The sequence below is a fragment of the bacterium genome, from assembly GCA_013360195.1.
In the GTDB taxonomy this organism is placed as follows: Bacteria; Electryoneota; RPQS01; order RPQS01; family RPQS01; genus JABWCQ01.
The window spans coordinates 1-57,671 of sequence record JABWCQ010000007.1 but is presented as its reverse complement, the minus strand read 5'-3'; the positions used below and the strand labels follow the sequence as shown (position 1 = coordinate 57,671).

General features: G+C 52.9%; 55 protein-coding genes and 6 tRNA genes (1 of these 61 running past the window's edge). 57 read left to right on the top strand and 4 right to left on the bottom strand.

Features of this window, described 5'->3' with window-relative positions; all coding sequences use genetic code 11:
• From HUU59_06740 to glgP, 20 genes are all read left to right on the top strand, one after another.
• Positions 1 to 120 carry the final stretch of a T9SS type A sorting domain-containing protein gene (locus tag HUU59_06740; protein ID NUO19127.1) on the top strand. The gene continues 1,116 nt to the left of window position 1, outside the view, so only the last 120 of its 1,236 coding nucleotides appear in the window; its start codon lies off the left edge, out of view; it ends in the stop codon at positions 118 to 120.
• Between the two features lie 6 nt (positions 121 to 126).
• On the top strand, positions 127 to 1,443 hold the full coding sequence (gene der, locus HUU59_06735) for a ribosome biogenesis GTPase Der (GenBank protein NUO19126.1): 1,317 nt from the start codon (positions 127 to 129) through the stop codon (positions 1,441 to 1,443).
• Complete coding sequence (gene priA, locus HUU59_06730; GenBank protein ID NUO19125.1) at positions 1,440 to 3,947, top strand: primosomal protein N'; 2,508 nt, start codon at positions 1,440 to 1,442, stop codon at positions 3,945 to 3,947. The genes der and priA overlap by 4 nt, the downstream gene beginning before the upstream one ends.
• Positions 3,922 to 4,953: a hypothetical protein gene (locus HUU59_06725; protein ID NUO19124.1), complete on the top strand. Its 1,032-nt coding sequence runs from the start codon at positions 3,922 to 3,924 to the stop codon at positions 4,951 to 4,953. The genes priA and HUU59_06725 overlap by 26 nt, the downstream gene beginning before the upstream one ends.
• Positions 4,954 to 4,968: 15 nt before the next feature.
• The gene (locus HUU59_06720; GenBank protein ID NUO19123.1) at positions 4,969 to 5,886 is read left to right on the top strand and encodes a PorV/PorQ family protein; all 918 of its coding nucleotides are present in this window, start codon (positions 4,969 to 4,971) and stop codon (positions 5,884 to 5,886) included.
• Positions 5,887 to 5,929: 43 nt separating this feature from the next.
• Positions 5,930 to 6,499, top strand: a complete 570-nt coding sequence (locus HUU59_06715) for an RNA polymerase sigma factor (GenBank protein NUO19122.1) — start codon at positions 5,930 to 5,932, stop codon at positions 6,497 to 6,499.
• Between the two features lie 40 nt (positions 6,500 to 6,539).
• On the top strand, positions 6,540 to 7,031 hold the full coding sequence (locus tag HUU59_06710; protein NUO19121.1) for a hypothetical protein: 492 nt from the start codon (positions 6,540 to 6,542) through the stop codon (positions 7,029 to 7,031).
• Positions 7,032 to 7,036: 5 nt separating this feature from the next.
• Complete coding sequence (locus HUU59_06705) at positions 7,037 to 7,609, top strand: hypothetical protein (GenBank protein ID NUO19120.1); 573 nt, start codon at positions 7,037 to 7,039, stop codon at positions 7,607 to 7,609.
• A 62-nt stretch (positions 7,610 to 7,671) separates the two neighbouring features.
• Positions 7,672 to 8,661 carry a glycosyltransferase family 2 protein gene (locus HUU59_06700; GenBank protein NUO19119.1) on the top strand — a complete coding sequence of 330 codons (990 nt, stop codon included), beginning with the start codon at positions 7,672 to 7,674 and terminating at the stop codon, positions 8,659 to 8,661.
• A gap of 131 nt (positions 8,662 to 8,792) precedes the next feature.
• On the top strand, positions 8,793 to 10,877 hold the full coding sequence (locus HUU59_06695) for an elongation factor G (protein ID NUO19118.1): 2,085 nt from the start codon (positions 8,793 to 8,795) through the stop codon (positions 10,875 to 10,877).
• A gap of 6 nt (positions 10,878 to 10,883) precedes the next feature.
• Complete coding sequence (locus HUU59_06690; protein ID NUO19117.1) at positions 10,884 to 11,384, top strand: HIT domain-containing protein; 501 nt, start codon at positions 10,884 to 10,886, stop codon at positions 11,382 to 11,384.
• A gap of 21 nt (positions 11,385 to 11,405) precedes the next feature.
• The gene (locus HUU59_06685) at positions 11,406 to 11,951 is read left to right on the top strand and encodes a macro domain-containing protein (GenBank protein ID NUO19116.1); all 546 of its coding nucleotides are present in this window, start codon (positions 11,406 to 11,408) and stop codon (positions 11,949 to 11,951) included.
• Positions 11,952 to 11,979: 28 nt separating this feature from the next.
• Positions 11,980 to 12,735, top strand: a complete 756-nt coding sequence (locus HUU59_06680) for a succinate dehydrogenase (protein ID NUO19115.1) — start codon at positions 11,980 to 11,982, stop codon at positions 12,733 to 12,735.
• Positions 12,735 to 14,543: a fumarate reductase/succinate dehydrogenase flavoprotein subunit gene (locus HUU59_06675; protein NUO19114.1), complete on the top strand. Its 1,809-nt coding sequence runs from the start codon at positions 12,735 to 12,737 to the stop codon at positions 14,541 to 14,543. Before HUU59_06680 ends, HUU59_06675 begins: the two co-directional genes overlap by 1 nt.
• Before the next feature lies 1 nt (position 14,544).
• The gene (locus tag HUU59_06670) at positions 14,545 to 15,288 is read left to right on the top strand and encodes a succinate dehydrogenase/fumarate reductase iron-sulfur subunit (protein NUO19113.1); all 744 of its coding nucleotides are present in this window, start codon (positions 14,545 to 14,547) and stop codon (positions 15,286 to 15,288) included.
• The gene (locus HUU59_06665) at positions 15,285 to 15,695 is read left to right on the top strand and encodes a YjbQ family protein (GenBank protein ID NUO19112.1); all 411 of its coding nucleotides are present in this window, start codon (positions 15,285 to 15,287) and stop codon (positions 15,693 to 15,695) included. The genes HUU59_06670 and HUU59_06665 overlap by 4 nt, the downstream gene beginning before the upstream one ends.
• 5 nt (positions 15,696 to 15,700) lie before the next feature.
• Positions 15,701 to 16,684 carry a YpdA family putative bacillithiol disulfide reductase gene (gene ypdA / locus HUU59_06660; GenBank protein NUO19111.1) on the top strand — a complete coding sequence of 328 codons (984 nt, stop codon included), beginning with the start codon at positions 15,701 to 15,703 and terminating at the stop codon, positions 16,682 to 16,684.
• Positions 16,677 to 17,003 (top strand): Rieske 2Fe-2S domain-containing protein, encoded by a 327-nt coding sequence (locus HUU59_06655; GenBank protein ID NUO19110.1) that lies wholly within the window; start codon positions 16,677 to 16,679, stop codon positions 17,001 to 17,003. Before ypdA ends, HUU59_06655 begins: the two co-directional genes overlap by 8 nt.
• Positions 17,004 to 17,052: 49 nt before the next feature.
• Positions 17,053 to 20,985: a S8 family serine peptidase gene (locus tag HUU59_06650; GenBank protein ID NUO19109.1), complete on the top strand. Its 3,933-nt coding sequence runs from the start codon at positions 17,053 to 17,055 to the stop codon at positions 20,983 to 20,985.
• Between the two features lie 94 nt (positions 20,986 to 21,079).
• Positions 21,080 to 23,650 carry an alpha-glucan family phosphorylase gene (glgP, locus tag HUU59_06645; protein NUO19108.1) on the top strand — a complete coding sequence of 857 codons (2,571 nt, stop codon included), beginning with the start codon at positions 21,080 to 21,082 and terminating at the stop codon, positions 23,648 to 23,650.
• 45 nt (positions 23,651 to 23,695) lie between these two features.
• Here the strand turns inward: glgP and HUU59_06640 are convergent, their stop codons facing one another.
• The 3 genes from HUU59_06640 to HUU59_06630 all read right to left on the bottom strand — a co-directional run bounded on the left by HUU59_06640 (position 23,696) and on the right by HUU59_06630 (position 25,036).
• Positions 23,696 to 24,193, bottom strand: a complete 498-nt coding sequence (locus HUU59_06640; protein NUO19107.1) for a GNAT family N-acetyltransferase — start codon at positions 24,191 to 24,193, stop codon at positions 23,696 to 23,698.
• Positions 24,194 to 24,427: 234 nt separating this feature from the next.
• Positions 24,428 to 24,568: a hypothetical protein gene (locus HUU59_06635; GenBank protein NUO19106.1), complete on the bottom strand. Its 141-nt coding sequence runs from the start codon at positions 24,566 to 24,568 to the stop codon at positions 24,428 to 24,430.
• Positions 24,569 to 24,577: 9 nt separating this feature from the next.
• A complete protein-coding gene (locus HUU59_06630) occupies positions 24,578 to 25,036 on the bottom strand; it encodes a hypothetical protein (GenBank protein ID NUO19105.1) in 459 nt (152 codons plus the stop codon).
• On the opposite strand from HUU59_06630, the gene HUU59_06625 reads away from it, so the two are divergent.
• The 17 genes from HUU59_06625 to HUU59_06545 all read left to right on the top strand — a co-directional run bounded on the left by HUU59_06625 (position 25,011) and on the right by HUU59_06545 (position 37,868).
• Positions 25,011 to 25,430: a hypothetical protein gene (locus tag HUU59_06625; protein NUO19104.1), complete on the top strand. Its 420-nt coding sequence runs from the start codon at positions 25,011 to 25,013 to the stop codon at positions 25,428 to 25,430. The genes HUU59_06630 and HUU59_06625 overlap by 26 nt on opposite strands.
• Positions 25,431 to 25,626: 196 nt before the next feature.
• Positions 25,627 to 25,699 (top strand) — tRNA-Ala (locus tag HUU59_06620).
• 39 nt (positions 25,700 to 25,738) lie between these two features.
• A tRNA-Gly gene (locus HUU59_06615) sits at positions 25,739 to 25,810 on the top strand.
• A gap of 86 nt (positions 25,811 to 25,896) precedes the next feature.
• Positions 25,897 to 25,968 (top strand) — tRNA-Cys (locus HUU59_06610).
• A gap of 39 nt (positions 25,969 to 26,007) precedes the next feature.
• Positions 26,008 to 26,093 (top strand) — tRNA-Leu (locus HUU59_06605).
• 80 nt (positions 26,094 to 26,173) lie between these two features.
• Positions 26,174 to 26,247, top strand: a tRNA-Val gene (locus HUU59_06600).
• A 96-nt stretch (positions 26,248 to 26,343) separates the two neighbouring features.
• Positions 26,344 to 28,257: a threonine--tRNA ligase gene (gene thrS, locus HUU59_06595; GenBank protein ID NUO19103.1), complete on the top strand. Its 1,914-nt coding sequence runs from the start codon at positions 26,344 to 26,346 to the stop codon at positions 28,255 to 28,257.
• A 13-nt stretch (positions 28,258 to 28,270) separates the two neighbouring features.
• Positions 28,271 to 28,804, top strand: coding sequence for a translation initiation factor IF-3 (locus HUU59_06590; GenBank protein ID NUO19102.1), 534 nt, complete (start codon positions 28,271 to 28,273; stop codon positions 28,802 to 28,804).
• 31 nt (positions 28,805 to 28,835) lie between these two features.
• Positions 28,836 to 29,024 carry a 50S ribosomal protein L35 gene (gene rpmI / locus HUU59_06585; GenBank protein NUO19101.1) on the top strand — a complete coding sequence of 63 codons (189 nt, stop codon included), beginning with the start codon at positions 28,836 to 28,838 and terminating at the stop codon, positions 29,022 to 29,024.
• An 87-nt stretch (positions 29,025 to 29,111) separates the two neighbouring features.
• Positions 29,112 to 29,462 carry a 50S ribosomal protein L20 gene (gene rplT / locus HUU59_06580; protein NUO19100.1) on the top strand — a complete coding sequence of 117 codons (351 nt, stop codon included), beginning with the start codon at positions 29,112 to 29,114 and terminating at the stop codon, positions 29,460 to 29,462.
• A gap of 90 nt (positions 29,463 to 29,552) precedes the next feature.
• Positions 29,553 to 30,575 carry a phenylalanine--tRNA ligase subunit alpha gene (pheS, locus tag HUU59_06575; protein ID NUO19099.1) on the top strand — a complete coding sequence of 341 codons (1,023 nt, stop codon included), beginning with the start codon at positions 29,553 to 29,555 and terminating at the stop codon, positions 30,573 to 30,575.
• A 4-nt stretch (positions 30,576 to 30,579) separates the two neighbouring features.
• Complete coding sequence (locus tag HUU59_06570; protein ID NUO19098.1) at positions 30,580 to 32,964, top strand: phenylalanine--tRNA ligase subunit beta; 2,385 nt, start codon at positions 30,580 to 30,582, stop codon at positions 32,962 to 32,964.
• A 36-nt stretch (positions 32,965 to 33,000) separates the two neighbouring features.
• Positions 33,001 to 33,258, top strand: a complete 258-nt coding sequence (locus HUU59_06565) for a hypothetical protein (GenBank protein NUO19097.1) — start codon at positions 33,001 to 33,003, stop codon at positions 33,256 to 33,258.
• 16 nt (positions 33,259 to 33,274) lie between these two features.
• Entirely contained in the window at positions 33,275 to 33,595 is a 321-nt protein-coding gene (zapA, locus tag HUU59_06560; GenBank protein ID NUO19096.1) for a cell division protein ZapA, read from the top strand.
• Between the two features lie 316 nt (positions 33,596 to 33,911).
• The gene (rny, locus tag HUU59_06555; protein NUO19095.1) at positions 33,912 to 35,477 is read left to right on the top strand and encodes a ribonuclease Y; all 1,566 of its coding nucleotides are present in this window, start codon (positions 33,912 to 33,914) and stop codon (positions 35,475 to 35,477) included.
• Positions 35,467 to 36,279 carry a YmdB family metallophosphoesterase gene (locus HUU59_06550; GenBank protein ID NUO19094.1) on the top strand — a complete coding sequence of 271 codons (813 nt, stop codon included), beginning with the start codon at positions 35,467 to 35,469 and terminating at the stop codon, positions 36,277 to 36,279. Before rny ends, HUU59_06550 begins: the two co-directional genes overlap by 11 nt.
• On the top strand, positions 36,276 to 37,868 hold the full coding sequence (locus HUU59_06545) for an amidohydrolase (GenBank protein ID NUO19093.1): 1,593 nt from the start codon (positions 36,276 to 36,278) through the stop codon (positions 37,866 to 37,868). The genes HUU59_06550 and HUU59_06545 overlap by 4 nt, the downstream gene beginning before the upstream one ends.
• Here the strand turns inward: HUU59_06545 and HUU59_06540 are convergent.
• Complete coding sequence (locus tag HUU59_06540; GenBank protein ID NUO19092.1) at positions 37,834 to 38,802, bottom strand: GDP-mannose 4,6-dehydratase; 969 nt, start codon at positions 38,800 to 38,802, stop codon at positions 37,834 to 37,836. The genes HUU59_06545 and HUU59_06540 overlap by 35 nt on opposite strands.
• Before the next feature lie 238 nt (positions 38,803 to 39,040).
• Here HUU59_06540 and HUU59_06535 point away from each other — a divergent pair.
• The 20 genes from HUU59_06535 to HUU59_06440 all read left to right on the top strand — a co-directional run.
• A tRNA-Met gene (locus HUU59_06535) sits at positions 39,041 to 39,114 on the top strand.
• A 247-nt stretch (positions 39,115 to 39,361) separates the two neighbouring features.
• Positions 39,362 to 40,045, top strand: a complete 684-nt coding sequence (locus tag HUU59_06530) for a class I SAM-dependent methyltransferase (protein ID NUO19091.1) — start codon at positions 39,362 to 39,364, stop codon at positions 40,043 to 40,045.
• On the top strand, positions 40,038 to 41,363 hold the full coding sequence (tilS, locus tag HUU59_06525) for a tRNA lysidine(34) synthetase TilS (protein ID NUO19090.1): 1,326 nt from the start codon (positions 40,038 to 40,040) through the stop codon (positions 41,361 to 41,363). The genes HUU59_06530 and tilS overlap by 8 nt, the downstream gene beginning before the upstream one ends.
• Positions 41,344 to 41,913: a hypoxanthine phosphoribosyltransferase gene (hpt, locus tag HUU59_06520; protein NUO19089.1), complete on the top strand. Its 570-nt coding sequence runs from the start codon at positions 41,344 to 41,346 to the stop codon at positions 41,911 to 41,913. The genes tilS and hpt overlap by 20 nt, the downstream gene beginning before the upstream one ends.
• A gap of 248 nt (positions 41,914 to 42,161) precedes the next feature.
• Positions 42,162 to 43,793: an ATP-dependent zinc metalloprotease FtsH gene (locus HUU59_06515; GenBank protein ID NUO19088.1), complete on the top strand. Its 1,632-nt coding sequence runs from the start codon at positions 42,162 to 42,164 to the stop codon at positions 43,791 to 43,793.
• Positions 43,790 to 44,419, top strand: a complete 630-nt coding sequence (locus HUU59_06510; GenBank protein NUO19087.1) for a PEGA domain-containing protein — start codon at positions 43,790 to 43,792, stop codon at positions 44,417 to 44,419. Before HUU59_06515 ends, HUU59_06510 begins: the two co-directional genes overlap by 4 nt.
• A complete protein-coding gene (folE, locus tag HUU59_06505; GenBank protein NUO19086.1) occupies positions 44,400 to 44,960 on the top strand; it encodes a GTP cyclohydrolase I FolE in 561 nt (186 codons plus the stop codon). Before HUU59_06510 ends, folE begins: the two co-directional genes overlap by 20 nt.
• Positions 44,947 to 45,813: a dihydropteroate synthase gene (gene folP, locus HUU59_06500; GenBank protein ID NUO19085.1), complete on the top strand. Its 867-nt coding sequence runs from the start codon at positions 44,947 to 44,949 to the stop codon at positions 45,811 to 45,813. Before folE ends, folP begins: the two co-directional genes overlap by 14 nt.
• Positions 45,800 to 46,279, top strand: a complete 480-nt coding sequence (gene rimI / locus HUU59_06495) for a ribosomal protein S18-alanine N-acetyltransferase (GenBank protein NUO19084.1) — start codon at positions 45,800 to 45,802, stop codon at positions 46,277 to 46,279. The genes folP and rimI overlap by 14 nt, the downstream gene beginning before the upstream one ends.
• 1 nt (position 46,280) lies before the next feature.
• A complete protein-coding gene (locus tag HUU59_06490; GenBank protein NUO19083.1) occupies positions 46,281 to 47,144 on the top strand; it encodes an acetyl-CoA carboxylase carboxyltransferase subunit beta in 864 nt (287 codons plus the stop codon).
• A complete protein-coding gene (gene surE, locus HUU59_06485; GenBank protein ID NUO19082.1) occupies positions 47,144 to 47,914 on the top strand; it encodes a 5'/3'-nucleotidase SurE in 771 nt (256 codons plus the stop codon). The genes HUU59_06490 and surE overlap by 1 nt, the downstream gene beginning before the upstream one ends.
• Positions 47,911 to 49,452 carry a glutamine-hydrolyzing GMP synthase gene (gene guaA / locus HUU59_06480; protein ID NUO19081.1) on the top strand — a complete coding sequence of 514 codons (1,542 nt, stop codon included), beginning with the start codon at positions 47,911 to 47,913 and terminating at the stop codon, positions 49,450 to 49,452. Before surE ends, guaA begins: the two co-directional genes overlap by 4 nt.
• Before the next feature lie 54 nt (positions 49,453 to 49,506).
• Entirely contained in the window at positions 49,507 to 51,330 is a 1,824-nt protein-coding gene (gene glmS / locus HUU59_06475; protein ID NUO19080.1) for a glutamine--fructose-6-phosphate transaminase (isomerizing), read from the top strand.
• Positions 51,331 to 52,938, top strand: coding sequence for a hypothetical protein (locus HUU59_06470; protein ID NUO19079.1), 1,608 nt, complete (start codon positions 51,331 to 51,333; stop codon positions 52,936 to 52,938).
• Positions 52,938 to 53,735 (top strand): undecaprenyl-diphosphate phosphatase, encoded by a 798-nt coding sequence (locus tag HUU59_06465; protein ID NUO19078.1) that lies wholly within the window; start codon positions 52,938 to 52,940, stop codon positions 53,733 to 53,735. The genes HUU59_06470 and HUU59_06465 overlap by 1 nt, the downstream gene beginning before the upstream one ends.
• Positions 53,725 to 54,510, top strand: a complete 786-nt coding sequence (locus HUU59_06460; protein NUO19077.1) for a gamma-glutamyl-gamma-aminobutyrate hydrolase family protein — start codon at positions 53,725 to 53,727, stop codon at positions 54,508 to 54,510. Before HUU59_06465 ends, HUU59_06460 begins: the two co-directional genes overlap by 11 nt.
• A complete protein-coding gene (gene holA, locus HUU59_06455) occupies positions 54,485 to 55,570 on the top strand; it encodes a DNA polymerase III subunit delta (protein NUO19076.1) in 1,086 nt (361 codons plus the stop codon). The genes HUU59_06460 and holA overlap by 26 nt, the downstream gene beginning before the upstream one ends.
• A 3-nt stretch (positions 55,571 to 55,573) precedes the next feature.
• Positions 55,574 to 56,173 carry a sigma-70 family RNA polymerase sigma factor gene (locus HUU59_06450; GenBank protein ID NUO19075.1) on the top strand — a complete coding sequence of 200 codons (600 nt, stop codon included), beginning with the start codon at positions 55,574 to 55,576 and terminating at the stop codon, positions 56,171 to 56,173.
• Positions 56,166 to 56,660 (top strand): hypothetical protein, encoded by a 495-nt coding sequence (locus HUU59_06445; GenBank protein NUO19074.1) that lies wholly within the window; start codon positions 56,166 to 56,168, stop codon positions 56,658 to 56,660. The genes HUU59_06450 and HUU59_06445 overlap by 8 nt, the downstream gene beginning before the upstream one ends.
• A 560-nt stretch (positions 56,661 to 57,220) precedes the next feature.
• Positions 57,221 to 57,671, top strand: a 451-nt coding sequence (locus HUU59_06440; GenBank protein ID NUO19073.1) for a hypothetical protein, incomplete at its 3' end; no start/stop codon positions are given.

Sequence of the window (57,671 nt, the reverse complement as noted above, 5' to 3'; positions counted from 1 at the left end):
CCGACCGCGGGCATGCAGATTCGCAATTATGATTTTGCGAGTCTGTCGTCAGGAGTTTACTTCGCAGTTTTGCTTCGGGGATCTGAATCGGCAACTGCAAAAATCGTATTACAGAAATAGGAATTCGTGAGCTTTCCAGTTGTAGCAATTGTCGGCAGGCCGAATGTCGGAAAGTCGACCATCTTTAACAGAATGACTAAATCCGGCCGCGCCATTACCGCGCCGGAGCCCGGCGTGACGCGCGATCGTCACGTTGGATCGGTGGAGTTTGAAGGGCGGGAGTTTCTTGTCATGGACACCGGAGGTTGGGTGCCGCGTTCAGAGGAGCTTTTCGACAGCGCGATTCGAGAGCAGGTGTCATATGCGCTTGAGGAATGCGACGTTGTGCTCTATGTTGGCGATGCACAAACAGGGGTGACGGATTCCGACCTCGAAATTGCGCAGATGCTGAAAAAATCATCACGCCCGGTTCTGGTCGCTGTGAACAAGACGGACAACTTCAATATAGAAGCTGAAGTACCGCAATTTTACAAGCTCGGACTTGGCGAGCCGAACCCGATAAGCGCGGTTCAGGGCTATGGATTTGGTGAACTACTCGAAAAGATTTGTGACTCACTTCCCGAGCGTGGTGATAAGAGTATTGAACGGCCACGTCCTTTGATTGCGGTAATAGGCAGACCGAATGTCGGAAAATCTTCGCTTGTGAATGCACTTCTGGGCGAGCAGCGGCACATGGTGACTGACATAGCCGGAACCACTCGTGATTCCATTGACAGCGTTGTGAGATACTACAAGCAACCGATGACGCTGATTGACACGGCAGGTCTCCGCCGCAAGTCAAAAGTGAAAGAGGCACTCGAATTCTACACGACGGTGCGAACACAGAAAGCTCTTAAGGAGTGCGATGTCGCGATTGTCATGATTGAGGCGCAGGAAGGTCTTCTATCACAGGACGTGAAGATTTTGCAGGAAGCCGTAACCTATGGCAAAGCGGTGATTCTCTGTTTGAACAAGTGGGATCTTGTGGAGAAGGATGAACGGACGGCAGGTCTGATCGAGCAGGAAGTGAACGAGCGTCTTTCAAGCATTAGTTTTATCGAGAAGCTGTTCATTTCAGCAAAGGACATGCAAAGAGTGCATAAGGTGCTCGAGGTCGCACTGCGTGTTTACGAGGAGCGGCAGAAGCGCATCTCCACGGGTGAATTGAACAGATTCTTGGAACAACTGATGGAGCGTCAGCCGCCTCCTGCGGTCAAAGGCCGTGATTTAAGGTTAACGTACATGACGCAGGCGGAAGCGGAACCTCCGACGTTCATTCTCTTTTCTCGTTGGGCAAAATTGATTCCGGAGAATTACCAGCTGTTTCTTGAACGGCGAATACGGGAACAGTACGGCTTTCAAGGAGTGCCGATTCGTTTGTTTTTTAGGGGCAAGAAGCAATGAGAGTCCAGTCCGCCGAGGTTGTAATTCCCGGTGTTGAAGGGTCATTCTCCTATATCGTGCCGCGTGAGTTGTCAGCAGCAATTCGACGCGGCACAGTTGTCTTGGTTCCCTTCCGATCCAGAAGAGCGACGGGGTTCGTAATACAGACACACGAACAAGGTGTTCCTGAGGCGACGCGCACTATTGATCAGGTTTTGGGTGACTCGATTCAGCTTGGCAATGACCTATTGGATTTCACGCGCTGGATGTCGGACTACTATCTTTGCACATGGGGAGAAGCATTGCGAGCGGCGCTGCCCAGTGGATTGGATGCGGAAGATCAATTCAAATTCGCCCTCGCAGAGCATGACCAAAGTCAACTATCTTTAGGTTCAGAGGCCTATTCCGAAGAGATCGCAGAGCTATTGGAGGCGCTAGAAGAAGGCCCAATGTCGGCTCGACAGATACAGACACGTTTTGGCCTGAATCCCGACGGCACGGAAATCAAGCGTCTGAAACAAAGCGGAAGGATAGTCTACAAACCCGTTCTCCGAGGTCCCCGTACGGGTGAACTGGTTGAGCAGATAGTGGAATTGACATCGGAGGCACTGTCCGGTATTGAAAACGATACGATTTGGACCTTCATCACAACGCGAAGTGGACAAAGACTGATTCGCGAGCTGCGGGATTGTCCCGGGAACGGAATGCCGAAGAGGCACTTGATGAGGGGAGCAAGCAAGCAGAGACGAGCTGCGCTTGAGGAATTGCTTGCCAAAGAGTATGTTAGAATTCGAAAAGAAGTCATCTCACGATGGAAGCCGGATGAACTGCCCGTGCTGTCGGTTGAGCCGGATTCGCCGTTGACACCGCATCAAACCCTGGCAACTGCGGCAATTTCGGCCGCGCTCGAAGAGAACAAATATAGCGCATTCTTGCTCTATGGTGTAACGGGCTCAGGCAAGACGCGAGTTTATATTGAAGCCATTCAGCACGTACTTCGACTCGGAAGAACTGCCCTTGTTCTGGTTCCGGAAATTTCCTTGACTCCTGTGTTGTGGGGGCGATTCAGGGCTGTGTTTGGAGATGAAGTCGCGATTCAGCATAGCGGGCAGCCGATGTCCGTGCGCTATGACCTTTGGCGAGGAATAGCCAATGGAACATATCGTGTCGTGTTAGGCGCGCGGTCAGCGGTTTTTGCGCCGCTCTCTAATCTGGGTTTAATTGTCGTAGATGAGGAGCACGATTCCTCATACAAGCAATCCGAAGGCAGTCCGAGATACTCGGCACGGGACGCAGGGCTTTATCGTGCCTTGCAGTCAAATGGGGTTGCGTTGCTTGGCAGTGCTACACCATCTTTCGAGTCATTACACGCGGTGAAGCAGCGCCGTATGTCTCTTCTGTCCCTTCCTGAAAGAATCTTTGGATCATCCATGCCGAGTGTTGAAATGGTCACTCCAGAAAACGCTGGGGAAGATCGGGAGAGTGAACACGGCACTCATGAACCGGTCCCTGACGTACCGCACATCCTGTCGCGACAGTCGTTGCAAGCGATCGAGAACACGCTCGCGCGAGGCAAGCAGGTCATTGTCTTGCAGAACAGACGCGGATTCGCGCCGTTCTTGATTTGCCGCGCGTGCGGCAAGCTGTTCGAGTGTCCCAACTGCTCAGTTTCACTAACCTATCATCGTCCGGGCAAGATTCTCAAGTGTCATTACTGTCACCACCGCGACGACGCACCGGATTTGTGTCCGGTGTGCGGGTCTGACGATTTGAACATGTGCGGGAGCGGGACACAGAGGATTGCGGAGGAATTGACTACTTGCTTCCCGACTGCACGCGTGGCCCGGATGGACTCGGATGCAATGGCAAGAATCGGATCGCATGGTGAACTGATGTCAGAGTTTGGCAAGGGGAACTACGACATATTGGTCGGGACCCAGATGGTGGCAAAAGGTCTGGACTTTCCTAATGTCGAGTTATCAGTCGTAGCGGATGCCGATTCTGAACTGTTTTATCCGGACTTTCGAGCCAGTGAGCGTGGGGCAAGTTTGCTTTTGCAGATGAGCGGCCGTTCCGGTCGCGCTTCGAAGGATGGGCGAGTGTTGCTTCAGACTCGCGCACAGAGTCATCCTGCGATTCGTGCGGCAACAGAAGGAGATTGGCTGAAATTCGCTGAAGAGGAACTATTGCATCGTGAAAAAAGCGGATTCCCGCCCTATTACAGAGTTGTCTTGTTGCGTGCAAAAAACTCAGACGAATCTGCTGTGGCGAGAGCTATGTTAAAGGCCAAGCGCGAACTCGAGAACGAACCGGGTATCGGATTACTCGGACCGTCACCTTGCGCGGTTGCAAAGATAAAGGGCAGGATTCGGTACCAGTTGTTGGTTCGGTCTTCGCGCACAACTGACCCGACAGGCGCCCAGCTCCGGCACAAGGTGAAGAATCTATTCCTGAACTGGGGAAACTCGGAGGAGCTTAAGCGCGTGCAATGGGAGATTGATGTTGATCCTGCAAGCACTGTTTAGTCTCATACTTTTGCTGCATCCAGAGGCGTTGCTTGCCTCGCGCGAGTCGGACTATATGACCCGGGACTATGGCCGGTTCGCCATAACCTATTGTCCGGAAGACTCAGCCCTGGCCACACCGCTTGCAAACGTGCTCGAAAAGAGGTTGCCGGTCATAGCCGCGAGACTGAGGCTTCCGATGCCGGATTCTGCGCGCTTCGTCATTACGCCGACAGCCGAAGAGTGGGGTAGAGTGACTGCCGGAAGCCCTCTTTGGGCAAACGGAGTGGCCTATCCAAGACACGGCGTTGCAGTTCTTAAATCACCTCGTTTTAACGCGAATGGTGGACCGATTGCCGAGACGGCGTTGCACGAGCTTGTTCACCTTTTACTCGACTCCGGCGCGCCCAATTCAGAATTGCCGAGATGGCTTGATGAGGGGCTGTCGCAGCTCTTTGCGGGGCAGCAGGAGTATTTGGACGTGCATGTTCTCGGACGAGCCGCAGCTTCGGGTCGCCTCATGACCTTCTGGGACATTCAAGGTCTGATGGGTATGAATGCCATAGATGCTCGTCAAGGCTACGCTCAGTCTTTGGCGGCAACGCAAGAACTTTGGCGTCGTTTTGGCGATTCCGGTTTGGCGAATCTTGTGCATGAACTGCGACGGGGGACAGAGATTGAAGCCGCATTCCCGAAACTTTATGGCTTGTCGTACGGGGAATTTGAGCAAGAGTACCGGGCAGGACTTCGAAGTCAGTACGGCGGTTCACTTTGGACTGACGGAGAGTTGTGGATTTCGGTTTTGTTTGTTATTCTTGTACTTTCAGCAGGCACATTTGCATACTTTCGGCGCAAGAAGACGATTGCAAAGTGGCATGCGGAGACTCATCCAGACATAAGTTTGGGAACCCGTGACGTCCCATATACAATAAACTACACCCTGATTCGTTCGCGGCAGGAAGACAGAGCGGAATCCGAGGATGGGCAAGATAAACCTCCATTTGACCGACCTTTACCAGGAAACTGAAGACCGGAGTAACACGTGCGCTTGATTAGCATCGCGATACCACTTCTCCTTAGCAACTTGCTTGCGTTTGGCGCGGCAGGAACCACCGGCTATGAGCTGTTTCGGACTGACGGATTTGCCAGGTCGGCTGGACTGGCAGGCAGTTCTGTAGCCCAGCACGGTGACTTATCCGCCCTCCAAAGTAACGTGGCCGGTCTGGCAACTATCGCCCGGTCGGACATTTCCGCGAGTTTCACGAAGCATGTCTTGGATATCAACCAGGGGACGCTGGCATATTCAAGAAGACTCAGCAATGGATACGTCCTTGCTGGGGCAGTGGACTACTTAAGTTACGGAACGTTCGACAGAGCTGACGAAAACGGCTTCAAAAACGGTGAATTCACTGCTTCAGATTTTCAGTTCCGGGGTGCCATGGCACAGTCACTTAAGCCGGACTTGCGCATTGGAGCTGTGTTAAAGTATCAGTACCGTGATATTGACGGAATTGGAGCTTCAGCGATTGCTGTTGATGCGGGTCTGCAATATGACACAGGATTCAATGATTGGACAGTTGCGGCGGCAATCAAATCCATTGGAACCGCCACGAGCGCATTCTTGTCAGAAAAAGATGACCTCCCAACTTCATACGAGCTTGGGTTTGCCGTGCCACTCGAGCATTTGCCCATAAAGTTCAGTGTGGTGGGGGCTTACGTAAAGGAGGAAGGTGTGGAAGGTCGGGGAGGGCTGGAAATCAGTTTTGCACAGCAGTTGGTGGGTCGATTAGGCTATTCCACGATTGGAGTAGATCAGCGATCGGGACTATCTTCAGACGCCTTCGCCGGCTTTTCCGGTGGAATTGGTTTCCGCATCAAGCAGCTTACTTTCGACTACGCTCTGACCTCACACGGCGAAATAGGATACTTGAATAGGTTCACGGTCGGGACCTCAATTTAGGAAGAATAAACCTCTTGGCTGACAAGGTGTCAAACAGATAGGCGTGAGGGAATCGGACGAACGCGATGACCGCGAGCTTGTGCTTGCTGCCCAAGCCGGCAAAGACGAAGCTTTCAATACGCTGGTTCTCAGACATCGTAAGGCTTTGTTCCACATAGCGGTTGGGCTTCTTGGAAATGCTGACGATGCCGATGACATTTGCCAAGATGCCTTCATCAGGGCATACGAGAATCTCGGGGGATTCAGATCCAACTCATCGTTTTACACATGGTTGTATCGAATTTGCGTCAATCTTTGCCTGAACAAGCTTCGCAGCCGGAAGATTAGATCATTCTTGAGAATAGATAGCGAAGACCTGACCCTTCCCGCTGCCGAATCGGCGGACTTGCCAGCAGAGGAAGCAGAGTTCATGCACAAGGCGAGGATGGCTATCGCGAGGCTGCCGGACAAACAGAGAGCGGTATTTATATTACGGTATTTTAAGGAATTACCGCACGCCGAGATCGCCGAGATAATGGACAGGGATGTAGGGACAGTTAAGGCAAATTATCATCAGGCCATTAGGAAACTTAAAGCTGAACTTGGTGATTACATTAGAGGTGAGGATAGTTAAATATCCGATTATCGGCAAAATAGATAGAATTTGAACGAAGATGAAGTCAACTCACAAAACCGGCAGCGAACTTATTTTGAATGAGGAGCGACTCTTTGGTGCCATGCCAACGAGTGACGCGGCTTTTATTGTCAGTTTGCGCAATCGGCTTCATTCGCGCGATAGAATCATTTGGATAGGTACAAGACAGGCGATTCTGGCATTGTGTGGAGCTTCGTTGCTCGTCTTTCTGATTGCCATGTCGGTTCCAACGGCAGTCGTGAATGTTCAACTGGTTGACATTTCGGCGCCAATTGAAGAGAGTGTTAATGAGCTTGTAGTGTTCGAAGCCGATCCCGCCGAGTTTGCCGAGTTTCTTGGAATCCCGGAGGTCTCCGACACAAGTTCCGTGGATTCGGATATTAATACCGGCACCGCGTCAGAACAGAGCGTGGAGCCGGTGTTTGATGTGTCTTCCGACGAACTGCTCAAGCTTGATGACTCTGAACTCGAGTTAGTGCTTTCCGAGTTAGACGAAACTGTGTTTTTCTAAGATAAATGAGACTTGTTTCATACATATTGCTGCTCCTGCTTTCGGTCGGACTTCTTCGAGCGCAAGATAGAAGAATGTCCCCGGAACAGCGGAGAGAGAGAGTTGAAACAGTCATCATTGGCAAATTTGCCGATGAGCTGGAGTTGACCCCTCTCGAGGCGGAGAAGTTCTATCCGCGATTGAGACAATTCAGAACTGAGACAGAGCCTTTGCAGCGTGAGTTTGCTGCGACTCAGCAGCGGATCGATGAACTTTCGAGGTCTGGTGAAAGCGAAGGGCGGAAGTCGCAGGGCGGCATTGCGGTGACAAGGTTGTCTGAAGGCGGTATGAGTAAGGACGAACTGAAGGCGTTAATCGCCAAATCAAACGCCCTGCAGACCGAGATTCTGACGAAACGTGAACTGCTGCTGACCGATCTTGCCGATTTCCTTTCGCCGCAGCAAGTCTCTCGCTGTTCAATTCTGTTGGATGAGCTTCCACGGCGAATCCGTCAGTTCATGGAAGACCGTGGCGGTCCCCCTCATCAGGGTGACCGAGAGCGTGGCATTGAACATCAGAAGCGTCGAAGAACCAGATAGTTGAGAAAGCTCTTCGGAGCTTTTTTTGTTGATTCACAGCTTTCTAATCAGGCGATTTCAGTATGACATATGTGCCTTCTGTCACCGTTGCCATTGTGAACTACAATACTCGTGAGGCATTGCGAAACTGCCTTTCAAGTTTGAGAAGAGTTCTCAATGAAGTCAATATGACAATTATCGTCGTTGATAATGCGTCCTCCGACGGGTCGTTGGCAATGTTAGAAAGTGAGTTTCACGATTTAACAGTTTTGGCCAATCGCGAGAATGTTGGATTTGCGCGCGCGATTAATCAGGCGTTTGTGTCCTGTACTTCGGACTTTTTCCTGATGCTGAATCCAGACACCTGGGTAGCCAAAAACGCTGTCGTTCGCTTAGTTGAAATGGCAGAACGTGACCCGAAGATTGGTGTCGTCGGGGCACAATTGACGAGTTTTCGGGGAGACACGCTGCAATCCGTCCTGGCGAGACCAAACCTCGCAAAGGAGTTTCTAAATCTGTTTCCAGAGCTTAAGGCTGTTCTGTTGCCGCCATTTATCAAGCAAATTCTTCTGCGCAGTAGAGAGCGGAGGCGGGGCGAAATCATCGAGGTGCCGGCCGTTTCAGGTGGGGCAATGCTCGTCAGGTCCGTGGCTTACAAGGACGCGGGCGGGTTGGATGAGCGCTTTTTTGTGTACCACGAAGAGGTTGATTTTTGCTTGCGTGTCCAAAAGCTGGGCTGGAAGGTGGTCATTGCTCCGGATGCACAGGTGCTCCATCTTGAAGCCTTGTCCACAGGATTCAAAGTGAATCGATTGCCGTCTGAACCGGTGTTAGGTTGGCGCCTTACCGGGCTTGCCATACTTTTTGAGAAGCATGGCAGCCGCAGACAGTCTGCCCGGTTTGTCAGGATGGCCCAGATACTTCTGAAGGTACGTGCGCTGCTTTGCAGTTTGAGGGCGTGGTGGGGAGGTGAAATGCGAGAAAATTGGAAACGACGCTCTCAGGAGCTTGAATTAGCCGCAGTTAGACTCTCCAAACTCACAAAACATTCCGAGTCTGGTCTGATTAGTTGACCGCAAGTACAGAAAAAACTTCAGTTCCCTTGACAATTTTGGCGGGATAATGTATTTTCTAACAGGCTCCTTAATGGGAGCCTATATTATTATAGAACTTAACCTTACTTTCGATTGGATTGGAGGCCTCAGTGGCACAGGTAAGCACGGAGAAGATTCGCAACATTGGTTTGTTTGGTCACGGCCATTGTGGCAAGACAATGCTGGCGGAGGCAATGTTATTGAACATGGGCGTGATCCACAGAATGGGCAGCGTAGAGGCCGGAACGACAGTCTCAGACTATACAAAAGACGAGATCGAGCGTCAGATGTCCATGCAGGTAAGCCTTATGCAAGGCGAGTACGATGGACATTTCTTTAATATAGTGGATGCACCGGGGTTTGCCGATTTCCAGGGTGACATGGTTTCCGCACTAAGAGCAGTTGATATTGCTCTTCTGCCGGTGGACGGCACCCAAGGACATGATATAGGACACACGATTGCTTTCGAGGCTGGCGAAAGATTCGGGTTGCCACGGATGTTTTTTATCACAAAGCTTGACAAGGAACACACCAAGTGGGACGAGGTAGTCGAAAACCTGACAGAGGATTTCGGAAAAAAAGTTCAGCCAATTCATTTCCCGGTCAACCCGGGCCCCGATTTTGACACTATCGCCAGCGGCTTGACGCTAAAGGCGTTTCAATATGCAAAGGATTTCACCGGCAAGTGGAAGGAAGTGCCTCTTGAGGGTGAGAACTTGAAGAAGGCGCTGGAGCTGCGCGCAAAACTGATGGAAGTCGCCGCCGAATCTGACGATGATCTGATAGAGATTTACTTTGAAAAAGGAGAGCTGACAGAGGAACAGCTTGTACAGGGGTTGCGCAAGGGTTTTGCGGCAGGCAAGCTGATTCCCGTCCTGGCAGGTTCGGGGACTCAGAACATAGGAGTGAGTAGATTGCTTGACTTCCTTATCGTTGAGGGACCCGATCCCCACGAACGGACATCGATTACGGCAGAAACCGGCGACGGCAAGATCGTGGAGATCCATGAGGATGAGAAAGAACCGACTTGCGCACTTGTTTACAAGACCGTCACTGAGCCTCACGTTGGTGACCTTTGCTATGTCAGAGTGTTTGCCGGCAAAATTGAGCAGGGCGGAGAACTTCTCAACACGCATACTGGACAGATTGAGAAAATCGGCCAGTTGTTTCATGTGGACGGAAAGGCGCGCGAAGCAACGACGAAGCTTGTCGCGGGTGACCTCGGTGCGATGGTTAAGCTTAAGGCAACTCACACGGGCGACACGCTATCCGACAAATCCAAGGCATACAAACTCCCCCGCATTGAGTTCCCGCCTCCTGTTCTCGAAATGGCAGTGGTTCCCAAGACCAAGGGTGAAGAGGACAAGGTCGCCTCGGGGCTGCACCAACTGCATATTGAGGATCCGTCTTTTCAAGTTGAGCAGATTCCTGAGCTTGGCCAGTTGATTCTCCGGGGTCACGGGGACCTTCAGCTTTCGAGTATTCTATCTCGCCTGAAGGACCGTTTCCATGTGGATGCTGAACTTGTCGAACCGCGGGTTGCCTATCGTGAGACAATTCGCGGATCAGCAGAGGCGGAGGGGAAACACAAGAAACAGTCGGGCGGCCGAGGTCAGTATGGCGTCTGCAATTTGCGGTTGGAAGCGAAGCCTCGCGGCGAAGGTTATGAGTTTGTTGACGCGATTGTCGGAGGTGCAATACCGGGCAAATTCATTCCTGCCATTGACAAGGGCATTCAAGAGACGATGATTCGCGGAGTTATTGCCGGTTATCCGGTCGTGGATGTGAAGGTAACCGTCTTTGACGGCAAGTACCATGATGTGGACTCATCGGAACTCGCTTTCAAGATCGCGGGACGCAATGGATTCAAAGAGGCCTTCAGGAAGTGCAAACCGCTGCTGCTTGAGCCGATATATGACTTGATCGTTCGAGTTCCCGAGGAGTTCATGGGTGACGTGATGGGCGACTTGTCCGGCCGTCGAGGCAAGATTCAGGGCATGGAAGGCGAAGGACGTTACCAGGTTATCAAGGCGAAAGTTCCTCAAAAAGAGCTCTACAGATATTCGACGACACTTCGCTCCATGACACAGGGTCGCGGCATGCACAGCCAGGCATTCTCGCACTACGAGATTCTACCGCCCGAAATTCAGGAGAAGATCGTCGCAGAATATGTTGAAGAGCAGGAAGAGGATTAGCGAGCCGTGGAACGCCTGTGGGCTCCATGGCGGATGAGTTATATCTTGGAGACGGTCAAGCAAGAGCAGCCTGATGCCTGTGTGTTTTGCCGCATGATTGGAGAATCGGACGATTCCAGGAATCTGATTCTCAGGCGCGAAAAGCACGGTTTCGTGGTGATGAATCTGTATCCGTACAATAGCGGACACCTCATGGTGATTCCGAACCGGCATACCGGTGATTACGGATCGCTGACTGGTGACGAACATGTCGAGCTTGGGAGATTGTTGGAGATTTGCCGAAAAGCACTCGAGGAGTGTTTTACTCCCCATGGCTACAATATCGGCATGAATATTGGAAGGGCCGCTGGCGCCGGAATACTTGACCATCTGCACTATCATATCGTTCCGCGGTGGAACGGTGACTCGAACTTCATGTCCGCTGTTGGCGAAACAAAAGTGCTCTCGGAGAGTCTTTCCGAGAGCTATTCGCGTCTAAAGAGGTCAATGGATCGCTTCCCGTTATAAGACACTTCGGAGCGCGACAGCATGCGATGTGGTTACGGTGAAATTGACACTTTCGTCGGTGAGGTCTGGGACTTGGCAACTGAAGGAGTGGTATCCGCTATACATTGCGAGTTACATCCTGCAGGCCCGATTGCGACGGATTTGATTCGCCGGGCCGGACCTGAAGTAGAGCGCGAATTGCGATTGCTTGAACCCCCTGCCTTGGGACATTTTTGCGTGACCACCGCGGGAACCCTGCGATTCAAGACCATCATTCACCTTGCGGCGTCCACTCTATCGCGGCTTCCGACAGCAGAGTCGCTTCGGGAGTCACTTGGAAAAGGCCTTACATACGGATTTCATCAGAAGATGCGGTCCGTTTCCATTCCCGCTTTGTTTATCGAGCCTGGCGAAATTCCGACGACAATTGCTGCAAAAGCAATCGTCGAAACTTCGTTTATTCACCTGCAGCGTGCACGGCATCCGAACCGAATCGTACTCGTCGTCCCGACAGACTATGTTCACGGCGTTTTCAAATCGGAACTTGAACGAATGCTGCTTGGTGAAGATCCTACCAGAAATATCTAACCATAATTAATCTCGAACAGAAACTACAATGGCCTATCCTGTCCCAGGAACACGTGAGCCATTTCTTGCTACACGCCGCCAAGACGCTTGGTGGGTTGTGCCGCTGGCAATGGCAACAACATTTATCGTCTTTATAGCGTACGCAAGCTGGGCTGCCTTTCAGCCCGTTGAATACAGCAAGTTCGGCCCCTATATTTCGCCGTTTTTTTCACCTGACTTGACCAAATTCATACCGGGCTTCACATGGTCCCCCGCACTGCTGATTCTGTGGGTGCCTGCAGGCTTCAGATTGACTTGCTACTACGGCCGCAAGGCGTATTATCGTTCACTGACTATGTCCCCGACGGCCTGTGCAGTCGGAAAGGGTGATCGTGACTACAAAGGCGAGCGGGCGCTGCCGTGGATTCTGAACAATCTGCATCGGTACTTCCTCTACCTTGTAACAGTCCTGGTAGTGTTTCATTGGATTCATTTCTTTGATGCGTTCCGGTTTGAAGACGGGTGGGGAATGGGGCTAGGCAATGTCGTCATAGCCGCTGATACAATCTTTCTCAGTCTTTACGTGTTCAGTTGCCACTCACTTAGACACCTTGTGGGCGGCAAGATTGATTGCTATTCCTGCGCAGCGGCCGGAGTGACGAGACACAAGATTTGGAGCGGCGTTTCAAGTTTGAATAATCTGCACAATGTCTATTTCTGGTGCAGTCTGTTTACGGTCGGATTCGCCGACGTGTACGTGCGTATGTGTGCGATGGGAATCTGGTCGGATGTGAGGTTCTTCTAATGGCACAATATACTACCCACGAATTTGACGTTCTGGTCGTAGGCGCCGGTGGCGCCGGACTTCGCGCGGCGATTGAGTCAGCCGCACTCGGTGCCAAAACAGCGATTGTGATGAAGTCGCTCCTCGGGAAAGCCCATACCGTTATGGCAGAAGGAGGTGCGGCGGCCGCGATGAGGAATGCCGATGACCGTGATTCCTGGCAAGTTCACTTTCGTGATACCATGAAGGGCGGTAAGCAGCTGAACTACTACCGCATGGCGGAACTTCATGCCAAGGAGGCTCCGGACAGAATACAGGAGCTTGAAGACTGGGGGGCTGTGTTTGACCGAACGCCCGATGGATTGATCAATCAGCGCAATTTCGGCGGTCACACGTATCCACGCCTGGCGCATGTCGGGGATCGCACCGGACTGGAAATGATTCGCACTCTTCAGGACAAAATTGTCCATATGGAGAATGTAGAGATTCTCATGGAGACGACGGTCACCCACCTTTTCAAGAGCAATGGCCGCATTACCGGAGCTTTGGCGTATTCTCGAGTATCTGGAGAGTTTCACTTATTTCGAGCCAAAGCAATAGTGCTGGCAACGGGCGGCGGCGGCAAGTCTTTCGCGATAACGTCAAATTCCTGGGAATACAGCGGTGACGGGCAGGCTCTTGCATGGCGTGCCGGCGCGGAACTTCTGGATATGGAATTTGTTCAGTTCCACCCGACGGGAATGGTGTGGCCGCTTTCTGTACGCGGGACACTTGTAACAGAAGGTGTCCGGGGAGAAGGCGGAGTGCTTCTGAACAAGGATGGCCGTCGATTCATGTTTGACTACATTCCTGAAGCTTTTAAGAATGATGTGGCGTCAACAGAGCAAGAGGCAAACCAGTGGGTTGCAGAAGTTGCGGCAGGTAAACGCGCAACGGTGCGACGTCCACCGGAGCTTTTGACACGCGATGTGGTGGCAAGATCTATTCGGGCAGAGGTTCAGGCGGGACGCGGCAGTCCTCACGGCGGTGCCTTTCTCGACATTGCAACGCGCAGATCTGCCGATGATATTAAGCGTAAGCTGCCGTCAATGTATCATCAGTTTAAGCAGCTTGCCAACGTTGATATAACAAAGGAACCGATGGAAGTCGGACCGACGTGCCACTATATGATGGGCGGTATCAAAGTCGAGGCTGAGACTGCAATGACCACCTTGCCCGGTCTGTTCGCGGCAGGCGAAGTCGCAGCTGGATTGCACGGCGCCAACAGGTTGGGCGGAAACTCGTTATCTGACCTTGTGGTTTTTGGAAGACGAGCAGGGTGGGGTGCCGCGGAGTATGCCAAAAGGGAATCTACAGGGAAGCCGTCTGAGGAAGAAGTGGCACAAGCGATTGCCGAAAATCTTGCGTGTCTCGAACGGAAGGAGGGAGAGAATCCCTATTTGGTTCACAAGGACCTTCAGGACATGATGCAGGATCATGTTGGAATCGTGCGAACTGAAGAGGAGCTGAAGGCGGCACTTAGCGCACTTGACAAATTCGAAGAACGAGTGAACAAGTTGTCTGTAACAGGTGCACGAGCTTATAATCCCGGCTGGAACCTTGCCATGGACCTGCGCAGCATGGTTGTGGTGTCCAGGGCAATCGCCATGGCCGCGCTTGAGCGTCGTGAAAGCCGCGGCGGACATTCCCGCATTGATTATCCTGATTATGACAAGTCGTTTGCCAAGATAAATCACGTTATTGCAAATGCAAACGGTAAGATGGTGCTTCGGGCCGACCCATTGCCTGAGGTACCTGCCGAACTTAAGAAATTCGTGGAGGAAGCATAGGATGTCCCGCACTGTTAAGATGAGAGTTTATCGCGGCGAAAAGGATGCAGGTCAACTCCACGATTACAATGTCCACATTGACGACGGAATGGTCGTGCTCGATGTCATTCATCGTATTCAGGCGACACAAGCGCCGGATCTTGCCTGCCGCTGGAACTGCAAGGCGGGCAAATGCGGTTCATGCAGTGCAGAAGTGAACGGCAAGCCAAGCTTGATGTGCATGACACGAATGGACACGTTGAACACCGAAAAGCCGATAACAATAGAGCCTCTTAAGACTTTTCCGCACGTGCGCGATCTTGTGACCGATGTTTCTTGGAATTACACGGTGAACAAGAAAATTAAGCCGTTCAAACCCCGACCCAAAGACGCCGACGGCAAGCAGCGGATGTATCAGTATGAAGTTGATCGTGTACAGGAATTCAGGAAGTGCATTGAATGCTATCTCTGTCAGACGGTGTGCCACGTTCTGCGCAACCATGGTAAGCATGAAGAGTTCGCAGGTCCGCGATTCATGGCCCGGCTTGCGTCCCTTGAAATGCACCCGTTAGATGACGAAGACCGTATTCCTTTTACAAAGGAAATCGCCGGAGTCGGTTTTTGCAATATCACGAAATGTTGCACGGAAGTCTGTCCCGAGCATATTCACATTACAGACAATGCAATTATTCCATTGAAGGAGCGTGTTGCTGATCGCTACTATGACCCGATTCAGATGCTCTTTCGTGTTCTTGGCGGAAAATGAAGTCTCATACCGAGTATTTGTCTTTTCAGACCGCTAAGCGCGAAGAGTTTGTTCTAATCACCGGTCAGGTCGAAGCAGCGGTGAAGAAGTCCGGCGTTCGCGAAGGCATGGTGCTTGTCTCTGCAATGCACATAACTGCCGCCGTGTATGTGAACGATGCTGAGGATGGATTAATAGAAGATATCAAAGAGTGGCTGCGAAGTCTTGCGCCTGACAAGGACTATCGGCATCACCGGACAGGTGAAGACAATGGCAGCGCCCACTTGAAGAATTTGATACTGCATCATCAGGTGATTCTTCCGGTTACAAACGGACTGCTCGACCTTGGGCCGTGGCAGCAAGTATATTATGCAGAGTTTGATGGCCAGCGCCGGAAACGAGTTGTCATCAAAGTATTAGGCGAGTAGCGCTGATGTCGGCACTGCGGCGGGATTGGCCGCTTGTCATTGTCGGAAGCGGACCTGCGGGCATTTCAGTCGCGCTGGCGGCGAAGCGTCGTGGCATTGACGCGCTCATCGTCGAAAAGGGGAGTTTGTGCAACACCATTTTTGATTTCCCTGAACGAATGCAGTTCTTTTCAACTTCGGAACTCCTCGAATTCAGCGGAATTCCGCTGGTTTCACTTGGCAGCAAGCCGACCAAGCGCGAGGTACTTGACTATTTCACGCGACTTGTCTTGGTAAACAAATTGCCGTTCGTAACTCATACCCGAGTTGCAGACATGCGAAGTGACGGGGTGCAGAAGATTGTCGTAAGTTCGCGCGGTGAATTCCGAGCCCATGCGGTGGTACTTGCAACTGGATCCTACGATCATCCGAACATGCTTGGAATCGAAGGTGAGGAGCTGCCGCACGTGTCTCACTACTTTCATGCTGCTCACCCTTGCATTGGTCTGCAAACTGTTGTGGTCGGAGGCAAGAACTCGGCTGCCGAGGCCGCATTGGAGCTGTATCGAAGCGGAGCACGAGTTACGATTATACATCGCCGGGACGCAATGTCCTCGTCAATCAAGTACTGGATTAAGCCGGACTTGGAAAACCGTATTCGCGACGGGGGGATCAAGCTGCATCTTTCCACGGTCTTGCGCAGGATCGAACACAATAGCGTAACGGTGGAGAATGAAGGCGGAAGATTCCAAGTTCCGGCGGACGCGGTCTTTTTACTGACAGGTTACAATCCTGACTATGCGTGGCTGCGAGGGCAGGGAATCGAGTTTGAGGGTCAAGCCGAACTCCCTGTGCATAATCCGGCAACGCTCGAGTCCAACGTTGAGGGTATCTATTTGGCCGGCGTGCTGCTGGCAGGTCGGGAAACTTCGCGCGTGTTCATAGAGAACAGCAGATTTCATGGTGACATGATCATCAATGACTTTGCCAATAAATTCTTGAATGGCTGAGCGCTGGTTCAAAGTCTGCAAACAGACAGAGCTTAAAGACGGTTCGGCACGCAGCATAACGATACTTGGCAAGCCATACGCCGTGTTTTCGGTCTCCGGTGAGCTCTTCGGACTGGACGCAGCCTGCAGGCATATGCGCGCAAATCTCGCGTCCGGAAGTCTCCAAGGGACAGTTGTAACCTGCTTCATGCATCAATGGCAATACGACATCACAAACGGCAGGTGTTTGACCCAGGAGGGATATGACACGATTTCGCGCGATGTGAAGATAGAGGATGGATACATTTACATCTCAGTAGACTGGCCCGAGAGTATTTAGCAATGTAATAACAGGGTCCGGGAAAACCCTTTCCGATATGGAGAAAAGTATGAGACTGCGTTCAAACAAATTTGTCATGATTATCGGCCTGCTGCTTTACGCGGTTTCAGCGTACGCCGGCTATGAAATCTACTTCCAAAGCGGAACAATACAGCCCGACGATTCAGACTATCGCCTGCCTGAAAACATGTCGGGCCATGTTGTTGTCCAATTCCGTGAACCGCCGCGCGCATCGGATCGCGCTCTGCTCAGGGAAAGCGGCATTGAACTTCTTGCCTACCTGCCTGAATTGGCCTTTGCCGCAAAGGTTTCGCGCCATCTTACCGACCTGGAGCTTTCTTCTCTTAACATCCGCGCTCTGCTTCCATTTGCTCCTGAATACAAAATTCACCCGAGACTCACGGAGGGAGATTTCGGGCCTTGGAGCGAATTCGAAGGAGGCAAGCGCATGTTCAACGTGGACATTTTTTCAGATGTAGAGCTTTCTGCCGCCGCCAAATCCATTGAAGGTCAGGGCTTCTTGGTCGGTGACCACATCGACGCGACGCACTCACTCGTCGTGGCGGCCGATCCTTCAAAAGTGATTGACCTTGCACGACTTGACGAAGTTCTGTTTGTAAACGAAGTGTCGCCGCCGCTCGAGAACTTGAATGCGACTGTGCGCACACGCTTGCATGTCAATGAAGTTCAAGCAGCACCCTATAATCTGTCTGGCGACGGTGTGACAATTCTCGTCTACGACGGTGGCCTCGTCGATGGCACTCACCCCGATTTTTCCGGACGCGTAACAGCAATGGAGGATGGTGCCGTTGCCGACCATCCAACGCATGTGGCGGGCACCGTCGGCGGCGATGGAACAAACTCTGGCGGAAACCAGCGCGGGATGGCGCCGCAAGTCAATATTATCAGCGGCGAGTACGATGAATGCACGCCGTTCTGCTTTTACAATAGTCCGAATGACCTCAGCGGCGATTATGTTTTTGCCCGGGAGACATATGGTATCGAGCTGACGACCAACTCAATGGGCGCAAATGTCAGCCCCAATGCCTACCCGTGTGCATGGTTTGGCGACTATGAACTGACCTCGCGATTGTTGGACGGTATGGTGGCGCATACAGTTGACAGACCCTTGCCGATGTTTTGGGCGGCCGGCAACGAACGCGGCGATCCGGGATGCAACAATAGTTCATATCGGTGCATGTCCATACCGGCCTCTGCAAAGAACATCATTACGGTCGGAGCGACGACATCCGCCGATGCACTTGCATCCTTTTCATCGTTCGGGCCTACTGATGACGGACGTATCAAGCCTGAGGTCGTCGCGACCGGTGTGAACGTGTCCTCGTGTGCGCCCGGCGGTGGCTATCAATCCATGTCCGGAACGTCCATGTCGACACCAGCAACGGCGGGAGTCGCTTGCTTGATACTTGAACAATGGCACCTGCTCTACCCGGGCTCGCCCGATCCACTCCCCGAAGCGCTTAAGGCTCTCTTGATTAATTCAGCGAATGACTTGGGTAACCTTGGGCCGGATTTTCAGTCAGGGTTTGGACTCGTGAATGCCCTGCGTGCCATTGACCATCTTCGCGCAGGAGGCGTCCTGCAGGGGAATCTCACTTCTGATGAGACGTTCGAAAGAACATTTACGGTCCCTGCGAACAGTCCGACACTTGAAGTCAGTCTCGCATGGACGGATGTCCCGGCGGTCGGCAACGTCACGCCAACGCTGGTCAATGATCTTGACGTTCGCTTGTTCGACCCGAACGGTACCGAGTTTCAACCTTTTGTATTGAACCCTTCTTCACCCGGCACACCTGCTGCAACAGGCGATGACAGCGTAAACGTTTGCGAAAAAGTTCGTGTCGCGTCGCCAATAGCGGGAACCTGGACGGTACGTGTTTCGGGTGAGATCAACATGGGTGAATCGCAGACTTTTGCATTGGCGTCCAACATTCCACTGGTTGCATTGTGGTGTGAAATCTCCGGCCGGATCTTCCCGACGTCTGATCCGACTCAAGGGCTTCCCGGCGAAGTCAGTATTGATGCGGAAGGAATCCGCGCGCTGACAGATGACGAAGGCAATTATGCAATACACGTTCCTCGCAATGACTCTTATCAGCTGCATGCACGTACCTTCGGCTTCATTCCGCAGACTCTGACGGTAAACGCAAACTCCGCGGAAGTCACGCAGAACTTTGCCGTGCTTGCCGCACCGGGAAATGGATTGATAAACGGAGTTGTGGAAACACCAAACGGCGATCCTGTCGAAGCGGCGACGATTTCCTATTACTTCCCGAATGCTGATATCTCAACTGACATATCTAATGAGCAGGGAACTTTCACTCGTACTTTACCCGGCAGCAATGACTACGTCCTTACAGCGACGCTTGGCGGTCTTACTGCCAGCCAGACACTTTCGGTTGACGCGGGCGGCGTGCACGATGTGACGATAGTGCTGAATGATACCCGGCGCTCTCCGGTCGGACCTGATGCAAACGGATACTACTGTTACGAATCCGCAGATACGGGCTACGCTCCCGAGTTTGAATACACTTCAATAGCACCTGAGGCTGGTGGCCCGGGAACCCTTATTGGCCCCGGAACCGGTAACGATTGGACTCAGACAGTTGCCCTTCCCTTCAACGCCAGATTCTATGGCACACTGACCGGTGGTTTAACGGTTTCTGCCGACGGCTGGATCGGCTTCGGTACGGTCACACCCGGCACATCACCCTACCGCAACGGATTCATTCCCAGCACAGCCACGCCCAATAACTGCGTGTATGTGTTCTGGGACGATCTCTATCCCTACAATCCGACACAGGGCGGTCAAATAGCCTATTACCATGACACGGTGAATGACCGCTTCATCGTCGAGTATTACGAAGTACCTCATTTTGCTCCGGACACCTTCAAAGTCACGGCTCAATTCGTGCTCTATTCTTTGAATGCAAGACAGACGACGACGGGTGACAGCGAGTTTGAAATTCACTACAACCGCTTTGACTATGACGGTCCAGATACCGACATGGATGCCACTCTTGGCATCGAGAATTCGACCGGCACGGAAGGTTTAATGGTGTATTTCGAGGGAGGTTCAGACCCGAATCAGTATCCGATCGCCGCGCCATATTCACTGCGATATACGACTGGGCCAATTCTTGGTACCGGAACAGTGACCGGACAGATAACGGCCATACCGGCGACCGACTTGTCGTCAGCCACTCTGCGAATCGGCGCAACTGCGTTTTCACCTGAATCTGACGGATCATTCTCGATTGCAGGCATATCAGCCGGGCAGTTCCGCCTTGAGTTCGAGTTTGCTGGCTACGAGAATCTGGAGTCCGAGCAATTCACAATTCCGGTAGGCGGCACGGTAAATGTGGACCTGACGGCCTACCGCCTCGATCCCCCGGTAAATCTTGCAGGGGAGTTTGATTCGGAAGCAGGAGTGATTCGTCTGAATTGGACACCGCCGTCATGGGAAGCGGGACTGCGCGACCATGGCGCAGGAAGTCTGGATGCACTTTCAAGTTACACGGTACTCATCGGAGGCCGTCAACCTGTCACAGGAATTGCAGACACATTCTTGGTTTATGCTCCTCCCGGTCAGGGAATTTATCGAATGTGGGTGATTGCCAATTATGACGGAGGAGTATCGGACAGTTCGAACATGGTGCAGTTCATCGTTTCTCCGGCGGAGGACCTGCCGATACCGGCGGAGCTGTATTTGGCGCAAAACTATCCGAATCCGTTCAATCCCACGACTAGTATAGAGTTTGGTTTGCCCGGTGAGTCCTTCGTTTCTCTCAACGTGTTCGACGTCACGGGAAGAGAGGTGCGTTCACTCGTGAATGCCAGGATGACTGCGGGACACCATCGGGTTGAGTTTGATGCCACCGGTATGGGAAGCGGAGTCTACTTCTATCGCTTGACTACCGGTCAAACTGAACTCATTCGCAAAATGATGTTGCTACGTTAATCGCGATGCAAGTTTGCGCTGGCAGAGGGGCCTCTGGCCCCTCTGCTTATGTGCAAGGCATCGTGCAATTACAATTTGGAGACCTGTTTGCTAAATGAGAATCACTTCGATATCAAGCTACCGATTTACACCGAATCTGCCTGAATCACTGTCCAGATTGACGGAACTTGCGTACAATTTCTACTGGTCATGGCGGCCTGAAATGGTCGAATTGTTTCACCGGCTCGACCCTGAGATGTGGGAGCAATGTCATCATAATCCCGTAAGATTGCTGATGGACGTGCCCCAGTGGAAATTGACGCGTGCAGCCAGTAGTTCCGAATTCAAAGAGCACTATAATCATTGCCTGCACCTCTTGGATTCCTATTTGAACGGCGAATCGTGGTATCAGCAGGTGCACAACACTCAGCAGAATGGCCGGATAGTCTTCTTTTCCATGGAGTATGGTCTTGCCGAATGCCTGACCCTGTATAGCGGCGGTCTGGGAGTATTGAGTGGCGACTACTTGAAAGCTGCGTCAGACTTAGGTCTGCCGGTTGTCGGCGTTGGTCTCGCTTATCGTCAAGGCTATTTTCAGCAGCGATTGGATGCACATGGCCGCCAAAGCGAACTCTACCCGCAGAATGACTTTGACATCATGCCGATGCAACCGTTACTCGATGAGCACGGTCACCGTCTTACCATTCAGATTCCCTTTCAGAATCGACAGCTCACCGTCGGCGCATGGCTCGTGACGGTTGGTCGAGTGCCCCTTTATGTGCTGGATACCGACCTGCCTGAGAACACACCCGCCGACAGGTCGATTACACATACACTTTATGGCGGCGACCGGGAAACTCGAATCCAGCAGGAGATTGTCCTCGGATTTGGCGGTATCGAATTGCTTCGCAAGCTGGGCATCAAAATGTCCGTTTGCCACATGAATGAAGGGCATTCTGCATTTGTTCAAATTGCACGCATCCTGCATGCGGCCGCCGATCAGGGACTGTCGTGGTACGAAGCCCTGCAGCTTGTGTCGGCCGGAACTCTATTCACGACGCACACTCCAGTGCCTGCGGGAATAGATGAATTCTCAACCGAGCTCATGGATAAGTACTTTGGACAGATCTATGACCGCTATGGAATTAGTCGAGATGAAGTGCTCGGACTGGGAAGCGTCCGGCCCGGCGCACCCGGTCAACCATTCAACATGGCGATATGTGCGTTGAGGACTTCGGACTATACGAATGGCGTGAGCCGGCTGCATGCCGATGTTTCAAGGAGAATGTGGCAGGAGAGCTGGCCGAGTCTTACTCATGAAGAAGTGCCGATTGACTTCGTCACCAATGGCGTTCATCACGCGACATGGGTGTCACCCGAAATGTCTAAGCTGTATCATCGTCATTTCGACTATGATTGGTACAACGGCCCCGACGACAAACGGCTGTGGTCTCAAGTTGACAAGATTCCCGACAACGAAATCTGGGAGACCCACAATCTTGGAAAACTCCGTCTGATAGACTTTGCTCGCGGGAGATTTGCCCAGTATCGTCAGCGAGTGAGCGGCTTCATTCCGCTTGCAGACGAACTTGAAGAGATTCTCGCACCGGACGTCTTGACAATCGGCTTTGCCCGTCGCTTTGCCACCTACAAACGGGCAACACTTTTGCTTTCACATCCCGATCGATTACTGGCTCTGTTGCGCAATGATGAGCATCCGGTGCAGTTCATCTTCGCTGGAAAGGCTCACCCGCAGGACGTCATGGGCAAGGACCTGATTGCAGAGCTTATCCGGTTCGCGCGCGACAACAAGGTTGAGCACCGGATGTTGTTTCTCGAAAACTACGACATGCATGTGGCCGAGCACTTGGTCCAGGGTGTCGACGTGTGGTTAAACAACCCGCGCCGCCCTCTTGAAGCCAGTGGTACCAGTGGGATGAAAGTCTTGATAAACGGTGGACTGAATTTCTCGATTCTGGACGGATGGTGGGATGAGGCATACCTGCCGGACAATGGCTGGGCAATAGGGGGGGCGTTGCAGTTCGGGAACGACTCACAGCAGGACGAAAGCGATGCGCGCATGCTGTTTGATGTGCTTGAGCACCAGATCGTTCCACTCTATTATCGACGCGACGAAAATGGAATTCCATCGGCTTGGATGCAAAAAGTCAAGTCTTCCATAGCAGGACTTGTTCCGCGTTTTGCCGCCCGTCGCATGGTCAAAGAGTACTGGGAGGATTTCTATTCACGGGCGCTTGAACGTTGTGCAATGATGGAATTGGACAATGCCGCCGGTGCCCGCGAACTCGCCAGATGGAAGAGGCACGTCGAAAGTCATTGGCACGAGGTTAGAGTGCTAAACGTCGAAACCGAGCCAGCTTTCAACTTGCATCCCGGAAGTTCAGTGAAAGTCAGAGCGGAGGTCGCACTGGGTGGGCTGCTTCCTGACGATGTCGAAGTTCAGATTTGTTATGGTGAGGACCAGGGCAAAGGCGAACTATCTCTGTCCGGCTACTCCCGACTGGAGCACTCTTCTGATGGAACTACTCACGTGTACACTGGAAGTTGGACGGCACCGGAAAACGGAGTCTATGGGTTTACAGTGAGAATTGTCCCGAGCCATCCGTTTTTGGGTAATCCGCTACGCATGGGAATCGTACGATGGGCTTCAACTGGGCACCACTGACGTTTTCAAATGATTGACCAAGGGGTGCCCTAGCGGCACCCCTATTCACTCTTCGTCACCTGTCTCAATTGCGAGCATTTGGGCCTTAGGCTGAAAACCGCAAGAGGCATAGAGCCTTCGGGCGATTGAATTATCCTCCGCAACCATCAACCAAAGCTCCGAACAGCGAAGCTCTTTTGACCGATTGGAGGCGAATTGCATCAACTTTTTGCCAACTCCGGCTCTTCTGCACTCTTCACGGACGGTCACATCCCAAATCCATAATTCGTTGTTTCCATTGAACCTATTGGTTGTCTGGTAGAGCCACAAGTGGCCGGCATAATCGAATTCTTTCATAGAGGCAACCCAAATCTCACTTTCTGGCCTGAATGCGAACTCTTTAACAAAGCTCTGAAATCGCTTGTTCAGTTCTGAAAATGAAAGACTTGGCCGACCATGTAGGGAACCACATGTCCTGCTTCCAAGTTGAAGAAACGTATCGAGGTCCGCTGATTGCATCGGACGAAGGTGGATTGTACCTAAATCAACAATTCTGTCTTTCATATTGAAAATTTTAGGCTTAGGATTATCAACAAGGTTTAAACCCTTGTTTTGTTTCAACTGAAATAGGAGCAATTTCATCCGATTTTCTTTGATCGGATGCTGAAAGTTATCTGGAATTTTTGTAGATTGCGAGAAATCCGCAGAGGAAAAACCACAGGAGATGAATGTGAAGAAGATTGGACTTATTCTCGGCTCGATGGCCGTGGTGGCCCTGGTAATGGCCGGTGGCTACAGCTACGCTTGTGACAGCGCCTGTTCGTCAAAGAAGGCCAGCAAGGCGTCAAACAAATCCGCAACTGAACAGGCAGCATGCAATGCAAGCCTGACCTCGACCGGCGATAAGGCCGCATGTGCGACCAGCTGTGATGCCTCCAAGGCTTCTGTTCAGAAGGCCTCTGGCACATGCGACGTTTCCAAGTGCTCCTCGACCAGCAATGCCGCGATGACCAGTGGCAGCTGTGATGCGACCAAGAGCGCTGTCCTCACGTCAGGAAGCGGCTGCAGCTCATCCTGCAGTTCATCGAAGAATGCATCCATGGCGAGCGGTTCTTCCTGCAGCACCACGAATGCTGTGAAGGCTTCCGGCACTTGCGATGTTTCCAAGTGCTCCTCAACCAGCAATGCCGCAATGACCAGTGGCAGCTGTGATGCAACCAAGGGCGCCGTCCTTACGTCCGGCAGCGGTTGCAGCTCAAGCTGCAGCTCGTCGAAGAATGCTTCGATGACATCTGCCGGCTCTTGCGATGCGACCAAGGGTGCCTCCATGGCTTCTTCAGGGTCGTCCTGCTGCATGAGCAAAGGTGCGACGAATGCCTCGATGACTTGCGCTTCGTCCGCCGCCAAGAATGCCTGCGGTGACAAGGGCTACTTCAATGCCAACGTTTACAAGGTTGAGAATGGCATGATGTACGCTGTTGCGGATGGCAAGAAGTTTGTCGTGAATGACAAGACCCCGTACAAGCAGGTTGGTAATGCACGCTACTACTTCGCGGACGATGCGTGTGCCGTAAAATGCTCGGACAAGATGGCGTCGATGGCGAAGAACATTACGCATGAAGCCGCCGTGCTCGCGACGAATGAAAAGAACGTCAAAGTTGAGAACGGCAAGAAGATCGCGACCTGCGAAATGTCCGGACACTCGTTTGAAGTGACCAACGCCACGCCTGCGGTCGTCATGGACGGCCAGAAGACTTACTTCTGCGGCGAAGGCTGTGCGAATAATTTCATGGGTATCTAAGAAATACCGGTACTGTTTATGGAGGCCGCACCCAAAAGGGTGCGGCCTCTTGATTTTATTAGCACTTAACTTCAAATATTTGTTAATAAAAGCGTTGGTCGCTTGATAACATGGCAATCTCGGGCACTCTATGCTGCGTTTTGGCTTGACAGGCAGGCAGCCGTTCCGTATATTTCGGGTTCGCACACAATAATGCGGGCCTGTGGCGCAGCTGGGAGCGCGCTTGAATGGCATTCAAGAGGTCAGGGGTTCGATCCCCCTCAGGTCCACAAAACGCTCCCGATCTTGTAGTCGGGCTGTTCTTTCTTGCGGGAGTAACTCAGTGGTAGAGTTCCACGTTGCCAACGTGGCTGTCGCGGGTTCGAATCCCGTCTCCCGCTCAAGATATGTTTGAAGGCTGCGCCTTTGTTGCAGTGTTGCTGCGCCAGCGCAAATACCGCTTAGCAAGCGGCCTTAAGAGACGCACGGCGCCGTAGCCAAGTGGTAAGGCGGAGGTCTGCAAAACCTCTATTCAGCGGTTCGAATCCGCTCGGCGCCTCAAAGCCGCAAACCCACCGGTTTAGGCCATCAGCGGCACGCCGGGATGGTGAAATGGTAGACACAGGGGACTTAAAATCCCCAGGGAACAAAATTCCCGTGCCGGTTCGAGTCCGGCTCCCGGCACAACCCCATCTTACCCTTCCGATGAAGATGGTCTGCCCTGCGGTCGTACTACCGGCTTGTGCCGGTTGCTTTGTTTTTGCGGGCGATTAGCTCAGTTGGTTAGAGCGCTTGCGTGACATGCAAGAGGTCACTAGTTCGAATCTAGTATCGCCCACAGCGACACGCGCTGTCGCATGATTGAAATCATCCGGATATTCTCAAATCGGGATGGTTCTTAACATCGAAGTTACCGTTCGTAGAGGTGCTCACCGTGTCTGATCTAATTCTCGTTCTCGAAGACGGCAAATCCGTCAACGCACAGCCCGGTCAAAAGCCGATTGACTTTCTCCCGTCAGGAGTGGAAGTTGGTGCACAGGGTGTGCTGACCTCGGTGCTGGACGAAGATATCTGGGATTTGCATCGCCCCCTCGCTCGCGGAGGCAAGCTAAGATTCGTCAAGTTCGAGCATCCTGAAGGCCGGTTTGTTTACTGGCATTCGGCTGCCCACTTGATGGCACATGCGATTAAAGAGCTGTGGCCTGAGTCACAACTTGCAATAGGTCCGCCGATTGCCGACGGGTTTTATTACGATATTGATTCACCGCATGTCTTCACGCAGGAGGATTTTCCTGTCATCGAGGAGAAGATGCGGGAAATTGCCAAACGCAACTTGCCTCTCGTTCGAAAGGACTTGAACGAACAGGATGCGCTTGCTCTGTTCAAGCAGATGGGTGAGAATTACAAAATCGAACTCATCAATGACTTGCACGAAGACCTTACTGTTTACGAACAGGGGAATTTCGTTGATCTTTGCCGCGGGCCGCACGTTGATCGCACCAGCCGTATCAAGCATTTCAAGATTCTATCGGTTGCCGGAGCCTATTGGCGTGGTGACGAAAAGAACAAGATGCTGCAGCGGCTGTATGCAACGGCGTATCCCACCAAGGAGCAGCTTGAAGAACACCTTCATCGAATTGAGGAGGCTGCAAAGCGGGATCACCGGAAGCTTGGAAGGCAGCTTGATCTTTTCAGCTTTCATCAGGAATCCCCCGGTGCGGTGTTCTTTCATCCGCGCGGCCAGATTGTCTGGGACGAGATAACTCGTTACTGGAGAGCGAAACACTTTGCTGCAGGATATCGGGAGGTTCGCACACCCTTCGTCATGAACGAAGAGTTGTGGCACAAGTCAGGTCACTATGAGCATTACCGTGAGAATATGTACTTCACGGAGGTGGATGAACAGTCCTATGCTCTAAAACCCATGAACTGTCCGGGTCACTGCCTTGTCTATGGAACTCATCAAGTTTCATACCGTGATCTGCCGCTGAAGCTCTGCGAGTTGGGTACCGTTCATCGCTACGAAAAGAGCGGTGTGCTTCACGGTCTGTTCCGCGTCAGGGTGTTCACACAGGACGACGCACACATCTATGTGACACCCGAACAGATCGAGGACGAAGTTGCAAAGGTAGTGCGATTCATCTTTGAAATGTACCGGGATTTCGGTTTTGATGACTTTCGAGTGGAGCTTTCCACGAGACCGGAGTCTCGCGTTGGTTCCGATGAAGTCTGGGATCAAGCTGAGACTGCTCTCGCAAACGCGCTGAAGCTGTTAGGCATTGAGTACAAGTTGAATCCCGGCGACGGTGCTTTCTACGGCCCGAAGATTGACTTCCATATCAAGGATGCAATTGGAAGGACCTGGCAGTGCGGAACGGTGCAGTGCGACTTCTCCATGCCGGCTCGATTCGAGCTCGAATATGTCGGCGCGGACGGGATGCGGCACACTCCGGTGATGATTCACCGTGCCTTGCTCGGTTCGATGGAACGGTTCATCGGAATTCTGATTGAACACTACGCCGGCGATCTTCCGCTTTGGCTTTCGCCCGAGCAAATCCGAGTGCTTCCGGTATCCGATAAAACCATTGAATACGCGAAGAGAGTGACCGACGACCTGCTTTCGCGCGGAATTCGCGCCACGCTCGATGACCGGAACGAGAAACTCGGTTTTAAGATTCGGGACGGCGAATTGCACAAGATACCCTATATGGCGGTCATTGGTCCGAAAGAGGCGGAGGCAGAGCAAGTTTCGCTGCGACGCCGCAAGGAAGGAGACCTTGGCAGCCTTTCCATCAATGAAACAGCAGATCGACTGCTGAACGAGATCAAGAATCGCACTACGCACTAACTCCGGAGGAATTCTGCGCACACCACCGCCTGCGACAAAGGCAAATTCAACCCGCATTAATGAGAAAATCATTGCACCTGAAGTGCGGGTGATTGGAAGTGATGGAGAGCAGATAGGAGTAATGCATCCCTCCAAGGCGCTGGAATTGGCGCGGGCGGAGGATCTTGATTTGGTCGAAATTGCGGCAACGGCAACGCCGCCCGTAGTCCGGATAATGGACTTTGGTAAATTTAAGTACAGCGTTGCCAAGAAAGACAAGAGCTCGCGCAAGAAATCTGCGAGTTCGACATTGAAAACGATCAGGCTTTCTCCCTCCACGGATGAACACGACTTGCTGACCAAGGCAAGAATGGCGCGCAAGTTCATTGAGGAAGGATCGAAAGTGAAAGTTAGCATCTGGTTTCGCGGCCGAATGATTACGCACCAGGAATTTGGTGTGCGTATGATGGAGCGAATTTCGCAGGAAGTTGCGGACGTTGCCAAGGCTGAAGCCCCGCCCAAAATGGAAGGGCACAATCAGATGATCATGATGTTGATTCGAAAATAACCTTGAATACAGAGGCAAGAAGATGCCGAAGATGAAGACGAAGCGCTCGATGGCGAAGCGCTGCAAAGTGACAGGGACGGGGAAGATCGTCTTTTTCAAGACGCGCCGCCGCCACAAGCTCACGCACAAGACGACCGCCCACAAGAATCGTCTGACCGGCGCGCAGGAAATTGTTGGAGGTGAATTGGCCAAGGTCAAAGCGATGATGGCGCTGTCGTAGGTTCAGTTCGTGAACTGTCAGATTGAGACCAGCTGTTCGCAATCAGAACACCACACAATTAGATTTACAGATTTGTAGGTAAATACAATGCCAAGAGCTACTAACAATCCGGCGACACGCCGCCGGAAGAATAAGGTCTTCAAAGCGGCGAAGGGTTATATTGGCCGCCGCGGCACATTGATTCGCGCCGCGACTGAGACCGTTGAGAAAGCGTGGGCGCGCAGCTTTGGCGACCGCCGCAAGAAGAAGAGCCTCTATCGGAATATCTGGGTCGTTCGCATCAACGCGGCCGCGCGCGAGCATGGCCTGAGCTATTCGCGATTTATCAGCGGGCTGAAGCAGCAGGGAATCGCCCTCGACCGTCGTCAGCTCGCCGAATTGGCCGTGAACGACCCGCAAGGTTTCCAGCAATTGACCCAATTGGTCAAGGCTGCTTAACCGAAGTCTTCGTTCGGCCAATCTTGTGTTCTTAGTTGACGGGCGATCCTTGCACCGCAGGGGTCGCCTTTTCATTTTTGCAATCAAAACATGCGCGAACAACTCGAACAGTTAAGGCAGGAAGCTATCGAAGCACTTAATCGTGCTTCCGATTTGGCTTCACTTGAACAGGCATCTATAAAGTACCTTTCACGCAAGGGTGCGGTAGCCGGCCTGTTCAAACTTCTCGGGCAGGCTTCGGCAGACGAGCGTCCGGCTTTAGGGCAAGCGCTGAATGAACTGAAATCGGAGCTCGAGCTGCTCGAGTCCGCACGTAAAACTGCTTTGACTCCGCGCAGCGAGGGTCCATCTATTGACACAACCCTTCCCGGTAGGCCGCAATGGATTGGCGGCTATCATCCGTTAACTCTGGTGATGCGCGAGATTACGGACATCTTTCGCAGCATGGGTTTCCGGGTCGCCGATGGTCCCGAGATTGAGCTGGTCAAGTATAATTTTGATATGCTCAACACTCCCGCTTGGCATCCGTCACGAGACGAGAGTGATACGATCTACCTTCCGAATGGATTTGTCGTCCGCACTGAAACTTCGCCGGTGCAAGTCCGCACAATGGAGAAGCAGGATCCTCCGGTTCGCATTATTTCGCCCGGAAGGGTCTATCGCCGCGATCGGCCCGATGCAACGCATTCCCCGATGTTCCATCAGTGTGAAGGTTTGTACGTGGACAAAGGCGTGACCATGGCAGAGTTGAAAGGCACTCTTCTCTCATTTTATCGTCAACTCTTCGGCCAACAGACCAAACTTCGCTTCCGGCCTCACTTCTTTCCTTTCACTGAACCATCCGCCGAGGTGGACGTTACCTGTCCGTTCTGCAAAGGTGAGGGTTGTCGCATCTGCAAGAGTACCGGATGGCTTGAGATGGGTGGCTGTGGAATGGTGGATCCCAATGTCCTCGCCGGAGTGGGCTACGACACGGAAGTTTACACCGGCTTTGCCTTCGGATTGGGTATTGACCGCATTGCCATGCTTCGCTTTGGTATTCAGAACATTCGCCTGCTGACAGACAGCGACGTGCGTTTTCTGAAACAATTCGTCGGTATTACTCCACGCTAAAATCATGTTACTAAGCTACAATTGGCTTTCCGAATTCGTCGAACTGCCCGTTCCGCCTCAAGAGCTGGGAGAGGTACTGACGTGGCTCGGTCTTGAGATCGAGTCCACCGAAGTTTACAAGCCTTCGCTCGAAAACGTGGTTATCGGTGAGGTTGCGGCGTGCGCCAGGATAGAGGGTACCGACCATCTGTCCATCACTACAGTGAATGTCGGTGACGCACAATTGTCGATTGTATGCGGCGCTCCTAATGTTCGCGTCGGTCTCAAAGTCGCGGTAATGCTCGCCGGTGCAAAGACTGCGGGAGGCATGGTGATCAAGAAAGCCAAGCTGCGCGGTCACGAATCAAATGGCATGCTGGCCTCTGAGGAGGAGCTTGGTCTTGCTCCGTCCCACGCTGGAATAATCGAATTGCCGCTTTCATGGGAGGTCGGCACACCGGCTGCCCGCTATCTGGATTTCCAGGATACGGTATATGATGTTGAGATTACTCCCAACCGGCCGGATTTCCTCTCGCACATTGGCGTTGCACGTGATATTGCAGCCAAGTTCAAGCTTCCGTGGCAACGCAAACACTACTCCGTTGTTGAATCGGCGCGTCCAGCATCGGATTTCATCAAAGTGAGTCTCGAAGCGCCTGAGGCCTGCCCGCGCTATCTGGCACGAGTGATTTCCGGTGTGAAAATAGCTCCGTCACCGTTTGAAGTCGCCATCCGGCTCCTGCGCTGTGGCATACGGCCGATCTGTAATATTGTGGACGTCACGAACTACGTGATGTTGGAAACCGGTCAGCCGCTGCATGCGTTCGATGCTCGTTTTCTCACGGGACGCAAAATCAGAGTCCGTTACGGTTCCCCGGACGAGCGATTCACAACATTAGATGGCAAGGAACATAAGCTGACAGCAAGCGACTTGCTCATAGCTGACTCCAGGCACGGTGTTGCACTGGCAGGGGTAATGGGCGGTCAAAACAGTGAGATTCGTGACGACACGACGGATGTCGTTCTCGAATGCGCATACTTCGATCCGGTGCATGTCCGCCGCACCGCAAAATCGCTCGGCATGTCCACTGATTCATCGCGCCGCTTTGAAAGAGGGTGCGATCCTAACCAAGTTCCGTATGCGGCAAATGCCGCTATTTCCCTGATGCAGAAATGGGGTGGAGGAGAGGTACTGAACGGTGCAGTTGATGCATATCCGAAACCCATTATCCCGGTGACCATAGACTTCCGGCCGAAACGTGCTTCAGAGCTGATTGGTGTTGAGTACGACGATAGGGAAATCAGCGAAATTTTGACGCGGCTGGGCTGCGAGGTTCTTGCCTCTTCTGTGCCTTGGCAGGTAAAAGCGCCTACTCACCGGCCTGATTTGGAGAGGGAGGTGGACCTCATCGAGGAAGTTGTCCGAGTGGATGGCTACGATATCATCCCCAGTTCAGTCACCGGCAAAGTCGTGCTTGTCGGCCAGGACGATCCGGGACATATTCTACGCAGGCAGGTGGAGGACATACTCGTCGGCCAGGGCTTCCTGCAGGCCATGTCGTTGTCCATGTGGAATCCCGAACCCCGTTTGGACCCTCCCGGAATGCCGCCAGGAGTGTTGGTCGGGAACCCCGTGACGGACGAAATGAAGTTCTTGCAGGGCAGCGTCCTGCCTCCACTCTTTCGGGCGGCTGCAGCGAACTTCGAGCGAGGCGACCGCGACATTCGCCTGTTCGAAACTACCCGAACCTTCCACTCCGGGGAGCCTGACGACCCTCGAACCTGGGAAACCAGGGTAGCAGCGGGGCTCATGACGGGGCGGAGGTATCCGGTGGGCTGGCAGCCCTCAAGAGATTCAATTGACTATTTCGACTTGAAGTCAGTTTTGGAAATTCTGGCCACCCGGCTTTCTCTTGACAATTATCATATTAATTGCTATGCTCTTGATACTTCGGGGCTTCTGGCCGGAGAACTGCTGGCGGGCGGACAAAAGATTGGCAATTTTGGTATTTGGCCAAAGTCAGTTTGCGCACCGTTGGATATTGATGCGGATGTAGCATGGTTCGAACTTGATCTCGAGATTCTGCAAAACCACATCAGGCCCGACCTGCAATTCCGACCATTACCGAAGTTCCCGATCGCTTGGCGCGACCTTGCAGTCGTTGTGAATAGTGACATCAGTTTTGCCGACCTGTCGGCCACGATACGCCAATCAGCCGGGAGCCTTCTGTCCGGGCTTTGGCCCTTTGATGTCTTTGTCAGTGACAAATTGGGGCCGGGGAAGAAGTCCGTTGCCGTCAGGCTCGAGTTTCTCCATCCCGAACGCAGCCTCGATGCTTCCGAGGTGGATAGTTTCATACAGAACATTATTACAAGTTTGCAGCAAAAACACTCGGCCGTGTTACGCTGAGTGTTCGTTCAACCTAAATTTTGCAATACATCACGAATGGACATTAAGACGCTTGATGCGCTCGACCAGAAAATTGCCAGACTTTTGACCAAACTCTCCGAGCTTCAGGACGAAAACCGGAAACTGAACGGAGAGATTACTACCCTTCGCCAGCAGCATGAAACAGCGGCTAAGGAACTTGATGAGACCAAGCGCAAGTGTGAGAAGCTATTGGAAAACCAGCGCGATCCGCAGACCGAAGAATTGATTCGCTCCCGCATTTCCGCTTTACTTGAGAAGCTCGAAGCCGCTTAGGAATTTTTTTCGAACGATGAGCGACCTTCTTCAAGAGAGTACTCAGGACGATGCCGTTGAAGTCACCATCTTCGACAGGGCATATCGGCTGCGACGGACTGCCGATCCGATCTATCTGAAGAAAGTTGCAGGAATTGTTGACGAACGAATGAAGTTAGTGCACGGTGCCGATCGTACTCGCCCGGCGGGTGACTTGGCCGTGCTGGCCGCCCTGCAACTGGCGCATGAACTGGCGGAAGCACAGAGTGAGCGCACTCAGCTTGAGAGCAGGATTAACCAGCGGGCGCGCGACTTGGAGCGAAGCTTGGACGAAAAACTTCGGGAACTGGGTGCGTAGAGAGCTCCCGCCGAAGCCGACGATATGACGGAGGACGGAGTAAGGGTAAACGGAAGTCAATTATTACAATAGGATTTTGATCCCTGTTTTGGCAGATTCTTGATTCAAGAACCAATAGTCAAAGAATAGGGAGTTCGACTCTGGCGTCTATTGCAAGCCTAAGCCCGGGAAACCGGGTTCTCTTCCGGAGCATTCCGGTCGCGGATAGAGGAAGCAAGAACCGTGCAGGTGAATTCCCGCCGTGTAGTACCAGGTTCTTGGTACCACGTCTGCCATTCAGGGATTCTTTTTATATATACAGCGGAGATTCCCGTTGATGGACAACATTTTCTTAGTCGTTGCGTTAGCCGCAGGCTCAGGCATCGCAGCGTTCCTGATTGGTTGGTTTCTGAGCCGCTCCATTTCCCGTGAAAGAATGGAAACGTCTCGGCAGGAGGCCGAGCGCATCGTCGCCGATGCTCAGAAAGAGGCGGAGACGATGTACAAGGAGAAAATGCTGGAGTTGGGCGCTGAGCAGTTGAAGCTTCGCACCGCCCTTGAAGACGAGATGCGGCAGGCCAAGGACGAATTGGCACGTCAAGAGCGTTCGATCAAGGACCGCGACGCAAATCTGAGAAATCAGCGCGAAGAGATCGAGAAGAAACGCAAGGAAGTTGACCGCCTGCTGGGACAGAACACCCAGAAGGAAAAGAAATTGGCGGAGACTGAGGCGGAGCTTGAAGAGACCTTGAAACGTGCTCAAGCGGAACTTGAGCGTGCCGCGGGACTTTCAAAAGATGAGGCTTTGGAGCAGCTAAAGGAATCGCTCCTGGCTGAGGCTCAAAATGCGACCGCAGAGCTCATCAAGAACATGCGTGACGAGGCGAAGGCGACGGCCAATCGGGAAGCCCGCGAAGTCATTGTATCTGCGATTCAGCGATCTGCCGCCGACCACAGCGTGGAAAGCACTGTTTCTGCAGTTCACATTCCCAACGACGAAATTAAAGGCCGAATCATCGGCCGTGAAGGTCGCAACATCCGTGCATTTGAACAGGCGACCGGAGTTGACATTATTGTGGATGATACTCCGGAAACCGTGGTCGTTAGCGGATTCGATCCCTATCGCAGGGAGATTGCCCGATTAGCACTTGAACAGCTAATGGCGGACGGCCGGATTCATCCTCAGCGCATCGAGGAACTGGTCAAGAAAATCGAAAAAGAGATGGAAGAGAAGCTGATGCAAATCGGTGAGGCCGCCTGCCTTGAGGCGGGAGTCACGGGATTGCATCGCGAACTGGTCAAGCTGGTCGGAAGGTTGAAATACCGGACGAGCTACGGCCAAAATATTCTTCATCACTCGATCGAAGTCGCTCATCTTGCCGCGCTGATGTGTGCTCAGCTTGGATTCGACGCCAAAATGGGACGTCGTGCAGGCCTGCTGCATGATATCGGCAAGGCAATTGACCGGTACACTGAAGGCACGCATGTCGAAATTGGTGTCGAGCTGGCGAAAAAATATCGTGAACCGAAAATCGTGATCAACACGATTGCCGCTCATCACAACGATACCGAGTTCATTTCACCGATTGGAGTGCTCGTTCAAGCCGCAGACGCGATCTCCGGGGCAAGACCCGGTGCACGGCGTGAAACGCTTGAGCTGTATGTAAAGCGATTGCAGCAGCTTGAGGAAATCGCGTCCAGCTTCAAGGGCGTTCAAAAGACCTTCGCAATTCAGGCGGGCCGCGAGATTCGTATCATCGTCGAACCCCAAAAAGTCACTGATTCGATGGCCGAGATGCTTGCGACCGAAATCGCGAAGAAGGTGGAATCTGAATTGGAGTACCCGGGTCAGATCAAAGTCACGGTACTGAGAGAATTCATTGCTTCAGGCCTTGCCAAGTAAGACTGCAGGCGCAAGTCGTCTGCTATTTGTCGGTGATGTATATGGAGAGCCCGGTCAGCAGGCGATTACCGCATTGTTGCCCGGGCTTATTCGTGAAATTTCCGCTGACATTTGTGTTGTTAACGCGGAAAATGCCGACGGCGGCAAAGGTCTCTCTCCGGCGATCATCCGGAAGTGCTTTGATGCCGGAGCGGACGTCTTGTCCGGCGGCAATCACACTCTCTATCGCGACAAGGCACATTCTGCTATTCAGGAAAATCCACGTGTGCTTCGCCCCTTGAATTTTCCTGGTGACACTCCCGGCCGCGGCTGGACCCTCTTCGAAGTATCTCCCATGATTCGCTGGGCAGTAGTGAATTTAATGGGACGCGCACTTCTGCCGCCCTCCGATGACCCGTTTAGGTTGGCGAAACAGCTTGTTGACACATTGCGCGGCGAAACAAACTTGATTTTTGTTGACTTTCACGCCGAAGCAACTGCCGAAAAACTTGCCTTTGCGCGGTTCATGGATGGACAGGTAACAGCGGTGATTGGCACTCATACGCATGTGCAAACGGCCGATGAGCAGATTCTTCTCGGCGGGACAGCCTATCTGACCGATGTCGGCATGACAGGGCCGCATTCGGGTGTAATCGGAATGGATACGGCCAGCGCACTGCATCGTTTCCTGCATCCCATGGGTGGCGGCAAATCCGGTGTAGCCAAAGACGAAATTCGTTTGCATGCAGCTGTTGTGGATGCGGACACCGCGACCGGAAAGGCGCGGTCTATATTCAGAATCAGACGCGATCTTGTAAAATGAGACTTGAAGCGATTATTGGAAATGCATGGCTCGGCGGCGCACAGGTAGAACCTGTGCGTATTCATCTCAATGAATCGCACATTGCCCGCATAGAGACAGGCGTATTTGTGCCGCAGTCGGAGACTCACTTGGCGTTGTCGCCAAATGAAGTGCTGTTGCCGGGCTTTCACGACGCGCACTTGCATCTCATCACCGGTGGACTGCAAATGGCGCAAATTGACTTCGGCGGCGCAACCACGGTGGACGAAATCCTCGAGCGCATCTCCGCTTACATATCCACAAACAAACCGGAACGCGGGCAATGGATTCAGGGACATGGCATCGAGCAAACTGAAGTTTCGGTCACCCGCACCGACCTTGACCGTGTCTGTCCTGATAACCCGTTCTTTGCTTGGACCCATGACCTGCATTCCGCCGTCTCTAATTCGAGTGCTCTGATTCAAGCCCGCATTGACGGAGCTATCAGAAACCCTGTTGGCGGAGTGTTCGAGCGTGGCCGCGACGGCAAGTTGAACGGCGTGCTACGTGAGAAGGCGGCTATCTATGTAGCCGATCAGATACCTGAGCCATCGCCCGATGAGTTGCACGCCAGCTTCCTTCGTGCGCAGGAACATGCGTTGTCGCTCGGTATCACTTGCGCCAGTGCGAGTGTCCGCCACGGACTGTTAAACGCATATCTCAATCTTGCCGATTCTTCCGACCAGGTTCTGCGCCTGAACATGTGGAAAGTTTCCACGACATTCGACTTCGAGGCCGACAGATTCGAGAAGCGGAACTCGAAGAAGTTTCGCTACGTTTGTTTCAAGGGGTTTACGGACGGGGCATTGGGTTCGCGCACCGCTTCCTTCTGGCAGCCCTACAGTGACGACCCCGGCAACTCCGGTGAGTTGCTGATTCGCGAAGGTCCGCTTGCCCGCTTCATTCGCAGTGCTCATCGTGAAGGCTATCAAATCGCCATGCACGCCATCGGTGACCGTGCCAATAGTGTTGTGTTGGACGCGATCGAAATGGCGGGCTCAAATGGCATCGGTCCGGAACTGCGTCCTCGAATTGAGCATTGCCAGCATCTCCGTCCGCGCGATATTGAGCGTTTTGCGAAACTGGGAGTTGTTGCCAGCATGCAACCTGTCCACTGCACAGCGGATATGAACTTTGTCCGGCCGCGATTGGGGGAGGAACGGGAATCAACATCATACGCTTGGAAGAGTTTGAAGGACGCGGGAGCGGTTCTGGCGTTTGGAAGCGATTGGCCAATCGAAAGCATGAATCCCATCTTGGGACTGCATGCCGCTGTCAATCGCACCCGGCCTGACGGCTTTCCGCAAGGAGGTTGGCATGCTGAGCAAACAATCACCGTGCAGGACGCGCTGCTGGCTTATTCGCAAGGCGCTGCCTTCGCGGCCGGTTGGGAGGAACAGATTGGGAAAATCGCCGAGGGATATCTCGCGGACTTTTGTGTATTGGACGAAAATCCGTTCAAAATAAATCCGTGCGACCTTCATAGAATTCAAGTCACACGGACAATTGTAAACGGACAGTCGGTCTATTCGTCGCCTAACTCAAGTCGTATTTCCTCATCCATTCGATGAAGTCCTTGATCCCGTCACGGAACTGAACGTCGTGCCGGAATCCGAGTTCCTGTTCCGCCTGCGTTGTGTCCGCAAACGTCTGAAAGACATCTCCGGGCTGGGGAGGCATCCGATCAATGTTCAGCGGTTTGCCCGTATCCTCTTCTATCCATTGCAGCAGCAGACGAAGTTCAACAGGTGCGTGAGAACCGAGATTGAAAATCCCGTATCTGCCTTCCTTGGATGCGACCCAGCGCAACGCGCCTGAAATCCCGCCGATAATGTCATTGATATGAGTGTAATCACGTCGTGAACTCCCGTCGCCGAATACCGGAATGGGTTCTCCGGAAAGTGCGCGTTTCACGAACTTGCGGATCGCAAGGTCTGGACGCTGCCGAGGCCCGTAGACTGTGAAAAACCGTAGGCAAGCGATCGAGATTCCGTATAGATGGGAATAGACATGCGCGATGACCTCTCCCGCCTTTTTGGTGGAACCATATGGACTCAGGGGATGGTCGGTGTTATCAGACTCACGAAACGGCCCGTCGTCCCTGTCACCATACACTGAAGAACTTGATGCGAACACGATTTGCTTAACATTCGACCTGCGGCATATCTCAAATAATCCGATGGTCGCGGCGACGTTGACCTCCGCATAAAGTTCCGGCTGTTCGAGCGAAGGTCTGACACCTGCGCGAGCTGCCAAATGCACAACCGAGTCGAAGCCATGGTGAGTAAAGACTTCGTCCAGGAGAGCCCGGTCCCGGATATCTCCTTCAACAAGTGTGAATTCCGGATTCAGCGAACAGTTGGATATATTCTGTTCCTTCAGCTTTCTGGGATAAAACTCATCAAAGCTGTCATAACAAACAACAGTATGCCCATTGCTTAGAAGGTTCTCACACAAGTGAGACCCGATGAATCCGGCACCGCCGGTGACAAGTATTCTACTCATGATAGTTGCTCTGTACCGCATTAAAGTGCAAGCTCAAGGCCAACGCAAGATAGGGGGATTTCTCCATTTATTGCAAACGAATTCTGCGCTCACACGAATAGATTTCATAAATAAAACAATTTCAATGTTTTAAGTTGATTTGCACGTATTGTTCGATTTCTCTCGAAACTTGACAAATAGGACAGATGGTTGTAAATTTATTGATTCTGGACGGTCGCCTGAATCTGCCGTCCTCTGGGGCGGAGTAGCTCAGTTGGTTAGAGCACGGGAATCATAATCCTGGTGTCGGGGGTTCAAGTCCCTCCTCCGCTACACGAGCGCCCTGAGCCGCCGGGATTTTTCCGGCGGCTTTTCGTTTTCAAAATCTGTCCACCGAAACGAACGAATGAAATTCCAAGACTGGTCATCGCTCATCTGCGTCGAATGCCATGCCGCCTCTCTCAGCACCCATGAGAATGGCCTGTTCTGTTCTGCCTGTGGAAAGCAGTATCAATTCCACAAGGAATCCGGGGTGCCGGTAATCGTCAGTTCTCGCTCACCTCTGGTCACTGAGGAAATCATGTCGCATGCAATCAAGGAGTCCAATCTTGACCTTGATGTCGCCAACAGCCATTGGAATACCGGTCCGCTGCGCAAAATGTTGGACAAGACATCTGGCAAGCGCGTTCTGAGCTTCGGGAGCGGTGACGGTGGAGACAGACAATGGCTTGAGCAGGCAGGTTACGAGCTTGTTTGCTTCGATATCTACCCCGGGCCGTTCACCGATATCGTCTGTGACGGTCATGAATTGCCTTTTTCGGATGCCCAATTTGACATTGTTGTATCGACCGCCGTCTTTGAGCACCTTTACAATCCGTTTCAGGCAGCCAAGGAAATCGCCCGTGTCCTGAAACCCGGCGGTGCATTAGTCGGTTCTGCTGCCTTTCTGGAAGCGTACCATGCCAACTCGTATTTTCACATGAGCCACCTCGGCTTGACTGAAGTTTTCAAGCGTGCGGGATTTGCCGAAATCGAACTTCATCCCGGATGGTCTTTCGTCGAATCGCTGAATGGTCGCTTCTGGATTTGGAACAATGTAAAGGTGATCAACAAATTGACCCGCCCGTGGCGCCGGTTTCGATACCTGGTAGGCATGGCTTTATGGAAGGCGGCCTATAACTTGAAAGGCAGAACTGTCCCTGACCGCGTCAGACTTGGTTTCGCGGGTTCACTCTTGTTCAGAGCGGTAAAACCTGATGTTTGAAAGCGCTGAGAACATGCTCCGGCAGATTGGTCCGCAGGACAAACTGCTCGTCGCATTGTCCGGTGGAGCAGACTCTTTTGCTGCAATAAAGTGGCTATCTTCTCGACATGAGTGGAAGTCACGGGTAGCCGCCTGTCACGTTAATCACAATCTCAGGGCGGATGCAAACGCCGTTGAGGACTTGGCTCGCTGGCAAGCAGCATCTCTTGGAGTTCCTTTTACTGCCGTATCTGTAGATGTTCGAGCCGAACTCAAGCGAAAGTCCCATTCCATTGAATCCTGTGCCCGTCGGCTTCGCTATGCGGCGCTCGAGAATGTCAGAGAATTGTGCTCCTGTCGGTTCATCGTGACCGCACATACGCTTGATGACGATGCTGAGACTGTTCTGATGAAGTTAAACCTGCGTTCCTCCTGGTATGAATGCACTGGAATCCCTCAGGTCAGAGCGAACATCCTGCGACCCTTTTTGCGCATTCGCCGCAGCCAACTTCATTCTCTGCTTGTTTCGCAGGATTTTGTTGACCATGACCCGATGAACGGGGATGTCCGTTTCATGCGAGTCACAGCCCGAAATCAACTCGGAGCGGCAGTTTTTACTCATCCTTCGCTTCCTCACAATCTGGCAAATCATGGTCAAGCCGTTCAAGCGCTAATCTCGTTGACATCAAGACTTACTAAACATAGAAAAATTAATCATATAGACTATAATTTTTCTGACCCCGACTGTCTTGAGAGTTTACCGAAAAACTTGTATCTTGAAGACTTAGACTTTCTTTCCGTCGAGTCCGCTTGGGCGACCCTCAGCGGTGCCCCCCAATCACGACTCAAAGCTCCACTGCGTCGGCAAGTAAACAAGTTCATTCGCTCAGACAACGGATTCTCAATTTTCCCCTTGCCGAATGATTTGAATCTGGTCAGGTCCGGCAAGCATATCTGGCTGCAATCAACAAGAGTTGAGGCATCTCCGCATTCGCGGCAACAGCAACAGGTCATCTTGACACCCGGCGCGTTTCAGAATTCAAATGCGGGCAGTCTCGCGTTATCGCTTGACAGTGATACACCTTTGTTGACTCGACCGTGGCGGCATGGAGAGAAATTCAAGCCAAAGTCTCGGCGGACACGCAACGTTTCGGACTGGCTCTCAGAAGCCGGCGTGCATCCGGGAATTCGCCGTCACTGGCCGGTTCTATGTGTCGGCGACCGAATTGTCGCGATTCCCGGACTTGGCGTGTGCGAATCCGTCGCGCCGCGTCCCGGTGTTCCACTTATGAAAATCCATTGGAAAGCAGTTTCGTTACGTGACCAGCAAATATCCTGAACGCATTACGACAGGAACTCCGCCGCGCGCCTTTCGCAAGTTCATATCGGAAGACGAGATTCAAAGCGCAGTTCAGCGAACCGCCGCGGAGATTCACGATCGTTTCCGCGGCAAAAATCCTGTCTTCGTCGGCGTTCTGACCGGTTGTTTCATGTATATGGCGGACATTGTTCGCGAAACCAACTTGCCGTGCACAGTTGATTTCATCAAGCTCTCGAGTTACCGCGATGGGATGGAATCGGGCCGGATTAAGCTTATCAAGGATATTGATATAGAAATCCGCGATCGACATGTCATTCTCGTGGATGACATTGTTGACACAGGTAATTCGTGGGACTTTCTTAGAGGCTATCTGATGGTCAGACATCCGGCAAGTCTCAGTATGGCGGCCTGCTTTCGCAAACCGAAGTCGATTCAGGCCGGTGTGCAAGTGGATTTCATCTCCATGGATTTGCCGGATGAATTTGTCATCGGTTACGGACTCGACTATGCCGGTTCAGGACGCCATCTTCCCGACCTTTACGTACTCGACGAAACAGTACAATCGTGAGTTTTAATAAGCAATCTCTATCTCCGAGGGGCCGCGGCCCCGACGATGACGACAATCGCGTTGAGTGGCGCAAGCTGTCACGCCTGCTGTATGTGTTACTCCTCGTTACGCTGGCGACGATAGTTGTGGCCCAGCTTGTTACACAGCGCGGCGCGGACCAGCTGATCTCCTATCACTCGTTCGAACAGGCTATCGCCGACGGACGCGTGCAGTCCGGTGTGATTCGGGAACAAGTCTTTCATGGACGCATGAAAGACGGTTCTAAATTTATGGTCACACTTCCGCCGACGCTTGACAGTCAGCTTCTCCAACGATGGAAGAATGCCGGAGTCGAGCTTGATTTCAAAGTAAAGCGTCCGGACATTGGCTCGTATCTGCTAGGAATGCTTCCATGGATTCTCCTGCTCGGCTTCGGCTTCATCATGATTCGCCGTATGTCCAACATGGGACCAAAGGGACTCTTTCAGTTCGGAAAGAGCAAAGCCCGCGTTTACTCCGAGTCCAACCAGAAGATAACGTTCGAGAACGTCGCCGGCGCCGACGAAGCAAAGGAAGAACTTCGCGAAATCATTGATTTTCTCCGTGATCCGAAAAAATTTGTGAGAGTAGGCGGTCGAATTCCCCGCGGTGTTCTCTTGCTCGGGCCTCCTGGGACGGGCAAAACACTATTGGCGAAAGCCGTTGCCGGTGAAGCCGGCGTTCCATTCTTTTCCATCAGTGGCGCCGAATTTGTTGAGATGTTCGTTGGCGTCGGAGCTAGCCGGGTTCGTGACCTGTTCGAGACCGGAAAGAAGAATGCTCCCTGCATCATCTTCATCGATGAGATTGACGCAGTCGGCCGCCACCGCGGCGCTGGATTGGGCGGCGGACACGATGAACGTGAGCAAACACTCAATCAACTCCTCATTGAGATGGACGGTTTCGAAGAGAATGACGGGGTTATTCTTGTCGCGGCCACGAACAGACCTGACATTCTCGACCCGGCGCTGCTTCGCCCCGGACGTTTCGATCGCCAAATCGTCGTTGACCGTCCCGATGTGAAGGGCAGGCTGGCGATTCTTCAGGTTCATACGAAGAACAAGCCGCTTGGCAGCGACATTGACCTTGAAGTGATTGCCAAGAGCACGCCCGGCATGTCCGGTGCGGAGCTTGCCAACCTGATGAACGAAGCCGCGCTGCTTGCGGCGCGTCGTGACAGTGACCGAGTGATGATGCAGGACCTCGAAGCCGCCAAAGACAAAGTCATGATGGGAATCGAGCGGCGATCTGTTGTCATTCCTGACAAAGAGCGCCGCGTCACCGCCTATCATGAAGCAGGACATGTGCTCGTTGCGATGTTTACACCTGAAGTCGATCCCGTGCACAAAGTCACGATCATTCCGCGCGGGCAGGCTCTTGGCTTAACACATTTTGTACCCTTGGATGACAAGCGCAGCTACTCTCGCCGTTACCTTGAAGGACAACTCTCGACCCTGCTTGCCGGCCGCGTGGCCGAGCTTGAAGTCTTCGGGGAAGTTACGTCCGGCGCGGCCAACGACCTCAAACGGGCGTCGGAAATTGCGCGGACCATGGTCACTCGCTGGGGAATGAGCGACAAGCTCGGGCCAATTACGTACGGCCAGAAACAGGAGGAAGTTTTCCTCGGGCGAGATTACACGACGCATCAAGATTACAGCGACGAGACTGCGCACGCCATCGATCAGGCTGTCAGGGAGCTCGTTGAAGGTGCTGAAAAACGCTCGCACGAAATCCTTAATCGTGAACGCCGCCGTCTTGACAAACTTGCCGAGACACTCGTGGAGAAAGAGTCGTTGAGCGGCGAAGAAATCAGGGAATTGCTTGGCCTTCCGCAGGTAAACGGCAAGGAAGCTGCCTCGTGATTGATCATAACGAAGAACAACGGCTGCGCGACCTCGTTCGCAAAGAGCTTGAAGCACGTGAGGAGCTGCGTTCCAGGGACAAGGCTGGCGAAATCAAGCTAACAACGATTGACGAACTCGAGCGCAAGCGGATAATCGAAGATGAAATCCAGCGATTCTATGCGGCGCGGGGGGATTACAAGCAGATTACCAATGAAGATGGGGAACTGGAATGGGTGACGGCACAGGAAGCCGCCGACCGTGAACGGCAGATTCCCGTTGACATCGAAGAGCTCGAAGAAGGTCAGCGCAAAGTCCGTAACAACATTCTGCTCATCGCTCTATTGGTCTTTGCGGGTGTTGCTCTGATGATATACGCCCTTGGACAAAGGCATGGAACGATTCAAGTGCTGTCCAATGTCGAAGGTGCGACAATCATTCTGAACGGAATGCCGACCGAATTCCGCACGGATAACATCTTGAAGGACCTCGCACCCGGTGTTCACATAGTTTCCGTCGAGAAGGAAGGTTTTGGAGTTGTCGGCGATGTGGCGCGCCGCGTCGAGCTGAAAGCGGCCGGAGAGGAAGTGCTGGTCTTTCAATTGGAACCAAAGGAAAGGCGCTTCAATGGACAAAGCCAGAATTGAGGCGGCGGTACGTGAGATTCTGCTGGCTGTCGGAGAGAATCCTGACCGTGCGGGGCTAAAGGGGACTCCGCATCGCGTCGCTGAGATGTATGCGGAAATCTTCGCGGGAATCGGCGCGGATCCTGAAGAAAAGCTGTCGCTTTATCCTGCTGAGAATGCCACCGAGATGATTATTCATCGGGACATTCCGTTTTACTCCATGTGCGAGCACCATCTGCTGCCGTTCTGGGGATTTGTCTCGATTGCCTACATTCCCGCGGATTCGCACGTAACCGGATTCTCGTCCCTTGCCCGCGTCGTGCGCGTTCTCTCGCAGCGTCCGCAATTGCAGGAGAGCATGACCACGGCCATTGCCGATTCCATTATGGAGAAAGTTCAGCCGATGGGTGCCTTTGTAGTAATTCGCGCTCAGCATTTGTGTCTGATGATGCGCGGTGAAAAGGTTCACGGCAGTTGGACGGTTACATCTGCCGTCCGCGGAGCTCTCTCAAAACAGGCCACGCGCATGGAAGCCCTGCTGCTCATGGATGGAAAAGCCTGAAATAAGAATATTTCGGCATCGCCGCGGTGTGCTTGAACTGGGACGAAAAACCCGGCTCATGGGCATCGTGAATGTTACTCCCGATTCCTTTTCAGACGGTGGCAAGTTTATTGAAGCCGGTCGTGCAGTAGAGCATGCGCTGATACTCGCTTCAAGCGGAGCAGACATATTGGACATCGGTGCGGAGTCTACCCGTCCGGGCAGCAAACCGGTGTCGGCCGATGAGCAGTTGAGCAGACTCCTGCCGGTCCTTGAGCAATTGCGAACGGAAACCGATCTCGTCATCTCTATTGATACGACATCGTCTGCTGTTGCCAGATTCTGCCTGTCTGTGGGTGCAGATGTTGTTAATGACATATCCGGGCTAAGGAACGACGAGCGATTGGCGCAGACGTGCGCGGAATACCGCTCAGGACTTGTACTCATGCACATGCGCGGGACCCCCGAAACAATGCAGCAGGATATTCACTTCTCCAACGTAGTGAGTGAGGTTGCACAGTCACTGGGCGAGTCGGTGGCAATTGCAGAGCATCACGGCGTCCCGCGTGACTTCGTGCTGGTTGACCCCGGACTTGGGTTTGGCAAGACGTTCGAGCACAACTATCAGCTAATGAGGCAGCTTGCTAACTTTGGCAGCCTCGCGGCAGGAGTGCTCGTCGGTCCTTCGAGAAAAGCATTTACAGGGCAATACTCGGGACTTCCGCCTTCGGACCGGCAGTTTTCGACTGCCGCCGCAGTGGCCATTTGCGTACTGAACGGAGCGGATGTCGTACGTGTACACGATGTTTCCCAAATGAAACAGGTCATCGACATCTGTGATCGCTATATGGAGCTTGGCGATGCCCTCCGATAATCTCGCGTTTGCCGAACTAACTGCTGATCATCTGCACGACGTGTTGCACATTGAGCGGGACTCATTCGCTGATCCTTGGTCGCTTTCTGCTTTTCGCAATTTCATAGTTCTCTATAGAACGAGTTGGGTTGCGCTGCTTGACAAGAAGGTCGCGGGTTACCTTGTGACGCAGTGGGTGCTGGACGAAGTGCATATACTCAATCTGGCGACAGACAAATCGATGCGAAGAAACGGAGTCGCGTCCTTCTTGCTGGACTTCCTTTTTGAAAGAGCCGTTCGGCAGAGAATGGCGGACGTATATTTGGAAGTCCGCGAATCCAATGAATCGGCGAAGGCGCTTTACCGCCGCTATGGCTTCGCTGAACTTGGAATCCGCAAGAGTTACTATCATGATGGAGAGAATGCGCTGGTGATGCACCGGCGTGTCCGAAAAACCGAACGCCCGGAAGAGGCAGAAGGAGAGTAAAATGGCACTCGAGTGGTTTCGCCGCGAACGAAGTGTAATTTCTCCCGAACAGAAGAAGACGACGCAAGACACGCTTTGGGTGAAGTGTGACAATTGCGGAGAAATTGTCTTCAAGAAGGAACTTGAGAAACTGCAGCTGGTATGCCCGAAGTGTGCATTTCATTTCGCGATGCCCGCCGAAGCGTATATTGACCTGCTTGCTGACAGCGGCACTTGGCAGGAGAGCGATCACTCCCTGAAGCCGCTTGACCCCTTGTCATTCAAAGACTCCAAGAAGTACAGCGAACGGGTGACAGCGTCAATCAAAGCCACGGGAAAAAACGACGCGATTACCATCGGCTCGTGCCGGATAAACGGATTTCCGGTTGAATTGGGAATCATGGAATTCTCCTTCATGGGTGGAAGTGTCGGCAGTGTTGTGGGCGAGAAAATAGCACGTGCCGTTGATCGTGCCATTGCTGAGCGACGTGCCCTGATCCTGGTCTCCCGTTCCGGCGGAATGCGCATGCAGGAGGGAATGGTGTCACTGATGCAAATGGCTAAGACGAGCGTGAAACTTACACAACTTGACGAGGCCGGCTTGCCGTATATTTCAGTGATTACGAATCCCACGACGGGCGGCACGACGGCGAGCTTTTCTATGCTCGGGGACATCATCATTGCCGAGCCCGGCGCACTGATTGGATTTGCCGGACCGCGAGTCATCAAGCAGACGATAGGACAGGACCTCCCGCCCGGTTTCCAGCGCAGCGAATTCCTCCTTGAGAAGGGCTTTCTTGACAGAATAGTCAACAGGCAGGAACTAAAGTCGACCATCACGCATTTCTTAAAGGCATTCATGAATGATTCGGTGAAGAGTTCGTGATAATTCTGATTTCAAATGATGACGGCATTCTTTCCCCGGGCCTGCACGCACTTGTGCGGGCCGTTGCGGATTTAGGACAGGTGTGGGTGGTTGCGCCTGACCGCGAACAGTCTGCCGTCGGCCATTCCATCACGATTGCAGAACCGATTCGCATCATGGACTACAAGGTTGGCGGCGCGTACCGCTCATTTTCGGTGAGCGGAAGTCCGGCGGATTGTGTGAAACTTGCACTTTCAGAACTCCTGCCCGAGCAACCGGAATTGGTCATATCCGGAATCAATCGAGGGGAAAACACCGGAATCTCCATTATATATTCAGGTACTGTATCTGCTGCGACCGAGGGCGCAATAAACGGTATTCCCGCGATGGCGGTGTCGCTTGATTCGTTCACTCATGAAGACTTCGGACCTGCCTCACTCGTAGCCCGCCGTGCTGCTCAGCAGATTCTAAGCGAAGGCCTGCCGGAGGGCACTCTGCTGAATGTAAACGTTCCCGCATTGCCGAGCGACCGGATTCTCGGAGTGAAAATCATTCGGCAGGGTCGTGGACGGTTCAAAGAAACCTTCCTCAAGCGGAACGATCCGCGCGGCCGGACTTACTATTGGATGGACGGCCACAAACTTCCGTTAAATGAAGTGGATACCGACGGGACGGCTTTGAATGAAGGCTATGTTGCCGTTACTCCCATTCACTTCGATCTTACTCATCACGCTGTGCTTTCCCAGATTAATACTTGGGCGGACGCATTGCATCCTCTGTCTAATTCATGAAGCACTCAGAACGCATTGTCATTCTCGACTTTGGCGGTCAAACTACGCAGCTCATCGCCCGCCGATTGCGCGAGCACGGAGTATACTGCGAGATTCTTCCTTTCAATGTGCCCGTCTCGGAAATTGCGACCGAAGAGACGCGTGGAATCGTGATGTCAGGGGGGCCGGCAAGCGTGCATGCTGACGGAGCGCCGTTCCCCGACGAATCAGTCTATGACCTTGGCTTGCCGATTCTCGGAATCTGTTATGGGATGCAGCTTATTGGCAAACACTTCGGAACCGCCGTGGTAAAGGGCAGAGCCGGAGAATTTGGTCCGGCCGAAGTGGAATACGTCGAAACCAACGCACTTCTGCAAGGCATAGAGCTCCCGATGCAGGTCTGGATGAATCATGGTGATCATCTCGAAGAGGTGCGCGCACCGCTGCAGCTAATGGGCAAGAGTACACACGGTGTTGTTGCCGCGGTCTGCAACCGCGGCACGAATGCCTTCGGTGTGCAGTTCCATCCCGAGGTGACTCACACGCCGCAAGGCTCCGCGTTGCTGCGTAACTTCGCCTTCAACATCTGCGGCTGCAAGGGCGGGTGGAACATGGAATCCTTCATCGATCAGGCCGTTGCAGATATCCGCGCAACCGTCGGCGGACAACGTGTTTTGTGCGCGCTGTCAGGCGGCCTCGATTCGGCGGTGACTGCGATGCTGCTGAATCGTGCCATTCCCGGGCAGGTTCTCTGTTTTTACGTTGACACAGGTCTCGGTAGATTGGGCGAAAGAGAACAGATTGTCGAGACCTTTCGTGAACATGGCCATATCGAACTCGAAGTGGTTGACGCCGCCCAGCGCTTCTACGAGGGGCTGAAGGGCATCACTGAACCCGAACAGAAACGCAAAACCATTGGCCGGCTTTTCATTGAAGTGTTTCAGGAAGAAGCCGCGCGGCATAGGGAAGTAACATTTCTCGCACAAGGCACTCTGTATCCCGATGTTATCGAGAGCGTTTCGGTAAAAGGTCCCTCGGCGACGATAAAGTCTCACCATAACGTCGGCGGTCTTCCCGATACACTGCATCTGAAATTAATTGAGCCTCTTCGCGAACTCTTCAAGGATGAGGCACGCAATCTGGGCGTGCTCCTGGGATTGCCGCGCACCATCACGCATCGGCATCCCTTCCCGGGACCCGGCCTAGCCGTGCGAGTGCTGGGCGAAGTCACCAAGGAGCGTTGTGATATTCTTCGGCAAGCCGATGCGATTTTCATGCAGGAACTCCGCGACGCCAATTGGTACGAACAGACTCGGCAGGCCTTTGCCGTGCTGCTGCCGGTAAAATCCGTCGGTGTCATGGGCGATGAGCGCACCTATGAAAGCGTATGCGTCCTTCGAGCTGTCAATACGGATGATTTCATGACGGCGGATTTCACTCGTTTACCGTATGAACTTCTGAGCCGCTCAGCGTCGCGCATCATCAATGAAGTTCGCGGCATCAACCGCGTCGCATATGACATCAGTACAAAACCGCCTGCAACTGTGGAGTGGGAATAGCGAACCTTGTGACCTTGTTTCGCCAAGTTACACGGAACGTAATGGAGTAACACTATGTGTGGAATTATCGGCTATACCGGTCAGCGCGACGTAACGCCAATACTCATCGGCGCACTAAAGCGCATGGAGTATCGTGGCTACGATTCAGCCGGTGTGGCGGTTCTGAACGGTAAGCTGAGCATCGTCAAGGACGCCGGCAAAGTCTCAAACCTCGAACAGCTCGTTCGCGAGTCCGCGTTGAAAGGAAACTCAGGAATCGGTCACACTCGCTGGGCGACTCATGGCGCGCCGAATCAAGTTAACGCGCATCCGCATTCCGACGAAAGCAACACAATTGCGCTCGTCCATAACGGCATCATCGAAAACTACAGCGCGCTCCGGCATGAGCTTGCAAAGTCCGGTCACAAATTCTCAACCGAAACTGACACCGAAACGGTCGCCCACCTTATCGAGGAATTTTATGACGGCGACCTCGCCTTGGCTGTCACAAAGGCTCTTCGGCTCGTCAAGGGCACGTATGGACTTGCCATCGTCAGCAGACATCACCCGGGGACGATTATCGCGGCGCGCATGGGTTCGCCGATGGTGATTGGGCACGGTCAAGGAGAGAATTTTGTTGCCTCCGATCCCGCGGCGTTCTTGCACTTCACTCGCGACGTGACCTATCTTGAGGACGGTGAAGTCGCCATCATAACTTCGGACCGCGTCGAGTATCGCAATCTCGCGGATGAGCCGGTTGACAAGGATCTTGAGCAGATTACCTTCGACATCGCCGCGATTGAGAAGGGCGGTTATGCGCACTTCATGCTGAAAGAGATTTGCGAACAGCCGCAGACTGTCGCCGACTCCATGCGTGGACGACTGCTTCTCGATGAGGGAACGGTGAAGTTCGGCGGCATGGCTGCCGCAAGTCAGACTCTTCAAAACGCAAAGCGAGTGGTTTTTCTTGGCTGCGGAACGAGTTGGCACGCGGGCCTGGTCGGAGAGTATCTCTTTGAAGAGCTTGCCGGTATTCCGGCCGAAGTAGAGTATGCGTCCGAGTTTCGCTATCGTTCTCCCATTCTCGAACCGGGAACAATCTGCTTTGCGATCTCGCAGTCGGGAGAAACTGCCGATACATTGGCCGCGATTCGAGAAGCCAAACGGCACGGAACTCCAGTCTTTGGCATCTGCAATGTTGTGGGTTCCTCAATTGCCCGCGAAACGGATGCCGGAGTCTTTTTGCATGCCGGTCCGGAAATCGGAGTGGCGTCAACCAAGGCATTCACATCGCAAATCACTGTGCTGTTCATGCTCGCGCTGCAGATGGGCAGAAGCCGCAGAGTCGGCGCGGGGCGCGGCAGGGAACTGGTGCAGGAGCTGAAAGAGATTCCTCAGAAAATTTCCCGCATCCTGGCATCTCGTGAGCGCATTGAGACCATCGCACATCGCTACAAGAGCAGCCGGAATTTCCTTTATCTCGGTCGGGGACTGAACTTCCCGGTTGCATTGGAAGGAGCGCTGAAACTCAAGGAGATATCCTACGTTCATGCGGAAGGCTATCCGGCAGCCGAGATGAAGCACGGTCCGATCGCCTTGATTGATCAGAATATGCCGGTCGTTTTCGTAGCCACGAAGGACGGTACATACGAGAAAGTGCTCTCGAACATTGAGGAGGTGCGCGCCCGCGGCGGACAAGTGCTGGTTATCGCAACAGAAGGTGATACGGAAGTCGCCGAGCGCGCAACAGAAGTCTTGTATGTTCCGGAAACAGACCCGCTGTTGACACCGTTGCTGACGGTTGTTCCGTTGCAGCTTCTCTCGTATTATATGGCTGTGCATCGCGGATGTGACGTGGATCAGCCTCGCAATCTCGCGAAAAGTGTGACGGTGGAATAGATGCGCGTCTTGCTGCTTGCCGTTCTGTGCGCGAACTTGGCATTCGCGTCAATGTCAGTTGAATTGAGACAGGCTCTGGCGAGCTTTGAAGTCAAGGATTTCGAAGGCGCGCGGAGATCGGCGGAAAACGTCCTGCTTTCCGGTCGCGGGGACGAGTTGGAGGCAGCCCTTTATTTGCTTGTGCGTGTCAACCTCGCCACCAAACAGGCCGAACGGGCGTGGCGCGGAGCGGAGCGATTGATGAGCGCGTTTCCGAACGGGGCATATTATGAATATGCGCGCTTTGCCCGCGCCGAAAGCGCGTTCCTGATGGGAAACACCGATGACTCGCGTGACGACTTGCAGTGGTGCGCCGACAGCGCCGGAGATGGCCGTTTGTCGAAGCGCGCCAAAGCGATTCTCGATGAGAATTCGGCATTTGACTTTGAAGAATATCTCTTTCCGCAGAATCGTGCCGAAGCGAATCGGGAAGCGTTTGGCTCCGAGCATCGCCCTCGCGTTCTCTTGCTGCTCTCATTTCCTGACCAGCGGGATCCGGCCGCGGAGCAGTTGCGAGAATCGTTTGTTTTTGCCTCCTCAGTGCTCGACAGGTTTGATGTCGAAGTTTCCCGGGTGGCAAGTGCGTATGCTTCGGTAAAAGAGCTGGACCGGGCGGCACGCGACGGCTTTGACTTGGTTGTTTTCGCGGGTGACGAAGGATCAGCAACGGCAATAGCATTGGCGAATGCTAATCTTGAATTCCCGATTCTCAAGCTGACCAGCACTCCCCGGCCGCTGGCTCAATTCTCCATGGGCATGGTTGAGTTTCTTCCCAGTCAGGAAACACAGGCTTTAGTTGGTGCCCGTTACGCGGGAATGGAGTTGGAACTGAAGCACGGACTCCTGATTGCTCCGGAGTCAGACATGGGGCGAGCCCACAAAGACGGATTTGAGCGCTGTTCAGATTTCGGACTGCGGCTTGATGGAAGCGTCTCCTATCCGCCGGATGCCGGGAGTATCCGTACCGAGCTGTATGACTTGATGTCGTCACCGGACCGGTTGGCAAGAGGCGGCGAAGTTGCCCAAGCAGTGCTGTCCCGCGAAGAACGCGAGAAACTGTTTGGTTCGGGCAATCAAGGAGAAACGAGTCTTCCCCCATTGCCAGAGTCGGACGCAGGCGCAGAGGCAATGTTCTTTTCGCTCTCCGCAGACCAGATAATAAACTTCTGCACTCAGCTCGGGCGACTGCCCGATGGAATGACACTCATTGGAAACAGCTCGTGGCTCGATGAGCGCGCGCTGATAAATCAGTCCGGTATTACTCGTGATATGTATATTGTCGCACCGCTTCTGCCGTTTGCTGACAGGGAAACCGAGACTCTCGCCGCATTGCGCGAGCATGAAGAGTTCGACGTCACTCCCTGGCAGTTACTCGGTGCCGACGCTGCAGACTTTGTCTCAGCAGTACTGGCAAACCAAATTGGCAGCGGGGCGGAGTTTGTTGATGCTGCGCGGGATATGAATCATTTCTCGGGTGCCGCGGTTGAAGTTGAGATTTCAGCAACCGGCGAGAACAGACTCGCTCGGATTATTCGTTTTGATGGCGAGGAATTGAGGGTAGTGAAGTAGTGGAAATCTGGGAAGCGATCCTGCTCGGGATAGTGCAGGGAATAACTGAATTCCTGCCTGTCTCGAGCGATGGACACTTGGTGATTGTGCAAAACCTGCTCGGTATGACCGAGCCGATGTTGACTTTTGACATCTTTATCCATCTGGGTACTCTGGCGGCTGTCTTCATCTACTTTCGTAAGCTGCTGCTGCACTATATCACGGGGCTCTTCGATGTGAGTCGCCGTGCAGAAAGCCTCAAACTTGTCGCGATGGTGGTTGTGGCTACAATACCGGCGGTAATTGTCGGGCTGCTTCTTAAGCATAAGATCGAAGAGACGTTCGGCAGCGCGTGGATCGCCGCTTCCATGTGGTTAATCATGGGAGTCCTGCTGGTGTGGAGCGCGCGCTTCAGCGGGCGGACGGGAAGAATGGCAAAGCTGACTGCAATGGATTCGCTGCTGATTGGCACCGCACAGGTCTTCGCCCTTCTGCCCGGAATATCCAGATCCGGAACGACGATAATAACCGGGATGGCTCGCGGACTTGCTCCCGTCGAGGCCGCGCGCTTTTCATTTCTTATGGCAATCCCGGCTATCGCGGGCGCAGCCGTGCTGCAGCTCAAGGATGTTGATCAGCGCGGATTGTGGACAGACCCGGTGATGCTTTCCGGTGGAGCCGCCGCATTCTTGGTCGGTCTGGGAGCGATAGCCTTTCTATTGAAACTTTTGAATACGGGCAATTTGAAACCGTTTGGCTACTATTGCATTACGGCTGCCCTGGTGATATTTGGTGTATTAACTGTGAATGGACAATAAGAACGAGATGCTTAGACTTTCCGGGAATTCGCGTCCAATAATTGGTATTTCACCGGGCTATGCCGGTCCGGATCCTGCTCGCAGTTTTGCGCCGGCGGGCCGTATTGTCTTTTGTGACATGAACTATATAGAATGTGTCGAGAACGCGGGCGGATTGCCGCTTCTGGTGACATTTTCAAGCGATAAAGAGCAGCTTGAGCGATTTGCAGAGCATGTTGACGGGTTGATTCTGATTGGTGGAGTTGATATTCATGCGAGCCGCTATGGACAGGAAATGCGCGAAACTGAACAGATTCCTGTTCCAGAGCGTGACGAATTCGAATTCGCGTTGCTTGATGTGTTCATCAAGCGCGAAAAGCCGATCTTCGGGATATGTCGCGGATTTCAAGCGTTAAACGTCTACTTCGGCGGCACATTAATTCAGGATATTCCCTCTTCTCTGGGTTCCGTTCACCACCTGCAGACTCCGGGTTCGACGAATGTCGCTCATCAAGTCAAACTCGAGGAGGGTTGCCTTGCTGAGCGGATTCTTGGATCAACTCTCGTGGATGTCAACAGTTTTCACCATCAGGCCATAGACGAACTGGGCACGGGTTTGAAAGCTGTCGGCTGGTCGGAAGAGGGAATCATTGAAGTGTTTGAGCACGATTCTCATCCCTACTTACTGTCCGTGCAATGGCATCCTGAACGAATGCGGAGTTTTTCGCAGCAACAGTTGCTATTCAAAGATTTTGTGAAGGCTTGCGGCCGTGAGCAGCTCGAACTGGTTGGCTGAGTCCATCCCCTCGTTCCGCAATCTGCAAAAGGCGGTTGCGAGCGGCAGCACGTTTCCGGTGGTGGCGATCGGCGGAACGGAGGAGTATGCGATTTCCGAAGCACGAGAACTGCTGGTTCGTCATTTGATGAAGGATGCGGCGGAGGATTTCGATTTTTTTGAAGCGGACGCCTCATCCTTGACGGCCGCGGATTTGAACGAGCAGCTGATGACCATGCCGATGTTCAGCCCGCGACGTGTCGTTGTGTTGAACGACGCGGACGAATTCGGGAAGGATGAAGCCAAAGCGAACTTGTTGAAGCGGTATCAGGCAAAACCGTCACCGACGACGAGTCTGATTTTAGTTCAGGCTTTGGAGCGCAAGCCGAATAAGTTCGAAATGGATCGTTTGACAAAGACTCCGGACAGCTACTGGTTCTTTGAGTTGAAAGTCAGTGAGTTGTCGAAGTTTGTCACCAGTTTCGCCGCATTGCACAAGAAGAAGATCGAACCGCGCGCGGTGGAGTATTTGGTTGAGAATTCAACATCGCAGCTGCGCGACCTTAAAGCGAAGCTTGAGCATTTGATTCTGTATGCCGGTGATGCCGCGGAGATTACGGCCGAGATGGCCATGCGGGCAACCGGGATTACGGCAGAGGTGGATCTGTTCAAGTTTGAGGACGCCATTTTGGCTGGTGATGCCTCTCGAGTATTGCGAGAGGCTCGTGAACTATTGGACAAGGGCTTGGAGGAGCTGGCCTTGCTGGGTCGGCTGCGTGCTTTGATGAGCAAAGTATGGCAGAGTGGCGGTTTGGCTGCCCGCCAAGCACCTGATGATGACTTTCGGAAAGTGCTTGGGGGTCAAGCATTTAAGAAACCTGAATTTATTCATGCGGCGCGACGACTTGGCAATGTTGCTATCCAGGACGCACTTTTAAGTTTGCTTCAAATTGAGTTGCATGCTAAGTCAAAATCTTCCGAGGTAAGGTCTTTTATCTTCGAGTGGTTATGGACGGTTTGCGGCGGAAAAAAATCCGGGAACGGTGGAACCTTGTTTAAACAGCGAGAGTATGTCAGGTAGGCGATGAACAACAAGCCGATCGCGTCGCAGACCGACGAAGAACTTATAGCCGCATTTCAGCAGGAAAACGCAGCGGCATTTGACGAGATTGTTCGTCGTTATCGTGACCCACTATACAATTTTGTGGTCCGGCTGTTAGGGGATACCCTGTTCAGCGAGGACATTGTTCAGGAGACGTTTGTCCGGGTTTACCGGAACAAGCATCGATATCATCAGGTGGCGAAATTTTCGACGTGGATATATACGATTGCGTCGAATTTGGCGAAGACTGAGCTCAGGCGGCGGAAGGTTCGTAATTTCTTTTCCATCAGTTCCAAGGGCAACGACGAGCGCGACTATGATATACAGGATCAGGGCGTGGACGTCGAGAAGGAAGTTGACGGAAGAGTCCGCACGGAGTTAATTCTGCGGGAGATTGAAAAGCTTCCTTACCACTTCCGGGAAGCGGTCTTGCTCAGAGACGTGCAGGATCTCTCGTACGAAGAAATATCAGAAGTGTTACAGGTGCCGCTGGGCACCGTCAAATCACGGGTTAACAGAGGGAGAACCCGCTTGCAAGAAGTATTAAAGTTTTTGGCGAATGAGGAGTCAGAAAGTGATTAGTCCCGACAACAACGCAAAGAATATGGAGTCTGATTGTTCGGCGGAGCATCAGAGAGTTCGGAAGGCGTTGCAAACTCTACCCAAAGCAACTTGTCCGGTTGGATTTGAATTTCGACTTGAGCGCAGACTGGCAGGGAAGCCGGTCGGCGGGACACGCTCCGGCTGGAGCATAAATTGGTTGGGAGCTGGAGTCGGTTTCGCGACGGCGATGGTGCTGGCGGTATTCCTGTTTGATTTCGGGACGGTACCGGGCACGAATCCCGCGAACATCACGGGGACTCCCTCGCAGGTCAAGACGGGCGGGACTCAGATTGAGCAGCCGGTTGACATTGCGAAGACATCAGTTGAAACAGCGGCACCGGTAACGGCGCCGGAAAAGTCATCGGAACAGCTGGCGGCGACGCCGGATTCGATGAAGGATAAGACCAAGCCGGGCACGTTGCCGGAAGGGAATTATCAGACGGTTGGTACGAAGAGCGGCAGATAAGCTGCATTGTGTTTAGAATTGGGTTTGGGGTGTAAAGCCTCGGCAGTGGTGCCGGGGCTTTTTTTTGTGGTGCCGGCTGGTGTTGTAGTGATCTCTTTCCCCGTAGGTAGTTGAGTGATTTACTCAAGTCGGCAAGTTGCGTGCTGACATTCCTCCATTTTCCGTTCGGGCCGGACGGTTGATCAGGCCGCCGAATACCTCGCGAGTTGAACTTCGGTCAGTTAGCTGGCTATAATTTACAACAGAAACGGGGCAAGGTCAACATATTTTTTCATTTTATTGAACTTAATAAACACATGTTCAAATTACAGTTAGTCAATATTTGGCGTTCTGGAGAGGCATATTGGACTGAAACAGGAATTCTATTGACCCTCCGTTACTTGGAATTTGAGGGGTGGGAGGGGTTGCGGGAATTGTCCGGGGGGATTAGATTTTGGTTTGATACGGTTAATCATATTGAAGGGTAGGGGAAGAAGATGAAGCGAGCATTATTTTGGTTGATTCTTCTGGCTACGAGTGTGAGAGAGAGATTGGCAATCAGCAGTGTGCGGGGTCGCGAAATGAAAAGACTAGTAGCCATTTTGTTAATCGCCTTTATTGGCTCAGCGCAGTCATCATTTGCGCAATTCAATGCGATTATTTACAACACGGGCTGCGAGCTGGCGGACGCTTGTGTGGGCGGCACGGGTTATCCGGACGGGACGAGGACCGTTCAGATTTTCTGGGATGCGGATAATAACGGTCCAACTCCGAACGACGTTCAGCCGGTGGTTGGCGAAGGATTCGGAGAATGCAATTTCAACAGCCTGCTCTTGAACGGTGAAGGGTATTTGGGCTGCGCGGGTGCGTTCTTTACGGACCCGGCTTTCACGATTGTGACAACGACTCCTCAGCCTTCAAAATACTGGTTTCGAGTTTGTGACGACGCCAACTCGATCATGTGGATTTCAGACACGCTTACGATTGCCAACGGATTGAATGAATACGATCTTACGGCTTCCGGCGGCTGGA

What these genes read in the sequence shown, in the direction of transcription:
- priA (NUO19125.1), top strand. Translation starts at nt 1,440, where the DNA reads ATGAGAGTCCAGTCCGCCGAGGTTGTAATTCCCGGTGTTGAAGGGTCA.
- HUU59_06725 (NUO19124.1), top strand. Translation starts at nt 3,922, where the DNA reads ATGTTGATCCTGCAAGCACTGTTTAGTCTCATACTTTTGCTGCATCCA.
- HUU59_06710 (NUO19121.1), top strand. Translation starts at nt 6,540, where the DNA reads ATGAAGTCAACTCACAAAACCGGCAGCGAACTTATTTTGAATGAGGAG.
- HUU59_06705 (NUO19120.1), top strand. Translation starts at nt 7,037, where the DNA reads ATGAGACTTGTTTCATACATATTGCTGCTCCTGCTTTCGGTCGGACTT.
- HUU59_06700 (NUO19119.1), top strand. Translation starts at nt 7,672, where the DNA reads ATGACATATGTGCCTTCTGTCACCGTTGCCATTGTGAACTACAATACT.
- HUU59_06685 (NUO19116.1), top strand. Translation starts at nt 11,406, where the DNA reads ATGCGATGTGGTTACGGTGAAATTGACACTTTCGTCGGTGAGGTCTGG.
- HUU59_06680 (NUO19115.1), top strand. Translation starts at nt 11,980, where the DNA reads ATGGCCTATCCTGTCCCAGGAACACGTGAGCCATTTCTTGCTACACGC.
- HUU59_06675 (NUO19114.1), top strand. Translation starts at nt 12,735, where the DNA reads ATGGCACAATATACTACCCACGAATTTGACGTTCTGGTCGTAGGCGCC.
- HUU59_06670 (NUO19113.1), top strand. Translation starts at nt 14,545, where the DNA reads ATGTCCCGCACTGTTAAGATGAGAGTTTATCGCGGCGAAAAGGATGCA.
- HUU59_06665 (NUO19112.1), top strand. Translation starts at nt 15,285, where the DNA reads ATGAAGTCTCATACCGAGTATTTGTCTTTTCAGACCGCTAAGCGCGAA.
- ypdA (NUO19111.1), top strand. Translation starts at nt 15,701, where the DNA reads ATGTCGGCACTGCGGCGGGATTGGCCGCTTGTCATTGTCGGAAGCGGA.
- HUU59_06655 (NUO19110.1), top strand. Translation starts at nt 16,677, where the DNA reads ATGGCTGAGCGCTGGTTCAAAGTCTGCAAACAGACAGAGCTTAAAGAC.
- HUU59_06650 (NUO19109.1), top strand. Translation starts at nt 17,053, where the DNA reads ATGAGACTGCGTTCAAACAAATTTGTCATGATTATCGGCCTGCTGCTT.
- glgP (NUO19108.1), top strand. Translation starts at nt 21,080, where the DNA reads ATGAGAATCACTTCGATATCAAGCTACCGATTTACACCGAATCTGCCT.
- HUU59_06640 (NUO19107.1), bottom strand. Translation starts at nt 24,193, where the DNA reads ATGAAAGACAGAATTGTTGATTTAGGTACAATCCACCTTCGTCCGATG.
- HUU59_06625 (NUO19104.1), top strand. Translation starts at nt 25,011, where the DNA reads ATGACTTGCGCTTCGTCCGCCGCCAAGAATGCCTGCGGTGACAAGGGC.
- rpmI (NUO19101.1), top strand. Translation starts at nt 28,836, where the DNA reads ATGAAGACGAAGCGCTCGATGGCGAAGCGCTGCAAAGTGACAGGGACG.
- rplT (NUO19100.1), top strand. Translation starts at nt 29,112, where the DNA reads ATGCCAAGAGCTACTAACAATCCGGCGACACGCCGCCGGAAGAATAAG.
- pheS (NUO19099.1), top strand. Translation starts at nt 29,553, where the DNA reads ATGCGCGAACAACTCGAACAGTTAAGGCAGGAAGCTATCGAAGCACTT.
- HUU59_06570 (NUO19098.1), top strand. Translation starts at nt 30,580, where the DNA reads ATGTTACTAAGCTACAATTGGCTTTCCGAATTCGTCGAACTGCCCGTT.
- HUU59_06565 (NUO19097.1), top strand. Translation starts at nt 33,001, where the DNA reads ATGGACATTAAGACGCTTGATGCGCTCGACCAGAAAATTGCCAGACTT.
- zapA (NUO19096.1), top strand. Translation starts at nt 33,275, where the DNA reads ATGAGCGACCTTCTTCAAGAGAGTACTCAGGACGATGCCGTTGAAGTC.
- rny (NUO19095.1), top strand. Translation starts at nt 33,912, where the DNA reads ATGGACAACATTTTCTTAGTCGTTGCGTTAGCCGCAGGCTCAGGCATC.
- HUU59_06545 (NUO19093.1), top strand. Translation starts at nt 36,276, where the DNA reads ATGAGACTTGAAGCGATTATTGGAAATGCATGGCTCGGCGGCGCACAG.
- HUU59_06540 (NUO19092.1), bottom strand. Translation starts at nt 38,802, where the DNA reads ATGAGTAGAATACTTGTCACCGGCGGTGCCGGATTCATCGGGTCTCAC.
- HUU59_06530 (NUO19091.1), top strand. Translation starts at nt 39,362, where the DNA reads ATGTCGCATGCAATCAAGGAGTCCAATCTTGACCTTGATGTCGCCAAC.
- tilS (NUO19090.1), top strand. Translation starts at nt 40,038, where the DNA reads ATGTTTGAAAGCGCTGAGAACATGCTCCGGCAGATTGGTCCGCAGGAC.
- HUU59_06515 (NUO19088.1), top strand. Translation starts at nt 42,162, where the DNA reads ATGAAAGACGGTTCTAAATTTATGGTCACACTTCCGCCGACGCTTGAC.
- folE (NUO19086.1), top strand. Translation starts at nt 44,400, where the DNA reads ATGGACAAAGCCAGAATTGAGGCGGCGGTACGTGAGATTCTGCTGGCT.
- folP (NUO19085.1), top strand. Translation starts at nt 44,947, where the DNA reads ATGGAAAAGCCTGAAATAAGAATATTTCGGCATCGCCGCGGTGTGCTT.
- rimI (NUO19084.1), top strand. Translation starts at nt 45,800, where the DNA reads ATGCCCTCCGATAATCTCGCGTTTGCCGAACTAACTGCTGATCATCTG.
- HUU59_06490 (NUO19083.1), top strand. Translation starts at nt 46,281, where the DNA reads ATGGCACTCGAGTGGTTTCGCCGCGAACGAAGTGTAATTTCTCCCGAA.
- guaA (NUO19081.1), top strand. Translation starts at nt 47,911, where the DNA reads ATGAAGCACTCAGAACGCATTGTCATTCTCGACTTTGGCGGTCAAACT.
- glmS (NUO19080.1), top strand. Translation starts at nt 49,507, where the DNA reads ATGTGTGGAATTATCGGCTATACCGGTCAGCGCGACGTAACGCCAATA.
- HUU59_06470 (NUO19079.1), top strand. Translation starts at nt 51,331, where the DNA reads ATGCGCGTCTTGCTGCTTGCCGTTCTGTGCGCGAACTTGGCATTCGCG.
- HUU59_06460 (NUO19077.1), top strand. Translation starts at nt 53,725, where the DNA reads ATGGACAATAAGAACGAGATGCTTAGACTTTCCGGGAATTCGCGTCCA.
- HUU59_06450 (NUO19075.1), top strand. Translation starts at nt 55,574, where the DNA reads ATGAACAACAAGCCGATCGCGTCGCAGACCGACGAAGAACTTATAGCC.